The 57,671-nt window shown below is 65.4% G+C and carries 51 protein-coding genes (1 of these 51 running past the window's edge); 13 read left to right on the plus strand and 38 right to left on the minus strand.

Annotated elements, in window-relative coordinates:
- Nucleotides 1–171: 171 nt before the first annotated feature.
- On the plus strand, nucleotides 172–1,896 hold the full coding sequence (locus tag IIB36_02720; GenBank protein ID MCH7530658.1) for a recombinase family protein: 1,725 nt from the start codon (nucleotides 172–174) through the stop codon (nucleotides 1,894–1,896).
- A 1,814-nt stretch (nucleotides 1,897–3,710) separates the two neighbouring features.
- Here the strand turns inward: IIB36_02720 and IIB36_02725 are convergent.
- From IIB36_02725 to IIB36_02735, 3 genes are all read right to left on the minus strand, one after another.
- A complete protein-coding gene (locus tag IIB36_02725) occupies nucleotides 3,711–4,397 on the minus strand; it encodes a carboxypeptidase-like regulatory domain-containing protein (protein MCH7530659.1) in 687 nt (228 codons plus the stop codon).
- A gap of 335 nt (nucleotides 4,398–4,732) precedes the next feature.
- Complete coding sequence (locus tag IIB36_02730; protein MCH7530660.1) at nucleotides 4,733–4,909, minus strand: hypothetical protein; 177 nt, start codon at nucleotides 4,907–4,909, stop codon at nucleotides 4,733–4,735.
- A 10-nt stretch (nucleotides 4,910–4,919) separates the two neighbouring features.
- Nucleotides 4,920–5,255 (minus strand): hypothetical protein, encoded by a 336-nt coding sequence (locus tag IIB36_02735; GenBank protein MCH7530661.1) that lies wholly within the window; start codon nucleotides 5,253–5,255, stop codon nucleotides 4,920–4,922.
- 171 nt (nucleotides 5,256–5,426) lie between these two features.
- Between IIB36_02735 and IIB36_02740 the strand changes: the two genes are divergently transcribed.
- Nucleotides 5,427–6,743 (plus strand): peptidase M14, encoded by a 1,317-nt coding sequence (locus tag IIB36_02740; GenBank protein MCH7530662.1) that lies wholly within the window; start codon nucleotides 5,427–5,429, stop codon nucleotides 6,741–6,743.
- 44 nt (nucleotides 6,744–6,787) lie between these two features.
- Here the strand turns inward: IIB36_02740 and IIB36_02745 are convergent, their stop codons facing one another.
- The 34 genes from IIB36_02745 to IIB36_02910 all read right to left on the minus strand — a co-directional run bounded on the left by IIB36_02745 (nucleotide 6,788) and on the right by IIB36_02910 (nucleotide 46,467).
- Nucleotides 6,788–8,464, minus strand: a complete 1,677-nt coding sequence (locus IIB36_02745) for a hypothetical protein (protein MCH7530663.1) — start codon at nucleotides 8,462–8,464, stop codon at nucleotides 6,788–6,790.
- Nucleotides 8,465–8,866: 402 nt separating this feature from the next.
- Nucleotides 8,867–10,153: a PQQ-dependent sugar dehydrogenase gene (locus IIB36_02750; GenBank protein MCH7530664.1), complete on the minus strand. Its 1,287-nt coding sequence runs from the start codon at nucleotides 10,151–10,153 to the stop codon at nucleotides 8,867–8,869.
- Between the two features lie 80 nt (nucleotides 10,154–10,233).
- Nucleotides 10,234–11,385 carry a hypothetical protein gene (locus IIB36_02755; protein MCH7530665.1) on the minus strand — a complete coding sequence of 384 codons (1,152 nt, stop codon included), beginning with the start codon at nucleotides 11,383–11,385 and terminating at the stop codon, nucleotides 10,234–10,236.
- A gap of 2 nt (nucleotides 11,386–11,387) precedes the next feature.
- Entirely contained in the window at nucleotides 11,388–12,410 is a 1,023-nt protein-coding gene (locus IIB36_02760) for an MBL fold metallo-hydrolase (protein MCH7530666.1), read from the minus strand.
- A gap of 1 nt (nucleotide 12,411) precedes the next feature.
- Nucleotides 12,412–13,287, minus strand: coding sequence for an aminotransferase class IV (locus IIB36_02765; GenBank protein ID MCH7530667.1), 876 nt, complete (start codon nucleotides 13,285–13,287; stop codon nucleotides 12,412–12,414).
- A gap of 33 nt (nucleotides 13,288–13,320) precedes the next feature.
- Nucleotides 13,321–14,205: a PspA/IM30 family protein gene (locus tag IIB36_02770; GenBank protein MCH7530668.1), complete on the minus strand. Its 885-nt coding sequence runs from the start codon at nucleotides 14,203–14,205 to the stop codon at nucleotides 13,321–13,323.
- Nucleotides 14,206–14,210: 5 nt separating this feature from the next.
- On the minus strand, nucleotides 14,211–14,648 hold the full coding sequence (locus tag IIB36_02775; GenBank protein MCH7530669.1) for a YbjN domain-containing protein: 438 nt from the start codon (nucleotides 14,646–14,648) through the stop codon (nucleotides 14,211–14,213).
- Between the two features lie 119 nt (nucleotides 14,649–14,767).
- Complete coding sequence (gene uvrA, locus IIB36_02780; protein MCH7530670.1) at nucleotides 14,768–17,671, minus strand: excinuclease ABC subunit UvrA; 2,904 nt, start codon at nucleotides 17,669–17,671, stop codon at nucleotides 14,768–14,770.
- A 112-nt stretch (nucleotides 17,672–17,783) separates the two neighbouring features.
- Nucleotides 17,784–22,295 carry a translocation/assembly module TamB gene (locus IIB36_02785; protein MCH7530671.1) on the minus strand — a complete coding sequence of 1,504 codons (4,512 nt, stop codon included), beginning with the start codon at nucleotides 22,293–22,295 and terminating at the stop codon, nucleotides 17,784–17,786.
- Nucleotides 22,295–24,568, minus strand: a complete 2,274-nt coding sequence (locus IIB36_02790; protein ID MCH7530672.1) for a BamA/TamA family outer membrane protein — start codon at nucleotides 24,566–24,568, stop codon at nucleotides 22,295–22,297. The genes IIB36_02785 and IIB36_02790 overlap by 1 nt, the downstream gene beginning before the upstream one ends.
- 2 nt (nucleotides 24,569–24,570) lie before the next feature.
- Nucleotides 24,571–24,714, minus strand: a complete 144-nt coding sequence (locus IIB36_02795) for a hypothetical protein (GenBank protein ID MCH7530673.1) — start codon at nucleotides 24,712–24,714, stop codon at nucleotides 24,571–24,573.
- A 41-nt stretch (nucleotides 24,715–24,755) separates the two neighbouring features.
- Entirely contained in the window at nucleotides 24,756–25,616 is an 861-nt protein-coding gene (locus tag IIB36_02800) for a metallophosphoesterase (GenBank protein MCH7530674.1), read from the minus strand.
- Complete coding sequence (locus tag IIB36_02805; GenBank protein ID MCH7530675.1) at nucleotides 25,613–26,461, minus strand: prolipoprotein diacylglyceryl transferase; 849 nt, start codon at nucleotides 26,459–26,461, stop codon at nucleotides 25,613–25,615. The genes IIB36_02800 and IIB36_02805 overlap by 4 nt, the downstream gene beginning before the upstream one ends.
- Nucleotides 26,462–26,518: 57 nt before the next feature.
- Nucleotides 26,519–27,580 carry a tRNA (adenosine(37)-N6)-threonylcarbamoyltransferase complex transferase subunit TsaD gene (tsaD, locus tag IIB36_02810; GenBank protein MCH7530676.1) on the minus strand — a complete coding sequence of 354 codons (1,062 nt, stop codon included), beginning with the start codon at nucleotides 27,578–27,580 and terminating at the stop codon, nucleotides 26,519–26,521.
- Nucleotides 27,577–28,557 (minus strand): hypothetical protein, encoded by a 981-nt coding sequence (locus IIB36_02815; GenBank protein MCH7530677.1) that lies wholly within the window; start codon nucleotides 28,555–28,557, stop codon nucleotides 27,577–27,579. Before IIB36_02815 ends, tsaD begins: the two co-directional genes overlap by 4 nt.
- 9 nt (nucleotides 28,558–28,566) lie before the next feature.
- Nucleotides 28,567–29,124 carry a TlpA family protein disulfide reductase gene (locus IIB36_02820; GenBank protein ID MCH7530678.1) on the minus strand — a complete coding sequence of 186 codons (558 nt, stop codon included), beginning with the start codon at nucleotides 29,122–29,124 and terminating at the stop codon, nucleotides 28,567–28,569.
- Nucleotides 29,125–29,200: 76 nt separating this feature from the next.
- The gene (locus tag IIB36_02825; GenBank protein ID MCH7530679.1) at nucleotides 29,201–30,034 is read right to left on the minus strand and encodes a PASTA domain-containing protein; all 834 of its coding nucleotides are present in this window, start codon (nucleotides 30,032–30,034) and stop codon (nucleotides 29,201–29,203) included.
- Nucleotides 30,031–31,161, minus strand: coding sequence for an RsmB/NOP family class I SAM-dependent RNA methyltransferase (locus IIB36_02830; GenBank protein MCH7530680.1), 1,131 nt, complete (start codon nucleotides 31,159–31,161; stop codon nucleotides 30,031–30,033). Before IIB36_02830 ends, IIB36_02825 begins: the two co-directional genes overlap by 4 nt.
- Before the next feature lie 173 nt (nucleotides 31,162–31,334).
- A complete protein-coding gene (locus tag IIB36_02835) occupies nucleotides 31,335–32,123 on the minus strand; it encodes a thiazole synthase (GenBank protein ID MCH7530681.1) in 789 nt (262 codons plus the stop codon).
- A gap of 2 nt (nucleotides 32,124–32,125) precedes the next feature.
- Nucleotides 32,126–32,326, minus strand: coding sequence for a sulfur carrier protein ThiS (thiS, locus tag IIB36_02840; protein ID MCH7530682.1), 201 nt, complete (start codon nucleotides 32,324–32,326; stop codon nucleotides 32,126–32,128).
- Nucleotides 32,327–32,340: 14 nt separating this feature from the next.
- Nucleotides 32,341–32,964: a thiamine phosphate synthase gene (locus IIB36_02845; protein ID MCH7530683.1), complete on the minus strand. Its 624-nt coding sequence runs from the start codon at nucleotides 32,962–32,964 to the stop codon at nucleotides 32,341–32,343.
- A gap of 5 nt (nucleotides 32,965–32,969) precedes the next feature.
- A complete protein-coding gene (locus tag IIB36_02850) occupies nucleotides 32,970–33,911 on the minus strand; it encodes a methionyl-tRNA formyltransferase (protein ID MCH7530684.1) in 942 nt (313 codons plus the stop codon).
- 33 nt (nucleotides 33,912–33,944) lie between these two features.
- Nucleotides 33,945–34,460: a peptide deformylase gene (def, locus tag IIB36_02855; protein MCH7530685.1), complete on the minus strand. Its 516-nt coding sequence runs from the start codon at nucleotides 34,458–34,460 to the stop codon at nucleotides 33,945–33,947.
- Between the two features lie 21 nt (nucleotides 34,461–34,481).
- Nucleotides 34,482–34,817, minus strand: a complete 336-nt coding sequence (yajC, locus tag IIB36_02860; protein ID MCH7530686.1) for a preprotein translocase subunit YajC — start codon at nucleotides 34,815–34,817, stop codon at nucleotides 34,482–34,484.
- Complete coding sequence (tgt, locus tag IIB36_02865) at nucleotides 34,814–35,968, minus strand: tRNA guanosine(34) transglycosylase Tgt (GenBank protein MCH7530687.1); 1,155 nt, start codon at nucleotides 35,966–35,968, stop codon at nucleotides 34,814–34,816. Before tgt ends, yajC begins: the two co-directional genes overlap by 4 nt.
- 122 nt (nucleotides 35,969–36,090) lie before the next feature.
- Nucleotides 36,091–37,620 (minus strand): M20/M25/M40 family metallo-hydrolase, encoded by a 1,530-nt coding sequence (locus IIB36_02870; protein ID MCH7530688.1) that lies wholly within the window; start codon nucleotides 37,618–37,620, stop codon nucleotides 36,091–36,093.
- 74 nt (nucleotides 37,621–37,694) lie between these two features.
- Complete coding sequence (gene queA, locus IIB36_02875) at nucleotides 37,695–38,759, minus strand: tRNA preQ1(34) S-adenosylmethionine ribosyltransferase-isomerase QueA (GenBank protein ID MCH7530689.1); 1,065 nt, start codon at nucleotides 38,757–38,759, stop codon at nucleotides 37,695–37,697.
- A 1-nt stretch (nucleotide 38,760) separates the two neighbouring features.
- Nucleotides 38,761–39,804 carry a Holliday junction branch migration DNA helicase RuvB gene (ruvB, locus tag IIB36_02880; protein MCH7530690.1) on the minus strand — a complete coding sequence of 348 codons (1,044 nt, stop codon included), beginning with the start codon at nucleotides 39,802–39,804 and terminating at the stop codon, nucleotides 38,761–38,763.
- A 44-nt stretch (nucleotides 39,805–39,848) separates the two neighbouring features.
- Entirely contained in the window at nucleotides 39,849–40,433 is a 585-nt protein-coding gene (gene ruvA, locus IIB36_02885; GenBank protein ID MCH7530691.1) for a Holliday junction branch migration protein RuvA, read from the minus strand.
- Nucleotides 40,430–40,939: a crossover junction endodeoxyribonuclease RuvC gene (ruvC, locus tag IIB36_02890; protein MCH7530692.1), complete on the minus strand. Its 510-nt coding sequence runs from the start codon at nucleotides 40,937–40,939 to the stop codon at nucleotides 40,430–40,432. Before ruvC ends, ruvA begins: the two co-directional genes overlap by 4 nt.
- 22 nt (nucleotides 40,940–40,961) lie before the next feature.
- A complete protein-coding gene (locus IIB36_02895) occupies nucleotides 40,962–41,708 on the minus strand; it encodes a YebC/PmpR family DNA-binding transcriptional regulator (GenBank protein MCH7530693.1) in 747 nt (248 codons plus the stop codon).
- Between the two features lie 109 nt (nucleotides 41,709–41,817).
- Nucleotides 41,818–43,140, minus strand: coding sequence for a DUF481 domain-containing protein (locus IIB36_02900; GenBank protein MCH7530694.1), 1,323 nt, complete (start codon nucleotides 43,138–43,140; stop codon nucleotides 41,818–41,820).
- Between the two features lie 76 nt (nucleotides 43,141–43,216).
- Nucleotides 43,217–44,749 carry an amidase gene (locus tag IIB36_02905; protein ID MCH7530695.1) on the minus strand — a complete coding sequence of 511 codons (1,533 nt, stop codon included), beginning with the start codon at nucleotides 44,747–44,749 and terminating at the stop codon, nucleotides 43,217–43,219.
- 83 nt (nucleotides 44,750–44,832) lie between these two features.
- Nucleotides 44,833–46,467, minus strand: a complete 1,635-nt coding sequence (locus IIB36_02910) for a peptidase dimerization domain-containing protein (protein MCH7530696.1) — start codon at nucleotides 46,465–46,467, stop codon at nucleotides 44,833–44,835.
- Nucleotides 46,468–46,683: 216 nt separating this feature from the next.
- On the opposite strand from IIB36_02910, the gene IIB36_02915 reads away from it, so the two are divergent.
- The 3 genes from IIB36_02915 to IIB36_02925 are packed head-to-tail and all read left to right on the plus strand — an operon-like array spanning nucleotide 46,684 to nucleotide 49,567.
- Nucleotides 46,684–47,739: an FAD:protein FMN transferase gene (locus IIB36_02915; protein MCH7530697.1), complete on the plus strand. Its 1,056-nt coding sequence runs from the start codon at nucleotides 46,684–46,686 to the stop codon at nucleotides 47,737–47,739.
- Nucleotides 47,736–49,019 carry a hypothetical protein gene (locus IIB36_02920; protein MCH7530698.1) on the plus strand — a complete coding sequence of 428 codons (1,284 nt, stop codon included), beginning with the start codon at nucleotides 47,736–47,738 and terminating at the stop codon, nucleotides 49,017–49,019. The genes IIB36_02915 and IIB36_02920 overlap by 4 nt, the downstream gene beginning before the upstream one ends.
- On the plus strand, nucleotides 49,016–49,567 hold the full coding sequence (locus IIB36_02925) for an FMN-binding protein (GenBank protein ID MCH7530699.1): 552 nt from the start codon (nucleotides 49,016–49,018) through the stop codon (nucleotides 49,565–49,567). Before IIB36_02920 ends, IIB36_02925 begins: the two co-directional genes overlap by 4 nt.
- A gap of 498 nt (nucleotides 49,568–50,065) precedes the next feature.
- Here the strand turns inward: IIB36_02925 and IIB36_02930 are convergent, their stop codons facing one another.
- Nucleotides 50,066–50,578, minus strand: a complete 513-nt coding sequence (locus tag IIB36_02930; GenBank protein ID MCH7530700.1) for a hypothetical protein — start codon at nucleotides 50,576–50,578, stop codon at nucleotides 50,066–50,068.
- Between the two features lie 572 nt (nucleotides 50,579–51,150).
- Between IIB36_02930 and IIB36_02935 the strand changes: the two genes are divergently transcribed.
- The 8 genes from IIB36_02935 to IIB36_02970 form a co-directional block, all read left to right on the plus strand.
- Nucleotides 51,151–52,398: a transposase gene (locus IIB36_02935; protein MCH7530701.1), complete on the plus strand. Its 1,248-nt coding sequence runs from the start codon at nucleotides 51,151–51,153 to the stop codon at nucleotides 52,396–52,398.
- Nucleotides 52,399–52,625: 227 nt separating this feature from the next.
- On the plus strand, nucleotides 52,626–52,859 hold the full coding sequence (locus tag IIB36_02940) for a hypothetical protein (GenBank protein ID MCH7530702.1): 234 nt from the start codon (nucleotides 52,626–52,628) through the stop codon (nucleotides 52,857–52,859).
- A gap of 15 nt (nucleotides 52,860–52,874) precedes the next feature.
- Complete coding sequence (locus IIB36_02945; GenBank protein ID MCH7530703.1) at nucleotides 52,875–54,371, plus strand: sodium:solute symporter family protein; 1,497 nt, start codon at nucleotides 52,875–52,877, stop codon at nucleotides 54,369–54,371.
- Between the two features lie 2 nt (nucleotides 54,372–54,373).
- Nucleotides 54,374–55,282 carry a cyanophycinase gene (locus IIB36_02950; protein MCH7530704.1) on the plus strand — a complete coding sequence of 303 codons (909 nt, stop codon included), beginning with the start codon at nucleotides 54,374–54,376 and terminating at the stop codon, nucleotides 55,280–55,282.
- Between the two features lie 129 nt (nucleotides 55,283–55,411).
- Nucleotides 55,412–56,158, plus strand: coding sequence for an alpha/beta hydrolase (locus IIB36_02955; GenBank protein MCH7530705.1), 747 nt, complete (start codon nucleotides 55,412–55,414; stop codon nucleotides 56,156–56,158).
- A gap of 87 nt (nucleotides 56,159–56,245) precedes the next feature.
- Nucleotides 56,246–57,175, plus strand: coding sequence for a TerB family tellurite resistance protein (locus IIB36_02960; protein ID MCH7530706.1), 930 nt, complete (start codon nucleotides 56,246–56,248; stop codon nucleotides 57,173–57,175).
- 136 nt (nucleotides 57,176–57,311) lie between these two features.
- Nucleotides 57,312–57,593 carry a DUF4212 domain-containing protein gene (locus IIB36_02965; protein ID MCH7530707.1) on the plus strand — a complete coding sequence of 94 codons (282 nt, stop codon included), beginning with the start codon at nucleotides 57,312–57,314 and terminating at the stop codon, nucleotides 57,591–57,593.
- A protein-coding gene (locus IIB36_02970; protein ID MCH7530708.1) for a cation acetate symporter crosses the window boundary here: on the plus strand, nucleotides 57,590–57,671 show its beginning. Its footprint extends 1,616 nt past the window's final position; only the first 82 of its 1,698 coding nucleotides appear in the window; it begins with the start codon at nucleotides 57,590–57,592; its stop codon lies off the right edge, out of view. Before IIB36_02965 ends, IIB36_02970 begins: the two co-directional genes overlap by 4 nt.

Consider the following 57,671-nt stretch of genomic DNA (forward strand, 5'->3'; position numbering starts at 1 on the left):
GCCTGCTCGGGCTCCTGGAACGGGACCCGGTGGGCGAGGCGTGGCGCGCGGATCGGGTGGGCACTTTCCACGTGGAGATGATCCCGGTGGGCACCGCGGACACGGCCGACCGTCGGACTCGCCTCTACCAGTTTGTCTACCAACTGGCCAACAGGCCGACAGGAGGCGAGGATGCAACGCGCTGCACTGTACGCTCGCGTCTCGACCGAGATGCAGGAGAAGGAGCAAACGATCGAGAGCCAGCTCGCCGCGGTTGTGCGGGACGCTGAGCAGCAAGGCTTTCACACCACCGCGGCCCTCACCTATACGGACGAAGGCTACAGCGGTAGTTATCTCGATCGTCCGGCGCTCGATGAACTGAGGGACCATGCCCGGGAGGGGCGCTTCGATGTCGTGGTGGTGCTCTGCCCCGACCGGCTCGCAAGGAAGTACGCGTACCAGGTCCTGCTCATCGAAGAGCTGAAGCGAGCAGGCGTCGAGGTCCACTTCTGTGAGCGCCCCATCACCGACTCCCCTGACGACCAGCTTCTGCTCCAGATCCAGGGAGCTATCGCCGAGTATGAACGGGCCAAGATCGCGGAGCGTTCGCGGCGGGGGCGCCTACACCGTGCCCGGATGGGTGAGTTGTCCCCGGGCCAGCTCCCCTACGGGTACCGGAGGAACGCGAAGAGATACGGAGGGGACGGCAAGATCCTGATCGATGAGGATGAGGCCGCCATGGTCCGCCAGGTCTGGGCGTGGTACGCCGAGGAGGGCTTGAGCCTGCACGGCGTCCTTCGCAAGCTCAATGGCTCGGAGTGGAAGACGCGGAGGGGCAAGGATGCCTGGGCGCCCAGCACCGTGCTCCGCATGCTCCATTGTGAGTGGTATATCGGAACCGCCTACTACAACCGCACGAAGAGCACGCGCAGCGAGGGACAGACTCCGAGAAATATCATCACCGAACGCCCGCGGGCTGAATGGATCGAGGTCCCGGTGCCTGCGCTCATTGACGAGCCACTCTTCCAGTTCGTGCAACGGCGCATCCAGGAGAACCGCCACTTCGCGAAACGGCGCCTCAAGTACGAGGGCGTCTATCTGCTCCGAGGGCTGCTGAAGTGCGGGGTGTGCGGAGGTGCCTACGTGGGATCGGGGAAAGCCAGTCCGCGCAGCGGCGGCGGCGAGCGCATCTACCACTACTACAAGTGCGGCAAACAGCCCGATCCGTTCCCTGACGCCGTCCGGGGCCGCTGCCCTAACGATCCCCTGCGAGCCGCCGGCGTCAACGAGGCCGTCTGGACCTCCGTTCGCGATCTGCTTCTCGACTCCGACTCCTTCGCCCAAGAGCTGGCAGCGTGGGTCGAGCGGCAGACCACGACGCCCCTCGACCAGGACGCCCGCACCCAGAAGGCCGAAGCCAGACTCGATGAACTGACCCGGCAACGGGACCGACTCACGGATGCCTACCAGATCGGGGCACTCGCCCTGGAGCCCTTCCGCACTCGGATCCAGGCTTTGGAAGCAACCCACGCCGCAGCCGAGCTCGCTCTCGCCGAGATCAAGACCAAGCACCTCGAGTTGGAGCTCGTCCGCAGTCGCGCCCTCGGTGCCCAGGAAGTGATCTCCGCACTCAAGGCCAACCTCCTCGACGCCGACTTCGACACCCAACAGACGATCCTCCGCCTCCTCGTAGAACGCGTCGTGGTCCACGGGCAGAACCTCGAAATCCACCTCGCCGTTCCAGTGTCAAGTAATTCCGCTTTGACATCCAAAGACCTGAAGGAAGCTGAGCGCCCCGACTTGAGCGTCGCGTGGTGCACCCGGGCTGGTGCGGCACAGGGTCGTGCGGACGGCACGGATGAAGATCCGCAGGACGGCGCTGGCGATGTCAGGGCTGCCCTCCAGGAAGGGACGTAGCCGCTTCGGAAGGCTCAACACCCACTGTCGCACAGGAAGGTGAGGCAGCACGTGATCGGTGACGTGGGCGGCGACCTCGGCCATACGCCGCGTATTACATGACGGGCAGACGCCCCGCGTCGCGCATGAGAACGCGAGGAGCCGTTCGTGGCCACAGTCCTCACACCGTACCCTGGCGAAACCGTGGGCGAGGATACCACAGCGTAGGTACGCTCGCAGATCTTTCTCCACCCACGAGGGCACACCGTAGCCCATGGCATCGCTCTCGGTGGCTTGGGCGAGGAACGTCTCTAGATGGTGCTGCACCACCGGATAGAGTGGTGTAGCGGTCGGCCGGCGTGATCGATAGACGTGCTGGGAGCCGACCCAGTCGCGTGCACAGCGGGCGTCGTGTCCGTATCGAGGGAGTCGCTGAGCCGGGGTCGCCATCGCGGAGCTTGCCCCCGAACCCGGGGCGTTACCATGGGCGAGCGGGCAGCCGCACGTCCGTCTACCTGGACGATGTACGCTTCAAGCGCGACGTGAGGAGGACTGGGAGGACTTCGCCTACTTTGGTAGGTAGGAATAATCACAAGGAAGGGATAGCTGGCCATGAATGACCGACCTGGATGGTGACGGTGTTCTAAGCCACGACGATCTCCTGGCCTACCCACACACCCGAATAGAGACCGAAGACACTCTGAGGCGATCCTCGTGCGTGACAGGGCCGATTTGACTGTGCGGGGCCGCTGTGGACGGATCTTGCTCGCGCTCTGCTGACCTGCGCCGCATCTTGATCGCATGGGCAACTCCCATCCGATCACCCTCGTGAGTGATAGCGTCGCGTCGATCCCATCACTCGGCAAGCTGAGTGACGAGGTGGCAGGCGTGCTGATCTACGCTTAGTGTTCGGTGACGGTCTGAGTCCGAGGTGAACTGTGTCTGCTCTTTGCTGCTTCCGAGTGCTTTCCGCCTTCCCCGCGATGCTGGTCCTGATCAGCTGCAGCACAGAACAACCGGTCCCTGACCAGGAAACAGAGGCGCGGCCCCGCCCGCCCCGGAGGAGGGAGCCCTACTACCCCTCGGATGCCTGCCCGTCCCGGAAGCCACGCTGGGATACCTAGCCGAAGCCCTAGCCGACGACGGAGTAACGCTCCGTCACGCGTGGGCATTCATGTCGCCGGGGGCGTATAGGGGCCAGTTGTTCTATTACATCGCTGCCGAAGTAGATGCCGAAGGCTACAGGGGAGACGACGACATAGGCTTGTGGACGGCCTTTGGCCTTCACGACGGCGCCGACAGCGGCCCCACCATGGCTGTGGGTCTGGTCGCCCGACGCGTGTCTTCGTTCGGGACAGCCTCACGGGCACCGATTGTCGCCACCAGTTGGCCGGGAGTGGCCGCCGCTACAGCGTGTGTCCGCTGGTCAGTGGCCAACGAACAGGAAAACCGACCACCAGCACCGATTCCAGATCGGTAGACGCGATTCGATTCGAGTGGAAACGGTGTAGCGATCTACCGGCTGATGTCAGTTGACGCCGAACGTGATGCTGGCCCGGAACCGAATAGATACCGAAAACGCTCTGAGGCGATCCTCGTGCGTCACAGGGCCGATTTGGCGGTGCGGGGGCCGCTGTAGACGGGATCTCCTCGCGCTCTGCTGACCTGTGCCGCATCTTGAGCGCATGAGCGAAGCCATCACCCGCCTGAACGCAGCCCTAGAAGGCCGCTACCGCATCGAGTCTGAACTCGGCGAAGGCGGCATGGCGGGAAGGCACCCTGGTAAAAGAAGGGTTTCGGCCGAGCCGGGGAGGGTACCCCGCAGAGAGGGCGGGTCAACAGATCGGGTTAGGTCTAATCTCGCCCTGCTTCGTTCGGGCGATCTGGTCTATGAACCATCTGCTGTACACGCGCACCCGGCTGCCGTTGTTAAAGACCTCGATCAGCCAGAGGTCAGACGGCTCATAAGCCTCGAGCTCCCGCGCGCCGGCGCTGGGGCTCACATCGTCGATGCAGATGCGCACCCTCGATCTGCCGAGCCGACATAGATCCCGCTGGTCGTCGCAGGGGTGAGCTGTGGCGATCCGTCGCACGAGGGCGTAGGCGGAGGACTCCGTGCTCAGAGCGAGCTCATCGTGCTCGATGAGTCGGATCCTGTTACCGCGCCGGCGCCGACGCTGTTCGAGGCGGTCGTGAAGGACCGCGAGGCCAGCCAGCGCCTCCGGGTCGCGGTGCAGCTGGATCGTCGTCGAGCCCTGCTCGGCCTCAGGCCCCAGAGTGATGCGCACCGGCTGATATCCCATGGCCCCGACGATGAGCTCGTAACCCCAGTCCCGAATGAACGAAAGGCTGAAGTCCCCCAGCGAGTCGGTCAGAACGCTGAGGCCCGAGAGCGACGCCGTCATATGCACGCCCTGCAGTGGCTCTTGGGACACGGCGTCCACGACGTGGCCGCGGAGCACAGTGCGCTCCTGGCCACTTGTGGGGGCTGCGAGACCCAGCAGCGGCAGCATGACAGTCAAGAACCGCACCGCTGCGGAAACGACGAGCGCAGATGGCCCAACTCCATCGACATGGTGATTGACGATTGCGCGCGCCCGGTTGAAGATGTTCGGCAACCTAACCGGGGCGCCGTAGGTCGGGAAAGGTGCCCAGAGGCTGCCCCTCAGTCTCCGCCGGGCGGGTCGAGGTGGCCGAATGGCTCAGCTTGTCCGGGCAGACAGCGGGGGGGGCAGGAGTCGAACTCGTCGGGCGGCGACTGATCGAACACGAACTCTGGGATGGGCTCGGACTCGGTGGGATCGAAGGCCGGAGTCTGACCCAGGAAGGCACCTTACCGAGCGGGATCAACACTACCCTACTCATCGACGTCCATGATCACGATCGTGATCTTCGAGTCCCGCTCAGTGCGAGCCCCCCAATGCTCGGGGTCCTGGGCGCCTAGCATCGCTCGCAGGAAGCTCGGGTCCTGCTTGATCTTCCGGCCAGCCAGATTGCCATGCTTGTCGTAGATCCGCTCTTCAAAGCCGTGCAAGGCTCGGTATTCAGCGACCGCGTTCCAGCGCTCTACGATCTCCTCCCTGATGTCGGCCAGGATCGCTGCAAACTGCGCATCCCTCTTTTTCCATTTCCGCGGTGTCGACGGGTCGATCCCTATGGCTGAGCACGCGACAATACTGTTCCCGGTGGCCGATCAACGCTTTGAGGTAGACCGAGGCCGCGGGTGATACCGTGACCGAGTCGAGCAACTCCTCCTCCTCCTGCGTTATCACTCTCGGCGTCGGCTCCCAATCCGCCAGGGTTCGGGCTATCTCGGGTCGTTCGGTGGCCTCAGGTAGGGTCGAGTTGCCGTCGACCACCGCGAGCTCGTGCTCTTTCATACCTGCTCCTCTAGATCGGAATCGAATCCCGTGCTCTGCTCGCAATTGTGCTCGCAACAGGAGGGGGTTTGGTGGCTATTTCGGGTCGGAGGGGAGGTGCAGCCTGCCCTCGCCGTCCTTAGATTGTCCACGTTTCTACTGCAAGAACCACCTAGCGAGAGTGCCAACTCCATGATGCGACGACATCTGCCCATTCTTCTGTTCACGCTAGGCGCGTGCGCCACCCCCGCTTCGGCGCCCGCGCGCACCAGCGCCGGAACGCCGGCCTACTCCGATGCCGCCACCATCAGCGCCGAGCTGATCGATGTCTACGACGACGTGCGGGTCGCGGGGCTGGAGGACCGCCGCTTCAACCACGGGACGTACTGGCGCGCGGTCGCGCCGTACTTGGGCGGAAACGTCAGCTCCACGCGCGCGGGTCAGAGTGTCGAGGGCCGTGAGATCAGGCATCTCACGTTCGGGTCGGGTCCGACGACCGTCCTGCTCTGGTCGCAGATGCACGGCGACGAGAGTACCGCGTCGATGGCGCTCGCGGACATCACCCGGTTCTTCCACGAACGCGGTGATCATCCGGTGGCTCGGCGCATCGCGCAGGGCGCCACGGTCCACATGATCCCGATGCTCAACCCGGACGGCGCGCAGCGCTTTCAGCGCCGGAACGCACAGGGCATCGACGTTAACCGCGACGCACGCCGGTTGCAGACACCCGAAGGGCGGGTCCTAAAGGCTGTAACGGACGCGCTAGGGCCGGACTTCGGCTTCAACCTGCACGATCAGGGTGCGGCGGTGCGCGTCGCGGGCACCGACAGGGGCGTCGCGATCGCGCTGCTGGCCCCGGCATTCAACGCGGCTCGCGAAGTCGACGCGAAGCGGCGGCGCGCGATGCAGGTCGCCTCGCTGCTCATCGAAGCGATGGACCCGCTGGTGAGCGGCCACATCGCAAAGTACGACGACACCTTCAACCCCCGTGCGTTCGGTGATCTGATGGGGGTGTGGGGCGCGAGCACCGTGCTGATCGAGTCAGGCGCGTGGCCCGACGACCCGCAGAAGCAGCACCTGCGCGAGACGAACTTCGTCGGCATTCTGAACGCTCTGGACGCCATCGCCACTGGCCGCTACACGGAGTACGACCCGGACGACTACGAACGGCTGGCATACAACGGCCGCCGGGTCGCGGACCTGCTCATCTCGGGCGGGACGATCGCGGTACCAGGTGCCCCCACACTCGAAGCCGACATCCTGCTCAACTACGACAGGCCGCTCTTGAAGGAGGGCGGCGTCATCGTAGACATCGGCGACATGGGCGAAGCCGAAGCCCAGGACACGCTGCTGGTGGATGGTCTCTATCTGATACCGAGCAGCCGAGCGCTGGACGACGAAGGAGGCCTGAATACCGGGGCCCCCGCCCACTTCATCGTGGCCGAGGACTCGGAGGGCCGCCGCATCCGCTTCCGCTTCGAGGGGGGGCCGCCGAAGCGGGAAGAGTAGGCCGACGCGCGCGGTATCCGGGATCGCTACGGCCGGCCTCGCCGCTAAAGCACCTTCAGGTACTCGAGCAGCGCGCATTTCTGCTCTTCGGTCAGCATGCGGAATTCGTGTCCCGCGTTGGAGCGTCCCGGCTCACGCGTGTCGTAGAGGGCGCTTCGCGACCAAGGCTCGTATCCCTTTGGATAGCGATACACTCCGTCGTGGCCGAGCGCGCCCGCGATCCCCACGAGCTCGTAGTCGAGCATGTGCCCGCCCACGTAGAAGCGCTCGGGTCGCTGCTCTGCATGCATCAGGTGCCACAGCGTTGGCACGGAGCCGTTGTGCAGATAGGGAGCGGTGGCCCAAAGGCCACCGAGGTCCGGCGCTATGTATCCTCCGCCGTTCAACGGCTCGATGTGCTCCAAGTAGCCCACTTCCCCCAGGAGTGCTGAGAGCTCCTCGTGCTGCGCGGTAGCCCAGCGCACGGAGTCGGTCAGCATTCGGTCCTGCGGGGTGAGACGATTAGGGTGGACCAGGAGCCGGACGTCGCTCAGGCCCTCCGAGTACTCTCCGTGGCACGAAGCGCACGCGGTCTCAAAGACGTCCGCGCCCCTTAGCGCGAGCGCGCGATCGACGGTCCCTGGGAACGGAGGTGACTCGGTCGTGTGCAGGAAGTCGAGAACCTCCCGCATTTCGGGGATCCTTTCAAGGGCGTCCTGCGGAGGAACGCCCTGTGACGCTGTAATCTGGAGCGAAGTAACAGCCGCGAGGTCATCGAGGTGATCCGCGTCGACGTCAGATCGCTTCATGGCGCCGTAGCGCTCGCTCGCCGGTGCCGCCAAGACTCCATCGATCAACAGCGACCGCCGCATCGTGGTCCCAGCTAGGTCCGGGGCCGACGTCCACGCCACCTGATGCGCCCGAGAATCGCTGCGGAGCGCACCCATCGAGAAGCGGACTGAGCCAAGACTATTCGAGAGCCCCGGTCCTCCAGGCAACAGCCTTCCGAACTCTTCGGCCCGGAATGCCAGTTGCTCGCGAGCGGAGCTGGAGGCGAACTTCCGAAGCGTGGAGAGCTCGCGCTCCGAGACTTCGGGGAAGAGCACCGCGATCGTGGCGATCAAGGAATCCGGCGTCTCGAGCTCGCGCTGCAACGCGGCAAAGGCGCCGTCCGAATAGGCGCTCAGGTCGATCGACGCGTTCGGCAGCCCGAGCCACACCTCGCCAGTCGGCCGTCCGTCGGCGCCGAAGAGGGGTCCGGCGTGGCACGTCGCGCACCCCAGGTTCGCGACCTCGATCTCGACGGCCGGGAAGCCTCGCCTCGCCATCCCGGCGAGCATGCCCATGGGGCGTTCGAATCGAGGCTGTGGTCCGGTCCAGTTGGCCACGGCCGTCGGTCGAATGAAGCCGTACTCCTCGAACACTCGGTCGAGCGTACGCCGATTGATCGGAGCCCCATCGCTCAGATGGCGATCCCTCACCAGCGCCGCACCGACCAACTTCCACGGCCATACGTTGCGACGGAGGTTGTCCGTGGTGAGGCTACCGAAGTCGTCGAACAGGAAGCGCACCTGACCGCGAACGTTCGACGGCGCGGTAGCGAAGGCTCCGTGCTCGCTCAGCAGCTCCATGCCTTGGGGCTCGGCCTCCGCGTAGCCACGCATGAAGCGGCCAGGCAGGTGGCATCCGGCCAGAGTAGTGACCAGCAGCGTGATGAGTAGCGGTGCTCGTATGCGGTCCATGTCATGCCTCCCTCGTCCATTGTGCTCACGGGGAGGATACCGCGGAGCGCCAGGCGCCTCCGTACGACTCATGACGTAGCGTCACGCCACCGCTACGTAGAGGCGAGAGGCGTTTCCGGCGCCGAGCAGCTCGTGACGCGGTCGCGCTACTTCATCCAGAGCACGCCGCCCTCGGCGGCGCCGAACCGCGTAACGGCACAGCCAAAAGGGATCGCCCTATGTCACTACCACTCCAGAAGGCAAGCCGAGGCTGGCAAGCTCAGCCCAGAAGAACGCCATGACATTCCCGGTGGGTCGTAACCGTACGCATCGATACGCCGGTGGCCAGGTCGAACGCCTGCGGCATGCTCACCGCCGCCGGCGAGCACCATCGACGGAAGTCGACCTGCACCGAGAAGGTGCTCAGGAGCCCCTGTACATCACTCTCCAGATTCGGCCGGTCTTGTCGTTCGAGATGTAGACGCTGCCGTCCGGTCCCTCGGCGATGCCCGAGGGCCGGTACACCGCGTCGTCGCGGTTCATCAAGGGCGTCTGCCCGGCGAAGCCGTCCGCGAAGATCTCGTAGTCGCCCGTGGCCGGCGCGCCGCTGTCGAACGGCACGAACGCGACGTTATACCCGCCCTGGGGCAATGGCGCACGGTTCCACGACCCGTGGAACACGATGAACGCACCTCCCCGGTACCTCTCCGGAAATTGCTCGCCCGTGTAGAACATCAATGCATTAGGCGCCCAGTGGCCCGGGAAGCCGATCAAAGGGAGATCGAAGTCGCCGCAGCGGCCGACCTCGATTCCGTCGCCACCGTACTCCGGCGACAGCACCCGCTTGCCTTGCCGCCAGTCGTGGTAGCAGTACGGCCAGCCGAAGTTCGAGCCCTCTTCCACCCTCAGGAACTCCTCCGACGGTAGCTCGGCGTTCTGCTCCTCCGTGAAGCCCTCCCACAGCGTGCTGAGCTGATCACGGCCGTGCTGGGCGAGGTAGAGCCCGGCCGCGAACGGATGCCAGGCCATGGCGAAGTTCTGCCGCATGCCGGTCGCGTAGCGAGTGCCCGACGCCTGGGTCTGACCCAGGCGATCCGCGTCGAACTTCCACACGCCCCCGTGATTCTCGAGTAACGGGCAGGGGTCCATGCCGGGGACGCCGGGCTCGCGATCCTCCGACTGACATGCGTTGGCGGGCGCGCCGACGTTCACGTACATCCCGCCCTCACCGTCGAAGGCGAAGCCCTTGGACGCGTGGGACCGCTGATCCGGTAGCGTCACGATCACCTCGGCAGGCCCGTCCGGGACGAGCTCGCCGGGCGTCATCGGGTAGCGGACGATCGCGTTGTCGCGACCGAAGTACAGATAGTCGCCGCGCAGCTGTATGCTCGTTCCGCCGTTCTCGCCGAATCGCTCTTCAACGTCGGCCCGGCCGTCTCCGTCGGTGTCGCGCAGGGCGATGATCCCTCCGGAGGCGTTCGGCTGGTTACGGATTGCCACGAAGATGTCACCGTTCGGGGCTACGTCCAGGTGCCGCGCCGCGCCAAGGCCATCCGCGACGACGACCGCGCAGAACCCGTCTGGAAGCTGGATGCCACCGTTGTCGGCGTCACATTCAGGGAGGGCCGTCTGCTCCACGCAGCTCGCGGTCGTGAGCGCGACCGCCGCCGCCAGGGCGGATCGGAGCGAACCGAGGATCGAGTTTCGCATGGCTCCTCCTCTCGAAGAGAGAAACTTCGGCTCCCGGCGATAGCGACGCCCTCGATGCTCGCGTCGCCTTCCGGAGATTCTCAATGTACGCGGACGTCGGCTCCGCGCACCCGCAGCCGCTGGGGCCGCTGGGGTGTGACCCTTCTAGTTCTGCGGAAAGCCCCGCAACTCCAGTAGCCGGAGTGAATCATGCCCATGACGGCGACCTCCGTCACCTGTGAGCCGAGGACGGCGGTCGCGGGCAGGTCTCGCGGATCGTCCCTCCACACCTCGGGGATCGAGATCACGGTCAGCCGGTGCACCCCCTCGGAGGAAACCCAGAGCTCGCCCCCCGACGGGTGAACCGACATCACGATGGGGATGTCCGGCACCGGAATCCGCCGGATTACCCGCCGATCGGCAAGGTCGATCACGGATATGTCGTGGCTGGCCGTGTTGCTCACGAACGCCAGTCGCCCGTTGGGTGTAATGACAATCGAGAACGGCGATTCGCCGATCCCCTCGCTCAGTTGGCCGACTTCCACATGAGACGCCGTGCTGATGAACGCCACGCGGTTCTCGCCTCGGACCACGACGGCATACTCGATGTCGCCGGGAAGGACCGCACCCCCGCTGGGGCGGTCGCCTACCGACACGGTCTCGAGCACGCGATCGTTGAATAGGTCGATGACGGTGACCGTGCCATCGGAGTAGCCGGGCACGAACGCCAGGCGACCATCCGAGGTGGCCGCGGCGGGGAATGGCCGGTCACCGGTCGGGTAGCTCGCCACGAATGTGAAGGCTCGCGCGTCGAAGACGTGGACCGAGTCCGCCGCTTCGACTGAGACCAGGTATCGATCGCCAGCATACGGACCGGTGATCAGCGAGGCGCCGGCGCTCGTGCCCCGGTCGCCACCGAGTGCGCCCCCATTCCGGGCATAGCGAGCGACCCCGCCGGCGTCGAACCGCGCTACGGCGAGATCCTTCCCGTTGGGTAGCGGTATGACGCCAAGGGGCGTTCCGGGCACAGGGATCGTACCGACGATCTCGTACCGAACGGCGTCGATAACGGTAATCCGGTCCTCCCCCGCCGTCGCGACGTACGCCGTGCGTCCGTCCTCGGAAAAGGATATCTGGTGAGGGTTCCGCCCCACGTCCAGCTGGGCGATCACTTCGAAGTCGCCATCCGACGTGCTCGTGCACACGGCTAGGGCCAGGCAGAGCAGTGTGAGACCGGAGGCTCGTCGTGACATCGCTACCGGACCGGAAACCGGAACTCCGTCCACAGGTCGGGGCGCCACCACCCACCGTCGTGCACCCGAGCGAGTCGCTTTTCGAAATAGCCGAGGTCGGTGAGCAATACCGACCTGGTGGGCGCATCGATCGGCACGAAGAAGTCCTCCCAGTGACCGAGCAGCACGCGCTCGGGATGCAGGTTCTCGACCAACGCCTCAGGGTGCCACTCGACCTGATCGAACGTGGCCGGTACGAAGATGGCTACGTCGACCGGGTGCTCGTCGATGAGCGCTTCCGGCGCGAAGCCTGCCGGAGCCGGTGCGACCGCGTCTTGATAGTACACCCGGAAGGCGACGGAACCGTCCGGATCCATGAAGTCGACCAGATAGGCGTGGGTTCGCCCTTCCAGCCACTCCGTCACCCACCGGGGCGCGGTCGCCAGTGGGCGGTCGCGGGTGCCCGCGTACAGCGTATACCCATCATAGTGCGGGGCGTGCTTGGAGCGGAGCCCCATCACACGCACGCCGTCACCGTAGCGGAGCCACTCGCCGACCGTGTGTTGATCGCCGGCGATGTCGTTGACGACGTCCACGCGATCCGCCACTCCAGACCACGTCCCGAGCGTGTTCTTCACGGTTGTCGTGCCGACGATGCGCGCGTCGGGCGCGTGCGCGAGTGCCACCCGCGGCACGTCCATCAGGTGGTCGTAGTGCGCGTGCCCGACCAGGATCACCTTGGCCGCGGCGACGTCGTAGCGGGACATGTAGCGGTCCACGAGTGCGGTGTCCGACCGGATCGGTAGCAATCCGGTTCTCAGCAGGCTCGGGTTCGAGAAGAACGGCGCGGCCAGCACCTGATCTTCCCCTCGTTCGATGATCCAGCCGCCGCTGCCCAAGTAGATGAAACGCACAAAATCCGTGTCCCCCGGGCCAGTCAGATCGACGTTGGCCGTCGTGCCGGGTCCTACCGCGCCGGTGACGCAGCCCGCGAGCGAGATCGCCGTGACTCCGGCGAATATCAGCGTCCGCCGAGCCCCGACCACGTCAAGCGACCGGCGCCCCGGCCTCCTCCTTCACAGCGACGAGCTCCGCCCGGAAGAGGTCGGCGAGCCGCCTGGTGATCACGCCGACACTTCCGTCACCCACGGGCGTGCCGTCCACCCGCACGCAAGGCCGCACCTCGCCGGTCGTACCCGTGAAGAAGAGCTCGTCGGCTTCGCCGAGCTCCTCGACCTGGATGGGTCGCTCCTCGACGCGGATGCCGTCCGCGGCGGCCAAGTCCAGGACGATGCCTCGCGTGATGCCCGGCAGTATGTGGTTCGTCTTCGGATGCGTGACGACCGTGCCGTCGAAGACGCCCCAGAAGTTCATGTGTGCGCCCTCGATCGCGACGCCGTCGCGGATGAGCAGCGCGTCGTCGGCGCCGGCTTCGATCGCGTCCTGGAACGCGAGTACGTTCGGCAGCAGGCAGATCGTTTTCACGTCGACCCTACTCCACCGCCGATCGGGCACCGTGGCCGCGGTGAAGCCCTGCGACCAGCGCTCGGGGGAAGGACGATCCCACACCTTTGCGTACGCGTACACGGTCGCCTCGACAGGGTCCGTCGGGAAGTAGTGCGTGCGGGGCGCGACGCCCCGCGTGATCTGAACGTATACGAGCGCCGTTTCAGCGCTCTCGAGGCCGTTTTGTGCGATGAGCCTGCGTTGCACGTCTTCGAGCCCATCGAGCGGCTGCCGAATGCGCATCCAGCGGAGGCCGTGCTCGAGACGGGCGAGGTGACGGTCCATGCAGAACGGAGCGCCCTCGTAGAAAGGCGTTACTTCGTAGATTCCATCCGCGAGCAGGAAGCCGCGGTCGTCGGGAGAGATCTTCGCTTCGTCTTTGGGGAGAAACTCGCCATTCAGGTAGACGATGCTCATGTAGGCTCCAACGGCTTGCTCGCAAGGATCGAATCAGGACTCTGCCTGCTTCTCCTCGAGCACTTCGAACTCGGAGATCAGCTGCGCCTCCGGAATCGAGTCAGCTTCAGCTTGGGAGACTTCCTCGACCTCGGCGTCCTGCACCGCGGGAGCGGACTCCTCAGCCGCCGGAGCCGGCGCCGGTTCGTTGCCGGCTTCGAGCTGCTTCGGCTCTTCGGTCGCGCCATCGCCGAGCAGACCCATCTGGCTCTTGAGCGCGAGAAGCTTGTCCTCCACGTCCGCGCCACCGCTCGCCCCCCCGGCTTCGAGACGCACGAACTCGGTCTCGAGCGTGTCGCCCCCGAGCGCCTCGGTGACCTCGGCGTGCGCGATGCTCTGGCGTTCCTGCTCCTCGATCTTTTCGGCCATCCGGTTGAACGCCTCGAACGCTGAGGTATCGGATAGACCGGACATCGTCTCGTGGATGCGGCGCTGTGCCTGTGCCCGCTTCTGCTTGGCTATGAGCAGATTCCGTTTGCGCTTCGCCTCTTCGATCTTGTCGTTGAGCTGGCGCAGGGAGCCCTTGAGGCTCTCCGTCTCGGCGGCCTGCTCCTGCCAGGTCTGCTGGATCATCTGGGCGCGCTCGGCGTGCTCCTGCTGACGGATCAGCGCCTGCTTCGCGAGGTCGTCGCGACCTTCCTTCACCGCTAGCATCGCTCGATGCTCCCAGTCGCGCGCCTGCTTCGCCTCGTCATCGAGCTGCTTCTTTAGCTTGCGCTCGTCCGCGATCGCCGCGGCGACCTCGCGCTTGGCTTTGGCCAGCTGGTCGCGCATGTCGATGATGATCTGGTTCAACATCTTCTCGGGGTCTTCGGCCCTCGAGATGAGATCGTTGATGTTGGATTTGATGACGGTCGACAGCTTCGTAAACATGCCCATTGTCGTCAGCCCTCCGCCTCTTCCGTGCCCGGGTCGTCGGCGTCGCCATCATCAGCGACGCCGGCCAGGGCGCGGATCCGCTCCATGTGACTGGTGGCGGCCAGTTCAATCGATTCCGTCGAGGCTCGGAGCTCGTGGAAGTCGAGCGTCTCCAGTTCGAGGGTGTCGCTGAGGATCAGCTCACCGTCCTCGAGACCATAGGCCCCGTGGACGACGTCCGTGGCGTTCAACTCCAAGAGCGCACGGTAGAACCCAACCTCGTCGTCCATCGACTCGGGAAGGTCCATCACCTTCATGCGAATCAGGAGAAGCGCGTCCGAATGATGCACCACGACCGGAAGACCGCTGTTGCGGCCCTGGACGAGGAACATGCCGTCATCGACCTCATCGTACTCGAGATCCATCCGAATGAAGAAGCTCTCGAGATCCTCTCGGGTTACCATGACCGTCTCCGTTATATGAGTCTCCGCCGGGCGGAGAATAAGGTAAAGCTTGAGCGTCGCCGCTGCAGGGGCGTACACGCCGAAGCCCGATCAGTTGCGTCGAAGAGGACCGCCCTTCCTCAACTCCCAAGCATTGGCGCCAGGTGCTGGCCCGTGTAGGAGGCCTCGGTCGCCGCCACATCTTCGGGAGTGCCCTCCACGACGATACGACCGCCACCCGGTCCACCTTCCGGACCGAGGTCGATGATCCAGTCAGCGGTCTTCACGACGTGAAGATTGTGTTCGATCACGATGACCGTGTTCCCGAGCTCTACGAGCCGGTGCAGGACTTCCAGGAGAACGCGTACGTCCTCGAAGTGCAGGCCGGTCGTCGGCTCATCGAGGATGTACAGCGTCTGGCCGGTCGCGCGCTTGGAAAGCTCCGTCGCGAGCTTCACGCGCTGCGCCTCGCCGCCGGACAGCGTCGTCGCCGACTGTCCGAGGTGCACGTAGCCCAAGCCCACCTGCTGCAGGGCCTCCAGCTTCACCTTGATGCGAGGCACGGCGGCGAAGAACTCGAGCGCGTCGTCGACGGTCATCTCAAGGACGTCGGCGATATTGTTGCCTTTGTAGAAGACGTCGAGCGTCTCACGGTTGTAGCGCCGGCCGCGGCACACGTCGCACTTGACGTAGACGTCGGGCAGAAAGTGCATCTCGATCTTGACGAGCCCATCGCCCTGGCAAGACTCGCAGCGTCCACCCTTAACGTTGAACGAGAAGCGCCCGGGGCCGTACCCACGCATTTGCGACTCGGGCAGGTTCGCGAAGAGCTCCCGAATGGGGGTGAACAGACCCACGTAGGTCGCGGGGTTCGAGCGCGGCGTTCGTCCGATCGGCGATTGATCGACATCGATGACTTTGTCGATCAACTCGAGACCCTCGATGGTGTCGTGGCTCCCTGGCACGAGTTTGCTCCGGTAGAGGTGCCGCGCCAGCGCGTGGTACAGCGTCTCGTTCACGAGCGTCGATTTTCCGGACCCGCTCACGCCGGTCACGCATACGAACAGTCCGAGCGGAAAGCTCACGTCGAGCTTCTGCAAGTTGTGGCCGCAGGCGCCACGCACGGTGAGCGAGCGCCCAGCGTCGACCGGTCGGCGCCGCGCCGGAACCGCGATCCGCCGGTCGCCGCGCAGATAAGCGCCGGTGAGCGACCTCTCTTCGGCCAGTAGCGCCTCAATCGGACCGCTCGCGACGACCTCCCCGCCGTGACGCCCCGCGCCGGGCCCGAGGTCGACGATGTAATCAGCGCGCCGGATGGTCTCCTCGTCGTGCTCGACGACGAGCACGGTATTTCCGAGATCGCGTAGACGTTCGAGCGTGCCGAGAAGTCGCGCGTTGTCCCGCTGGTGAAGACCGATCGACGGCTCGTCGAGGATGTAGAGGACTCCTACGAGCCGACTTCCGATCTGGGTGGCAAGTCGGATCCTCTGCGCCTCACCACTCGAGAGTGAGCCGGCCGCACGGCCTAGTGTGAGGTAGTCGAGCCCCACGTCGCTAAGGAAGCGTAGGCGTTCTCCCACTTCCTTCAGGATCGGTCCCGCGATTTCGGCGGAAAGCGGCGGGCCAAGAGCCCCGTCCTCCTTCCCCTTCTTGCCGTTCCGCTCCCCCTGCACCGGCAACGAATCGATGAAGGCCCGGGCCTCCCCAATCGGAAGCTCCACGATGTCGCCCAACGAGCGCCCGCCGATCGTGACCGACCGCGACGCGGGCTTCAGGCGGCTACCCTCGCACGCCCCGCACGGGAGCGTCGACATGTAGTCGTCGAGCTGGTTCCGAACCGCCTCCGATGTGGTTTCCCGGTACCTGCGATCGATGTTCGCGAGGATGCCTTCCCAGCGATCCTCGTAGTGGCCCTTGAACTTCCCGCTGCCCGACTTGTACGGGAAGCGGATCTTCATTGCGCCTGAACCGTGGATCACGGCATGGCGCACCGTCTCTTCGAGCTCTCCCCACGGCGTGTTCGGATCGAACTCGTACGCTTCGGCCAATCCGGGGATCACAGAGCGCCGCAGGTGCCCCGATGGATCACCCCACGGGAGGATGACCCCCTCGAGGATCGAGACGCTCGGGTCTGCGATGAGCAGGTCCGGGTTCACCTCTTTCCGAGTACCGAGGCCCCCGCATTCCTCGCACGCTCCGTAGGGCGAGTTGAAGGAGAACTGCCTGGGCTCGAGCTCCGCGAGGTTGGTGCCGCAATTCCCGCATGCGTAGTGCTCGCTGAACAGGTGCCCGACCGATTCGGTCCGTTTCCGGTGCTGGATCACCTCGAGGATGCCGTCACCCGTGCGAAGCGCGGTTTCCACCGAATCCGCCAGCCGGTCGCGGTCCTCCGCTCGGATCACGAGGCGATCGACCACCACCGCGATGTCGTGGTTTTCGTAGCGGTTGAGCGAGGGCGGTTCGCGTAGGTCGTGCGTTTCGCCGTCCACGCGAACCCGTACGAAACCATCCTTGCGCGCGCGCTCGAAGACAGCGGCGAACTCGCCCTTCCGGCCCCGCACCAGGGGGGCCAGCAGTTCGACACGCGTGCCGTCCTTCATCCTGAGCAGTGCGTCGACGATCTGACTGGCCGACTGTCGCACCACGGGTTCGCCGCAGGTCGGACAGTGCGGCGTGCCGACGCGGGCCCAGAGCAGGCGCAGGTAGTCATATATCTCAGTGACCGTGCCGACCGTGGAGCGCGGATTCCGGCTCACCGTCTTCTGCTCGATCGAAATCGCCGGTGAAAGACCCTCGATGGAATCGACGTCGGGCTTTTCCATCAAGCCGAGGAACTGGCGCGCGTACGCGGACAGCGACTCGACGTATCGGCGCTGCCCCTCGGCGTAGATCGTATCGAACGCGAGCGAGGACTTCCCCGAACCCGACAGTCCGGTGATCACGATGAGCCGCTCCCTCGGCAGCTCGACGTGGATGTTCCTCAGGTTGTGCTCGCGGGCGCCGCGCACGATGAGCTTCTCGTTGCGGCGCGGCTCGGCGGACATAGTTCGTCCCATAGCCTGAAAAACTAACCGCGCACGCAAGTCGTGCTCAATCCTGGGGATGCGCCCGAAAATGGCGGCCGCGAGACGACAGAGAGGGGCGGCTACGCCAGCGTCAGCGGCCCAACTCTCTGAAGATGAACACGCCCCAGACCTTCGGCGATTCGACTCCCAAACGTCCGAAGCTGCCGCTGCCGCTCCGCAGGAACCGGTCCTCGATGAATCCCTCGACCGTGTAGTCGTCGGAGAGCGACCATTCGATCCGCGCTCCGCCCAAGAAGCTGCCGCCCGCAGCCTGCCCGGACAGGGGCCGGAAGACGATCACCATGAACGTGTTCGGTCCCACGTACTGGCCGATCTCCACCTGCGTATTCGCGAGCGAGTTGGTGAGGCCCGAGGTAAGCGCGAAGTCGCCGGCCTGCGTGATCGACAAGTAGTCGACGCCGATCCCTTGAGCGAGCGCAGCCCCGATCTGGGACGCGACCGTTCCAGACAAGTATGTCACGACGGAGCCGGCGGCGCCCTCGAGGAACGCGGTTTGGCCCGTGGCGAGCTCCGCGCTGGAGCGCCCGAAGACCAGGTAGCTCACGAGGTCGGACTGTACCAGCCCGGCCTCCTCCGTCGAAAGCGTGACCCGGGGAAGCGTGAGCGTGCCCCCGACGTTGGCATTGACCTCCAGAGGCTCACCCTCGATGCGCCGGATCCGGCTCACCGCCTGGATGTCGAGCGTCGGGTTCATGCCCGGCGTCCCCGGGAAGCCGACGGTACCACCGGCGACTTCGAAGCGACGCCCCAACACCGCATACGAGCCACGTAGCGCTTGTAGCTCCCCGATCATGACGAGGTCCCTGTCGCGCCGCGAGTACCGAACCTGGAGCTCCCCGCCGATCTCCACGTCCATCTCGGAGGACCGAAGCCAGGTGGCCCTGGGAACGGCGAGGGTCACTTCGGCTCGCAAATACTCGAGGAAGGGAAGGTCGCGCAGCAACGGCTGGGTCAAGAAGGCCGTCGTGTCGGCACCGAACAGTCTCGGGTTCGAGAGATCCACGATCCCCGCGTTCCTCGCGAACTCGTCTACGAAGATCGCGGCCTCGTCCACAGTGAGGTCTCCTTGCACGAATGGGCGGCCGTATCGGCCGCTCAGAGTGAGCGCTCCACTCACGCGACTCTCTATGTCCCGCCGCTGCACGCTTTGGAAGCCCTCGAACGTGAACTGGAGGTCGAGGCCCGGGTCTGAGATCGGATCCAAGATCAGTGTGCCGGTGACCTCGGCACGGCCGGTCGCGTTCAACGACAGGTCGACCTCGGCTGTTCGGTCCGGCTTGAGCGTCAACGTACCGTTGACCTCGGAGTGGCGAACGCCGAGCACCTCGATCGACCAGCCCCCCGTGGAAAGCGTGATGACCCCATCCGGCTCCGGCGCCTCGGAGGTACCACCTAGGCGTATTTCCCCGGACACGGTACCGACGACGTCCTCGAGCGTCCCGAAGTACGCGAGCGCTACCGCGGCATCGAGGGAGTCGGCCACCACTCGCAGCTCCATCGGCAGCGTGACCTGCCGGCGCTCGACCTCGGTCAGAGACAGATCGATCGGTACCGCGCCGACGGCGCTCAACACCCGTCGCTCACCCTCCCAGACCTCGACGCGAACATCCGCTTCCTTGCCCCGATACTCCAGCTCGCCCGCGACGCGCGTGAACAGGACGTCCGCCAGGCTAGGCTCCTCGAGCTCGAAGCGCCCCTCGATGACTGGATCGTCGGCGGGCCCGCTCACCGACAGCGTGAGATCGAGGTGCCCGCTTACGGCGACGTCGTCGAACTCCACTACACGGGCCACGCGCTCAATGTGAAGGCCTTCGATCACCAATTCGAAGTCAGACACATGCGAGCGCGAAAGCGTGCCGTCGGCGGTGATCCTCATGTGGTCGTGGTCGTCCCGGCGCAGTTCGAGGCCCTCGATGGAGACCGATCGCTCGTCCCAAACCACGCGACTCGGATACGCGAGGTAGTATTCGAGCGAGTCCAGCGTCGCCGTCGCCTCCTCCAACCGGACCGACCCCCCCAGCGAGTCGAAGTCGAACCGGCCCCTCGCCTCGAGTCGCTCGCCGGGGCCCCTCTCGACTTCGAGCGCAGCCCGTCCCTGCCGCCGAGTCATGTCGGCGTCCAGATGGGCCCGCTCGAACGAGCGGCCCTGATACTCCACGCCGAACGCGTCCAGCAACACGTCCCAGTCCCCCGAGAAGTCGGGGAGCTCGTTCGCGGTCAGGTGCACGCTCGCGCTGTCGACCCGGTTGTGACCGTACACGGCCCCTCGTACCTCCATGTCGAGTTCGACATCGAGCGCGTCGACGGATCCCACGAGGCGTATCGTACCGTCGACCGACCCGTACATGCGCACGTCCGCGGTGTCGGGGAGAGCCTCGACGTCGATACCCTCGAACGTCAGGCGCGCCGACTCCAGAGCACTGAGGGTGTCCTTGGCGATTACGGTGTCGCCGAGCAAGAGCGGACGGAGGCCCCCGAGCGAGTCCGTCGAGAAAGTGAGCCGGACCTCGCCGTCGAGCGGTGCGGCCATGCCGAGTCGTCCCTCGCCCGAGACCACAACGCCGCCGAGCACCGCATCGAGACTGTCGAGGGTCAGGATCCCCGCCGAGGCTCTCAGATGAGCCGTCACGGTGTCGATGTGCAGGCCCCCGATCCGGGACCGCGTTACGAACAGTGTCGCAGCCGCATCCATGGAATCGACGCGGATACCCCGGCCTTCCACCGAGAGCGTGCCGCTCCACACGGAGGGAGTCGGAAACCGGGCGCTGAACCGATCGAGGGGAACGGATTCGGCGGAAGCGTCGAATCGGTAGAACGATCCGAGCCGTCGCATGTCCGCCACGCCGTCGAAGCTGACCCTTCCACCCGCGGCGTCGAAGTCGCCTGATAGCTGAAGGTCGCGCAAGCGGCCCACGCCTCGCACGCGGCCGCTGACCTCACCGCCCAGCTCGAGATCCGGCAGCAACTGCCCCAAGATTCGTAGCGAGAGCGGTACGACGTCTGCTTGCACATCCGCGAGCCACTCGCCTGTTTCCGTTCGCCTCAACGCCCCGCTCACCCGCACGCGCGAAGTCAGCAACGCGTCTCCCTGATGCGACGCGTCGGCAACGAATTGCAGCCCGTCATCCGCCCAGCCCGAAATCTCGAACGCGAGCGAACCTGATCCACCCAGGGAGGCATCCGGGGCGACGACGTTCAGCAGCTGATAGTTCAGAGGGTCCAAGCGCGCTTCGAAGGTCGTCGCCCCGGGGTTCGTCCCTCCATGCAGCGTGCCGCTGAAGTTCACGGTCGTCGGAGAACCTCCGTACCCGGTCGGGACGAGCGTCATCCGACCACTCGTCACCAGATCGGTCAGCGTCCCGGAGAGGCGCACCTGCCCGCTGAGCCAGCCGTCGAGCGGAAGATCCCGCCCGATCCAAGGCTCGAGCCTATCGAGGGCGAGCGGGTTCACCGTCACATCGAGAGCGTCGAGGGAGATCTGTTCGCCGAGGACGACCCGGCCCCCCACCGTGACACTGCTCGCCTCCAACTCGATCCGGACCTCCTCCAGAACGATTTCCGTCGACCCGGAGACCGAGATGCGAGCACCGCCGCGGAACGAACCGGACGGGATGCGGTCGTCGAGCCACTTCAGGTCCTCGAGGTCGCCGTCCCCTTCGGTGCTCAGCGAGGCCGTGAGCGACCAGGGACCATCCGGCTCGCTTGGACCCGCCGAGATCTCACCTCGCAGCACTGAGCCCGGCAGACGAATCCGACCCTGGGAGAGGGTGATTCCCGCTGAGCCGTAGACGATCTCTCCGGATGCCTCTTCGAGGCTGACGGGCTCCGCGACGACCGCGGCTTTCATGGACAGGGCCGTGAGCTGGGCCGCAAAGAGCCGGGCCGGGTTGGAGAGGTCGAGTACAGCGTTTTCGAGGTCGAGGTCGAGCTCCTCGAAGGCGAGCCGCCTCAGAAGTCCTTCCCCGTCCGGCGACGGGACGGTTGGAGACGCGGTGTCGTTCCCAACGGGAGTCAGCAGTCGTACCGTCCCACCCCGCACCTCAAGGCGGTCCACTGCGAGGAAAGCGAGCGGTTGCTCAGCCTCCGCTCCCTCCGCCACGACCGGATCGACGCGGGTCTTGATCACGCGCTGGATGTTGAAGAACCGCTCCGAAGGATAGCGGGAGATCTCGAGATCGAGGCCCCAGACGGTGACCGAGGCGATGCGTCGCACATCCGGGTTGAAAATCTCTAAGGGGGAGAATCGCAGCCGGACCGAGTCTGCGCGCAGGAAGGGTCGACCCTCCTCCGCGTCGAGCTTGAGACCTCTGAGCGTGGCGCCGGTCAACAAGTTCCCGCTTCGAATTCCGTCCACTACCAGGTCGCCCGCAAGCGAAGCGCGCGCGCGCTCCAGCATCAGGTCCAGCGCGATGCGTTGGCCGCGACCCGTTTTCACGAGCAGGACGGATACGCCGATCAGCCCCAGAACCAGCACCACCGCCAATGCGAACAGACGCCCGGGCCACCTCCTCCTGCTGGGGGCCGCGTCCGGAGCCGATTCGGCGGACTCGGGCTGCGTCGCTGACCGGGTCGACTCGCTCATCAGAACGCCTGGCCGATCGAGATGTGGAGTTGTAAGCGTCGCAACGACAGCGAGGACGACTCCCCGAACAAGACCCTCGGGCCGAGCACCGCGAGTTCGTTCGATTGGACGAACGGGATACTCTCCCCATCCACGAAGATCCGGTCGTCTGGCTCATCCTCACCGTCTGCAAACGGCCGCAACTGCGACGTCACGACGGAGAGGGCCTCCCCGCCCCTGAAGCGGTAGGCGACGTCGACTCGGATCGGGCCAATCGGGCTCAGGAAGCGAATGCCGGTGCCGGGGGTGACCTCGAGGTCGCCGAGGTCGACCGACTCGGTCGCACCCCAAAGCTGTCCGGCGTCGACAAAGGCGACGCCTTGCAGGCGGGAGCCAACCCTGAACCGGAGCTCGAGGTTGGCCTCGAGCACTCTGGTACCGCCGGTCGGGCGGGGCATGAAGCCCCCCTCTTCCAGCCCAGTCGCGTCGCAACTGAGATCGATCACCTGAGCGGTCGTGCATGCGCTTCCCGTGCTCCTCTCATCCAGGAGTTGGGCCGGATCGACCGTCAGAACTCTCGGCCCCAGGCGGCTCTGCGCAAAACCGCGTACCGAGTTCGCACCGCCCGCGTAAAACCGCTTTTGGGGGTGCACGACGTCGACGCCCACCCCCGCGCCAACGAGCTCGCTGAACGGCCCAGCTCCGACCCACCCACCCCGCACCCGGGCCGCCAGCACCCCCGACCCCTGGCTGGCGTACCAGGTTCCCTCGGCGACCACGCGATCGTAGCGGAAGTTGGAGCCCGTCCAAAACGCCGCATGCTCGAGGTCGACAACGAGGTTATAGCCGCGAGTAGGATTGAGTGGGTTGTTCGCGAGAACGCGAGTGAAGTTGATGCCTAGCGGAGCGAGCCAATTGGAACTCTCCAGGATCTCGATATCGTCCGGTGTACACACTAGGAGTCCCGTACAGAACAGGACGCCCGCCGCATCGAGACGCGACAACTCAGGTCGGTACGAGAGCGTCAGCGGGGTCAGCGGCCCGATTGCACGGGTCAGCGCGAGGTCGAGACCGACCGCACTCCGGACGAAGACATCAGGGAGGCTCTGCCGCTCACTGAACACCGAAGCCACGAACGAATTGCGCGTGGAGAAGATCCACGGCTGAGCGAAATCGAGGGCGGCGAGCCAGTTCAACTTCGCGAACGATCCGCTGCCACTCGCCGGACAGAGGATGTCGTGGAAGTCCGCGGCGAGAAGGTTCGCGACCCGACCGCGGAGCTGCAGAATACGGCCGCCGCCCATGAAGTTGCGGGCCGTCCCGCGGGACACGACGTCGAAACACTCCGCCGTGCTCCAACCGGCTCCGTAGCGGAGCCGGTATTGATCCCCTTCCTGTACGCGCAGCGTCACTGGGATCACTGAATCGGGAGCGGTCGAGAGGTCCCGGCGGCGGAGCTCCCATTCAGCGATCGGGATGCCGAACGGTTCCACCCGAGCACTGCTCACGATGTCGAGACCGAACAAGCGGGTCTGCGACTCCAAGAGTTGGTCCCTTCGGAAGAGGCGACCGGTCCGGATCTGTGCGGTCCGCAGTATCGTCGACTCGCTGAGGTTCTCATTGCCCGCGATCGTGATCACGCCGTACTCGGAGAGCGGCCCGGGGTCGACATCGAACGTCACCGCCGAGCTGTACGGAGCGTCCGCAGGCCGCATGGAGGTTATCAACACCTCTGCGTAAGCGTATCCGCGATTCTGAAGTCGCCGCTCGAGAGCATCGCGTGTGGCATCGAGCGCGTAGCCGCTCATTCGGTCACCAAGCTCGAGCGGCAGATCCTCCAACAAACCTTCGTCGTCTAGTCCTTCGACGCCCAGCACTTCGATACTGTCGACCACGATCGGTAGGCCCTCGACAACCGTGAACGACACATGTGCCCGTCCGTCCAGCGTGTCGACGACCGGCGGCCCGATGTTCGCCTCTGGAAACCCACGAACCCGATACCAGGCGACCAGACGGATGCTGTCAATCGGGATCTGAGAGTCGTTCAGGTAGAAGCGCTGCACCGCGAAGTCTGCGCCGAAGAGGCAAAAAGGGCTGAGTACCGCCGATCGGCATTCGCTCTCTCGGGTCACGATCGCGCGGGCCAGGGAGTCGTCCGGGAACAACTCGTTCCCGTGGAAGCGGACCGAGGCGACGTCGGTGCGCCCGACCTGAGCTGAGGCCGGAGGCGGCACGAGAGAAGTCGCACCGATCAGAGCCCAGGCGAAAATCCGTCCGAGGGGGCACCGGCGCACGCCTACGCGTCCCCTCGCTGTGGCTCGCCCGACCGCCCGTCGACCTCCATGCCCAGCAGCTCTCGCGCGAGCAGAAGCCGCGTGAAGTAGAACGTGACGATACCGACGCTCACCGCTACCGCGGAGGAGATGACAATGGCGCGCAAGTCTTCACCACGATCGGGGCGATTCCGGAGATAGCGCACTTCTACGTCCCGCCCCCGCCGACGCGAGCCGCCGGCTCGGGCATGCCGGGGCGCGCTACGGTAATCATCTCGCTTGGCTCGAAAGCTGTTCCCCGCGCTTCGAAGAAGTGCGGCGTCACGGTGATCCGGTCGTCGAGCACTTCCACCACGTTGGTGCTATTCCGCCGCGTCTCCTCGCCCCTGCCCCGGCAGGACGTCGTGGTACCCGCCGTGATCAACGGCACACCGGAACCCTCTCCTGGGATCAGGTCTCGCGACGATGCGACGTGCGTCATGTGCAGATGGCCGCCTAGCACGAGGTCCACGTTCATCGCCTCGATCTGCTTCAAGATGCGCTTGGCACCCGGTATCGGTGCCCCGCCTTCCTCCCCCGGGGGGCTTATCAGATGGTGGTGGATGACCAACACGCGCACGCCGGCGGCGGCAGCGCTCTCAAAGTTCTTGCAAGCAAACGAGAGTTGCCTAGCTGAGATGCGGCCGTTCACGATCGCCCGAAGAGGAGACGCCGAGTTCAGTGCAATGATGATCGCACCTGCAACACGCGCAACCGAGTCGCGATCGCGCGGGATCTCACGGCTCCAATGCCAATACGGCAAGAGTATCCGCTCCCAGACGCGGTACAACGGCACGTCGTGGTTGCCGAGCGTCACCACGAGTGGGACGGTGGGCAACCGCTGCAGGAATTCCCAGGCCGCGCGAAACTCACGTTGCTTGGCGCGTTGAGTCAGGTCCCCGGACACGACGATGAGGTGCGGCTCCACTTCGAAGGCGAGCCGCCGAAACGCCTCTGCCGCCCTGGGCTGGAACGGTTTCCCGACCTGCAAGTCCGAAGCGTGCAGAATCTTCAGTGTACTCGTCCTCATGACGCGGGAGCAGCCACGTGCTCACGGCGCACGCGAGTCATGCCTATGATTCCGACGGCCACAATCGCCAGGCTGATGAGTTGTGCGAGTGTGAGTACTCCGAAGAAGCGGTCGTCCTTGGCCCGCAAGAACTCGACCAGGAAGCGTTCGACTCCCGCGAGCGCCAACCAGAGCATGAAGAGCCATCCGGCGGGACGACCGTCGCCGCGCATCTTCCAGAGGAAGAAGAAGATCAGCGTGCTGAGGCCGACCTCGTACAGTTGCGTCGGGTGCACCGGCACGATCTGTCCGTACTTTTCGACCAACGCGGGGTCCACGGCGATGCCGAGGCGCTCGATGTTGTCCACGCTGGTCGGCGGAGCTCCCCGCGGGAACGCGATGCCGAGCCAGGAGTCGGTGGGACGGCCCCAGTCGTCTCCGACGAGGAAGCAGCCCACGCGGCCGACCGCATAGGCGAGCGCCAGCGCGGGCGCGATCACGTCCGCCATCTTCGGCAAGGGCAGTTTCTGGCGCTTGATTTCCCAAACGCCAAGAGCGGTCGCGAGCAGAAAGCCTCCGTACCAGACCAGGCCACCGCGCGACAGGAGCAACCCGGCCGGGTCGCTGGCAAGCCTCTCATAGTTGAGAAGCACGTAGTAGAGCTTGGCGCCCACGATGCCGCCGATGACGCCCATGAACACCAGGTCCCACGCCTTGTCCGGATCCTCACCCATTTCGCGCATGCCGGCGCGGATGACGTAGCCACCCGTGAGAAAGGCGAAAAGCATGAAGACCCCGAACGAGGTGATCGCCTCACCGCCAAGCAGCGGGAACCAGTCTGGAAGATCGAAAATGACGGGATACATGTGCCTAACTTGGTGGGACGGAGTCTCGACCGGAACAGGCTAGCCGCCAGGAGCGACTCACGCGACACCCCGCGCAAGGCCGGGGAAAACGAAGCGGGCCGAAGCCGACAGGTCGGGGGGCGCCGCACCACCCTCGTCAAAGCGAAAGCGGGCGGCGCGGGCTACCATGGCGCCGTTGTCCGCCGAGAGTCTCGGAGACGCGAAGAAGAGCCGTCCCACCCCCTCGAGCCTCAGTTCGAGTTCGTCGCGCAGCCGCTGATTGGCGCTCACACCTCCGCCGATCAGCACGCGACGGCAACCGGTCTCAGCCACCGCGCGCAAAGTCTTCGTGGCGAGCACATCGACCGCAGCCTCTTGGAAAGCCGCTGCGACGTGCCGTCTTTCAGGCTCGAGAACCCCATCAGCGTTCAGACCACGGACGAGCTCGACCGTCGCAGTTTTCAGACCACTGAACGAGAAATCGTAGTAACCGGGATCCTCAGGTCGCTGGTTCCGGCGCAGCATGGGCCGCGGCAGTTGGTGCCGCGTGGGCTCACCTGCCTCAGCCAAGCGCTGGATCTCCGGGCCGCCGGGATAGGGGAGGTCGAGCAGCTTCGCGACCTTGTCGAACGCCTCGCCAGCGGCGTCGTCGCGGGTCTCGCCCAGCAGAACGTACTCCCCCCAGGCCAGGACATGGAGCAGCATCGTATGTGCACCGGAGACCAGAAGCGCGATGAAGGGAGGCTCCGCGTGCGGGTCCTCGAGTGAGGGAGCGAACAGGTGCGCCTCCATGTGGTGGACTGCGACGAACGGGCGACCCAGCGCGAACGCAACGGCCTTCGCCCAACAGACCCCGACGAGCAGCGCGCCGATCAATCCCGGGCCAGCCGTCGCCCCGATGAGGTCGATACGGTCTAGGGTCAGCCCCGCCCGCGAGAGCGTCTCGTCCACGACGGAGTCGATCTTCTGCAGGTGGGCTCTGGCCGCGAGCTCCGGGACGACACCGCCATAGATTTCGTGATCATCCTGCGACAGAATGACGTGGCCGAGGATGCGGTTGTCGCCATCGAGCACCGCGGCGGCGGTCTCATCGCACGACGTCTCGAGCCCGAGCACATAAGGCGCTCGCGGCTCGCTCACGTTCCGCCTCTCCGGCCACCCACGTCCTGGTCCGCCACTCTACGCACGGTGACGATGTCGGGCTCCGGCACGGCGGTGACGAGTTCCGGCACGCCTTCGAGGCGGACTCGCACCTGCCTCTCTTCGCCCTCCGCCATGCCCCGCAGTTGGTCGGGCCGCACCCAGATCCGAACAAGGTCGGGGTTCAGACCGGTGACCAGCGTTCGCGCTCCGGTGAGCTGGACCGCGATGGCCACCGGATCGACGACCACCTCGTTCCCGACACCTCCGACGTCCACGCGGACGGGCAGCCCCGAGAGAGTCCGCACGACCTGGTCTTCGACGCGAACGGCGAGCGTGGACGCCGCGGAGACCACGATCGCGCCAGCCAGTCCGGTGGTATCGATCTGCACGTTGAAGATCCCGGACCGCTCCACCGACTGCAGGTCGAACGGCACGAGCGGTACCGAGTCCAGCCCAACCAGTCGGCTGGCCGGGCCTCGGATGCGTATGGAGCTCGGGCTCAACGTGAGCGGGGACGCCAGCGCGAGGTGACTCGGCACTTCGCCTCGCACGCGCAGGGCCAGGGGAAGCGTCACCGTGATGGCCGGCTCGAGCGTCACCCTGATGTTGGCAGGCGAGACCGACACGACCGTGAGCCCGGTTCCATCCCCGAGCCCGACCCATTCGCGGCGCAGCGAAATGAGCGTGTCGGAAGAGCCCACCGACTCGAGGGGGACGCGTAGGGTGGTACCGACTCGAGCGAGTCGGAAGATCTCACGAGCTGGGCCCCCGAGTCGCAGTTCCGCCACCGCGGGGGTCGGGGGACCGGCCAGGATCCACGCGGTATCTGCGACCTCGACCAGAATCGGAATCGACGAGAACGTCTCACTGTTGCGGGGCTCGGTCTGCACCAGCCACCAGAGAAAGATCGCGAGCCCCAGAGCGGACAGCTTCAAGCGCCAGTTGTGGAGCGGGGCACTGGCTGCGCCAGGCATCGGTGACGGCTAGTCGCCGAGGAGCCGGCGGATGAGCTCCTCGTTCACAGGGGCATCCCACTCGGTCGGCCCCGCGATCTTCTTCACGATCATGCCTTGCCTGTCGATCACGAAGCTCTCGGGTACACCCGTGGTCTGATAGACTCGCTGGATGTCACCCGCAGGGTTGTGCAGGATCGTGAAGGTGAGCCCAAGGTTCACGGCGAAGGCCTCCAGATCCCCTCCGGGGCGGCCCGCCAGATCCGTCTCGCCAACGCGGGCATCGATACTGACCGCGAGAATCTCGAAGTCCGTGCCCTCCAGAGCCTCGTAGAGGCGCTGCATCGCCGGCATCTCTTCTAGGCAGGGACCGCACCAAGTCGCCCACACGTTCAACAGCACGACCTTGCCGCGGTACTGTTCAACCGTCACGGTCGAGCCATCCATCGCCGTCATCGCGAAGTCCGGCGCTAGCGAGCCCGTGATGACGGGCCGATAACTCTCCCGACCCACCCACGCCGCGGTCACCACGGCGGCAACCCCGAGCATGGCCCAGAGATACGGCGAGCGAATAAAACTGCGCTTCATCAGACGTCTCGGAAAGCCTTGTGGGACAACGGTTCACGGCCCCTCACGGCGCCTCGAATGCTACGGTCCAAGGGAGTCAATGTTCCGTCTGCCTCCCCCGCCTCCCAACGGACAGTTGAACTTCGGATCCACGCTCTAGTTCGATGTCCGCCGCAGGTTCCTGCTCGACCACAATGCCTTGGTCACGGCCGAACCGGAAGACCTCCTGCACATCGGACACCACGAGCCCGAGAGAATCGAGCAGTTGCACGGCTTCTTCCTCCGCGAGCCCGAGCACGAGAGGCATCGGAACGAGCGGGGGACCCGTGCTGACGACCATGCGGATCCCGGCCGGAAGCGCCACGATGGTATCGGCGGGCGGGAAGATCTCCACGACGCGTCCGCGTGGCACTTGCGACGACGCGGTATCGATCGAAACCACAAAACCGCTGCTCTCCAGAACGATGCGGGCACGGTCCTCGTCGAGCGTCGTTACGTCCGGCACCGACCGCATCTGCGGGCCGAGGCTGACGGTGACGCGCACGGGGCTGGCGGGTGTTGCGACCTGCCCTGGAAGCGGCGACTGGCCGATGATCAGTGCCTGCGGGACGGAGGGGTGCGACAGAGAGTCGATCACACCCAACCGGAGCCCCGCACCCGCGAGCCGCTCGCGGGCGCTCGGCAGCCCGAGGCCACGCATATCCGGGACCTCGAACAGGTCGCCCGGCGGGGGAGGCGCGGGAAAGAGCAGCTGGGTAGAGATCAGGTATCCGCCCGTCCAACCGAGAAGCGCCAGACCCCCGAGCGCCGCTAACATACGCGAACCGACTTCAGGGAAACGCCAGCCGCGCTTCTTCGACTTCGCGGCAGCCCGCGAAGGACGTCTACGCCGCCCACCGCGCCGCCGGGCGAGCGAGCCGCCGAGCCTCATGTGCTCCTCCTCAGGCGAGCGGCGAAGGCCCCGTCGAAACCCGTCTCGTGGGGGTTCACGACCAGCCTCCCCCGATCATCGAGGAAGCGGGCGTGCACGGCTTCTGTAGCCTCGACATGGAAGTCACCGTTTTCGACCAGGAAGGCATCGATCTGCTCTTCGTTCTCTTCCGGTTCGAGCGCACACGTCGAGTATACCAGGAGTCCGCCTGGAGAGACGATGCGCCCAGCCGCCCGCAGCAGCTCCTCCTGCAACCCGGCGAGCTCATGCACGGATGATGGCGTTAGGCGCCAACGGGCGTCGGGGTGCCTGGCGAAGGTCCCTGTGCCCGTGCACGGCACGTCGAGAAGCACCACGTCGGCGCGCGTGATGGGCGGGTGCAGAGCATCCGCGACCACGCATCCCAGGCGCTGTCCCGTCCTGTCCATGTTCTCCCGAATCATACGCATGCGTGATTCCGAGCGGTCGGCGGCCAGTGTGAAAGAGGCTCGCCCCGCGACGGCGAGCGCCTTGCCGCCGGGGGCAGCACAAAGATCTGCAACCTTCGTGCCCGCCCCTACATCGGTGTACTGGCTCACCAGACGCGCCGCAGGGTCCTGCACAATCGACTGGGGCAGCGCCCGGAGCGCGGCGAGGGGACTCGATCCGGGCTCGAGCTCCACGCAGTCGGTCCCGAAACCCACCTCCGTACTCTCGATGCCCGCTGCGGCGAGTCGGGCGACGGCCTCCGGCGCGGGATGCTCCAGCGGCACCAGAAAGAGCGCTCGCCGGGCATTGTTGGCCGTGACGAGAGCCTCTACCACGTGACCCGGCCATCGGGCGAGCCAGCGGTCGACGAGCCAGCGAGGATGGGAGCCCCATGTGGCGAGGTAGTCGGCGCGCGCCAAGGCGGGGTCAGGAAAAAGCTCGGCCCCGTCTCCGGCGTCGGCCACGCAGCGCAGCACCGCGTTGACCAGGCCGCCCGCCCCCTTCCCCGCGACTGTGCCCGCGTGAGCCACCGACTCGGACACCGCGGCGTACGTCGGTACCGATCCCATGTAGAGGAGTTGATAGGCTCCTAGACGCAGCAGCTCGAGCACCTTCGGGTCGAGCGAGTCGAGGCCGCGATGCACGCAAGGAGACAGCAACCGATCGATCCGGCCGCGCAGCCGCGTGACCCCGTACGAGAGTTCGTGCGCGAAAGCGCGGTCCCTCGGCTCGAGGTCGGAGACCGTCTCCGCGAGCGCGACGTCGAGCCGGCGTCCGCGCTCGACCTGTTCTCTGATTCGGAACGCCGCGAGGCGTCCGGGACCAAGAGAGGTCAGTCGAGCATCCCCCTCGTGGGCGACGACGGAACGGCGATCTCCCGGGATGGCATTCGCCCAGCCAGGAACGCCAGACGACCCGCGGCAACAGCGTGCCTCATCGCGTGAGACATGCGCACAGGATCGTCCGCCTCCGCCAGCGCGGTGTTCATGAGCACGCCGTCAACGCCCTGCTCCATCGTTACGCATGCGTCGGACGCGGTTCCGACGCCCGCGTCGACGATCACGGGTACCTCGAGCCGCCGCTTGATCTCGCGAATGAAGTACGGGTTCACAACGCCGAGCCCACTCCCGATTGGGCTGGCAAGCGGCATGACCGCGACGCAGCCGGCATCCTCGAGGCGGAGCGCAGTGATGAGGTCATCGTTCGTATACGCCATCACCTTGAACCCCTCGTCCGAGAGGATTCTTGCGGCTTCGACGGTCGCCTGCACATCGGGCAGCAACGTCGTCTCGTCGCCGATCACTTCGAGCTTTATGAACTCGTTGAAGCCCGCTGCTCGGGCCAGACGAGCGTACCGAATGGCGTCTTCGGCCGTATAACATCCAGCCGTGTTGGCGAGCAGGAAAAACTCTTCGGGGCTGAGGTGGTGGAGAATCGCCTCTTCCTTCGTGCGGTCGAGGTCGACCCGGCGTACGGCGACCGTCACCATCTCGGCACCGCTCGCCCTGATGGCCTCCACCATGACGTCGTTGCTCTCGTATTTCCCGGTCCCGACGATCAGGCGGGACGTGAACTCCAAGCCACCGATGTGGAGGGGACCATCGAGGGCTCGCGTGGCCATGGCTAGCCTCCGCCCACGAAGTGGACGAGCTCTATCGTGTCACCTTCCCGGACCTGGTGTTCGTCGTACGCGTCGCGGCCCAGAATCTCGTTGTTGAGCTCCACGACAACCATTCCGGGGTGCAACTCGAGCGACTCGAGTAGGGTGTGGACCGTTTGCCCTGGCTCGATGTCGCGATCTTTGCCGTTCACTCGCACCTGAATCGTGTCGGTCGCGCTCACGTCAAATCTCCTAGAAGGGAAAGATACTCGCCCACCGCCCGGGCAGGATCGTCCGCGCCCCAGACACCGCGAATCACCGCCACCCCGTGCCCCCCCGCGTGCAGCACTGCCGAAACGCGCTCAGGAGTCACGCCTCCAATGCCCAAGAGCGACAGCCCGTCGGCGACCTCCGCTACCTCGGTCAGCAAGGCGGGGCCCCCGCCTGCGTCCCCCTGATGGGTCGGCGTCGGATAGAGTGTACCCACGAAGGCGTAATCCGCACCGTCCTGTCTGGCCTCGGTAGCTTCTCGTGCGTCGTGCACAGAGACGCCGACGGGGGCGGCCGAACCGACGAGCGCCCGAGCTTGTGCCACGGAGAGGGACCGCCGGCCGAGATGCACACCAGCCGCCCCCGTTGTGAGCGCGACGTCGACACGGTCGTTGACGAAGACGCGGGCGCCCGACTCGTCGAGTGTGACCAGCTCACGAACCAATTCGTAGAGCCTTCGCCCATCTGTCCTGGGACCACGCACGTGAAGAGCCAACGCATCGCCACCTGCCTCCAGCAGGGCCCGCGCGACATGCAGGAAGTCGGTTCGCGTCAGCACCAGGTCGTCCGTGACGACGTGGAGCCGTGGCACGCCGATCACTCGAAGCGCTGTCCCTGTTCGACCCCACGTCCGTTGATCCAGTCACGCGCCCGCATCCGCCGTTTCCCTGGAGGCTGAACCTCGGCTATCAGCACACCTCCGTCCGGCGTCGCGACCAGGACGCCTTGGGCCGGATCAATGGCGACCACCGTGCCCGGCTCGAGCGGCGGCTCTACGATGCGACGCGGAACTGTGCGTGGCCGGAAGAGCTTCACGTTTTGGCCGTCCAGCACTGACCACGCTCCGGGCACCGCGTCCATGGCACGGACGTGCCGCACAACCTCCGTGGCCGGCCGATTCCAATCGACGCGTGCGACGCTCCTGTCGATCTTGGGCGCGAACGTGGCCGCCTCATGGTTCTGCTCGACCTCTTGTGCACCGCCCGCGCTCAGGAGCGTGAGCGCCTCGAGCAGAGCCTTCGCACCCGACTCTGAGAGCCGCACCGAAAGCTCCGACGCGGTCTCGTCTTCAAGGATTGCTTCCCTCACCTGGTGGATGATCGCGCCCGCGTCCATCCGGGCGACCATGCGCATGATCGTCACGCCGGTCTCTCGGTATCCTCTCGCGATCGCCCAACTGATGGGCGCCGCACCGCGCAGTGCCGGAAGCAGAGACGCGTGCACGTTGATCGAGCCCAGTGGAGGGAGGTCGAGCACCTCGGGTCTGAGGATGTGGCCGTACGCCACCACCACCGACATGTCCGGCGCAAGCGCGCCGATGGACTGCAGGAACTCCTCGCCTCGCGGTCGTTCAGGGGTGAGGACTTGGAGACCGAGCTCGAACGCGACTTGTCTCAGCGCCGAAGGCTGAAGCCTGCGCCCCCGGCCCGCGGGGCGATCCGGCTGAGTCACGACCCCGACCACTTCGATCCCCTCGTCGCACAAAGCGCGCAGAGACGGCACCGCGAACGCCGGCGTGCCCCAGAAGAGAATGCGCATGGACGGCTTCCTAGATAGGGCTCGGCCGGCATCTCACGACTCGTCCTCAGCCCGCAGCTTCTTCCACTTTTTCATGAGCATGCGGCGCTTGAGCCCGCTGACGCGGTCCACGAAGAGGACGCCGTCGAGATGATCGATTTCGTGCTGCAACGCGCGAGCGAACAGGTCCTCCGCCTCGACCCTGATGCTTCGACCATCCGGGTCCACTCCCTCGACGTGAACGTCGGAGGCGCGCTCCACGACTTCCTCGAGGCCCGGGATGCTCAGACACCCCTCCGCTGACTTGTGCCTCTCGTCGCTGTGCCAGACGACGCGCGGGTTGATCAGAGCGAGGCGCACGTCCGGCTCGTCGTCCTTTCGCAGGTCGATCACGATGACCCGCTTGGAGATCCCGATCTGAGGCGCGGCGAGCCCGACGCCCTCGGCGTGGTACATGCTCTCGTACAGGTCCCGCACAAGGCTCCTGAGGTCGCGATTGAAGTTAGTGACCTCCAGCGCCTCCTCCCGGAGTACGGGGTCGCCCATCAGCACGATCTCACGTACCGCCATCGGTCCGCTCTGCCCTCCCTACTACTTTTTCTCTTCCTTGGGCTTGCCTTTGACGTCGAGCACGGACGCCACTTTGCCTCGGTCGACGGTGATGCGGGTGTTCTCACCCGTCCTCACCGTGAGGCGATTCTCGTCCACGTGAACGACCTTGCCGATGATGCCGCCGCTGGTGACGATTTCGTCGCCCTTCTTGAGGCTCTTCAGCATCCCTTCGTGCTTCCGCCGCTCCTTCGCCTGCGGCCGGATCATGAGGAAGTAGAAAATTGCGAAGATCAGCAGCATCTGGACCATGAAGATGGTGCTTCCGGCGCCCCCCTCCCGGTTAACCATGAGTAGGGCAAGGACAGGCAGCGTCACTGAGTCTTCTCCGTGGTGTTCTTAACGTTGCGATACCGCATTAGCCAATCGCGCGACCAGCTCTCGAAGGAGCCGCCTGCGATCCTGCGTCGGGCTTCTTCGGCCAGGCGCACCAGAAAGCGAAGGTTGTGGATCGAGAGCAGCCTCACCGACAGCCACTCGGCGGAAACGACGAGGTGCCTAAGATACGCACGATCGTAGCGCGTGCACGTGTAGCAGTCGCACTCGGGATCGACCGGACGAGTGTCTTCACGGAAGCGCGCCGCCTTCAAGTTCACCTGGCCCTCTGCGCTCGTCCAGACGGTCCCGTGCCTGGCATTTCGGGTCGGTGCCACACAGTCGAAGAGGTCGCAGCCCCGCGCTATGGCTTCGAGCAGGTCGTCAGGATATCCCACGCCCATCAAGTAGCGAGGACGATCCTCAGGCAACTCCTCGTGCAGCAGCTCCAGCACCGGCCACATGTCTTCCTTGGCCTCGCCAACGCTGAGCCCACCGATCCCGAATCCGGACCAATCGCCGGCCTGCATGAAGTCACGCACGTGCTCGCGTCGCAGGTCTTCGAAGATGTTGCCTTGCAGCACGGGGAAGAGCGCCTGGCTCGGCGCCGGCATTTCATGCTCGAGGGCTTCGAAGCGCTCTCGGCACCGCTCGAGCCAGCGCAGCGTGCGTACGTTCGCCGCTTCGGCCGTCGCGCGGTCCGCTCCCCCCGGCGGACACTCGTCGAAGGCCATGATCACGTCCGCGCCGAGTGTGCGCTGGATCTCCATGACCGACTCTGGCGTGAAGCGATGCTTCGATCCGTCGATGTGGCTCTGAAAGTCGACGCCGTCATCGTGCACGTCTCGGATCGCGGCCAGAGAGAAGACCTGAAAGCCGCCGGAATCGGTGAGAATCGGACCATTCCAGCGCATGAAGTCGTGGAGGCCGCCGAGCCGCGCCACGAGATCGTGCCCGGGCCTCAGGTAGAGATGATATGTATTCGCCAGCACCATCTGAGCGCCCAGCGCGTCGACCTCTTCCATGATCAGGCCCTTCACCGTGCCCTGCGTGCCCACCGGCATGAACGTCGGCGTGAGCACGTCCCCGTGCGGGGTCTCGAACACGCCCGAACGGGCCGCACCTTCGCTTGCTTGCAGGCTGAATTCGAACATGGCGCGGAATGTAACGCGTGCCCCTCCGTTCCAACCTCTCGCGGACGCCCCCGGCCGACGTTCTGCGTTCGGGCGATCGTGCGTACCACGGTCGGGCGCTTCGCACGGCGACTCCGGGATGTCTACTCGGAGATCGGCCCCTCCTTCCTCGGCATCATGTCGTCGCGCATTGCGAGTGCGTACACCGTCGCCGCCACGACGACGGCGGCCTGCTGAAGGTCCTCGATCACCAAGTGATCGAACGTGTCCAGCTCGGTGTGGTGCGTGTTGATCCCGTACTCGATGGGATCCTGGATGAAGTTGAAACCGGGAATGCCCCTGCGATCGAAGGACAGATGGTCGGTGCCACCCGTGTTGCCGTGCTTGACCGCCACCACGCCGAGGTCCCGGAACGGCCACAAGATTTGCTCGAAGACAGGCGTAGCGGCGGCGTTGCTCTGGTTCCAGATGCCGCGGAGCCGGCCAGTTCCGTTGTCGACGTTCACGTACGCCGAGATCTTGTCGTGTAGCTCAGGGTGGTTGTCGAGATACCTCGAAGAACCGATGAGCCCCTGCTCTTCCCCGCTCCACAGCGCGATGCGGATGGTTCGCCGCGGCTGCACGCCGATCGCTTTCAGAATGCGCATCGCTTCCATCATGATGACGGATCCGGCTCCGTTGTCGGTCGCGCCACCTCCCATGTGCCATGAGTCGAGGTGGGCACCGAGCATGATGAGCTCGTCGGCCTTGTCCGACCCCGGGATCTCGCCGAGTGAGTTGTACTGCTGGAGGTCATCCTCGTAGAAGCGGTTCTCGACCAGCATCTCGATCTCGACCGGCACGCCGTTCGTGACGTTGCGATAGATCTGGTTGTACTGCTCACGCGTGAGCGATACGTGCGGCAGGCCCTCCGGGGCGCCGGCCTGGCGGCTGCCTGCGCTGCTACCATCGATGACGCCGTCGCCTCTCCCCGAGATTCGCAGAAACGCCGCAGCCCCCTCGGCGACCGCCAGCTCCGTGAACGCTGCCTGGGCCTGCCGTATCGCCTCGCGGTCACCACCCCCGCGCCCACCACGACCGCCACGGCGGCCGCTGCGGGGTACCGCCGGGGCCAGCAGCGATTCGAGGGACATGCGCCGGTCGCGGTGTTCGAATTCTGGCGTTACCTCCGCCATGTCGCTCTGAAGAATGAAGGCGTCGGCGAGTCGCCCGCGATAGCGCTCCACGTCCTGCATGCTCTGGATCGGCGCGACGACGGCCTGACCGCGCACCGTGCCGTCGGTGCTGCCGGTCCACGCTCTCGGCTGCCCGTGCAGCGGCTGCTGGAACGGAGTCAAAATCCGGCCGGCGTAGCCCTCGTTGGACCAGCCTCGTCCGAATTCGCCCCAGGGCTCGATCACCACGTTCTCGAGACCGAACTCCTCGAACATCCGGACCGTCCACTCGTTGGCCTTTTTCATGCCGGGGGAACCGGTGAGACGGGGGCCGATCACTTCAGTGAGGTGCCGAGCCATCGCTTCGATCTGGGAGCGTTCGAAGCCCTCTTCTCGGATCTGCCGCACGACCTCGAGATCGACGGCTTCTCGAGCGATCTGCGCGGACGTCGCGCCGGGCTGAACGAGAAGCGCCGAGATCACGAGGGTCACGATCGGATGCTGACGTGGGAGCCGCATGGCTGTCCTCTACTGCAAGTCGGGTGGCAGGAAGCAGGTTGATCCGGGAAATGTACGCCGAGAGCCGGATCGAGCTACGGCCGACGCACCACAGCCATCGCGTCGCCGTACGAGTAGAAGCGGTACGGGCCCTGGATCGCCTCCGCGTAGGCGGCCATCGTGCGCTCGTACCCGCCGAGCGCGGCGACCAGCATCAGCAACGTCGACCGCGGCAGATGAAAGTTCGTGAGCAGGCAGTCGACGACCTTGAACGCGTAGGGCGGGCGAATGAACAGCTCCGTCGACCCGCTGCCAGCCGAGACGACGCCGTCGGCCGAAGCGACCGACTCGAGGGTTCGAACCGTGGTCGTCCCAACCGCCCACACCCTCCCGCCCGCCACCCGCGCACTGTTGATGCTCCGGGCGGCAGCGTCGGAGACCACGTAGCGCTCGTGGTGCATGTCGTGCAGCGCTGGATCGTCCGCCTCGACGGGCCGAAACGTACCGACGCCGATGTGCAGCGTAATCGCCGCCCAGGAAATCCCCTTGGCATCGAGCGCGCTCAATAGCTCGTCGGTGAAGTGGAGACCCGCCGTGGGCGCGGCGACCGAGCCCGCTTCGCGCGCGTACACGGTCTGGTAACGTTCGCGATCGAGCGGCTCATCGTCTCGGTCGATGTAGGGAGGCAGCGGCACGTGTCCGTGACGCTCCAGCGCCTCCGTAACGGAGCCCGCGGTGATGAGGCGCACGAGACGCCCACCGCCCGGAGCCGAATCCACGATCTCCACCGCCAAGTCGTCCGCGATCACGACCGTACGCCCGGGCTTGAGCTTGCCGCCGGGCCGCACCAGCGCCTCCCACACGTAAGGATCGTTCATTTCGCGTCCAGGACGCACGAGGAGGATCTCCGCGGGCGCACCGGTGGGCTTCCGCCCCAAGAGGCGAACCGGTAGCACTTTGCTCTCGTTGACGACCAGCACGTCACCGGACTCGAAGAGGTCGACCACGTCGCGGAAGCGGTGGTGCTGTAGGCGGGCCGGACCCGGTGGAACGACGAGAAGCCGACTCTCGTCCCTTCGCACGGCGGGATACCTCGCGATCCGCTCAGCGGGAAGCTCGTACTCGTAATCAGAGACGAGTGAGCCGTCGCGGCGACGCAAGCTATTCTTCGACGAAGAGCGTGCCCTGCGGACTCTTTTGCCCGTCGGGAATCGTGTACCCGAACCGGCGGAACGCACGCGGCGTCGCGACCCTACCCTGAGGCGTGCGCATCAGGAAGCCCTCCATGATCAGGAACGGCTCGTACACCTCCTCGAGCGTCGTCGCATCTTCCCCCATCGCGACCGCGAGCGAGCTCAACCCGACCGGCCCCCCCTCGAATTTCTCGATGAGCGTCTTCAACACACGCGCATCCATCTCGTCGAGACCATACTCGTCGACGTCGAGCATGCGCAGCGCGTCCTGCGCGACGCCCAGGTCGATGCGGCTATCCGCCCTGACCTGCGCGAAATCCCGGACGCGGCGGAGCAGGCGATTGGCGACTCGGGGGGTGCCGCGCGCGCGCTTCGCGAGCTCGGCGGCCCCGTCGTCGGACACGTCGATGCCGAGGATTTTCGCGCTGCGCTGCACGATCGTGGTGAGCTCGTCGGGCGGGTAGTAGTTGAGGCGCTGCACGATGCCGAAGCGGGCCCGCATCGGTGCCGTGAGCCGGCCGAACCGGGTCGTCGCGCCCACCAGAGTGAACTTCTCGATCTTCATCGTCATCGTCTGGGCCTTGGGACCGTCGGACAGTCGGATGTCGATGTGCCAATCCTCCATCGCCGGGTAGAGGAACTCCTCGATGATAGGACGAAGGCGGTGGATCTCGTCGATGAAGAGGATGTCCCCCGCACGCTGATTGGTGAGGATGCTTACCAGGTCGGCCGGCTTCTCGAGCACCGGGCCGGACGTCGTCTTGATGTTCACGCCCATCTCGCGGGCGATGAGCGCCGCGAGCGTGGTCTTGCCCAGTCCCGGTGGGCCGTGAAACAGAAGATGATCAAGCTCTTCGCGACGCTGCTTCGCGGCCTGGATCGCGATCGAAAGCGCCTCGCGCACCTTGGTCTGCCCGATGAACTCGTCGAGTCGGTGCGGACGAAGCGTCGGCTCCGCCTGCTTGTCGTCCGCGAGCGTCTCCGGGGTGGTGATGTGGGTGTGCTCGGTCATGGCAGGGAATGTAAGGTGTCGGTCGCGGGCGTGACGCGACCGCCTCAGCCCTTCGCCAGTGCCTGTCGGATCAGGTCCTCGGTCGAGTCGGGGGCGCCGCTCTCGAGCACGTTGCGCACCGCTTGATCCGCATCGGTGAAGGAGTAGCCGAGCGCCACGAGCGCCTGCACTGCCTCTCGCGCTCCACCCATCTGCCCGGGCGTACTCGGAGTCGCGATCGCGAGGTCGGTGACCCTGTCGGCGAGCTCCAGCGCGATCTTCTCGGCCCTCTTCTTGCCGATGCCGCTGATCTGCTGAAGCGCAGCCGTATCCTTCTCGACGAGCGCACGAACCAGCCGCTCCGCCGAGTACGTCGACATCATCGCGAGCGCGACCTTGGCCCCGACTCCGGACGCCGTGAGCAAGCGCTGGAACAGCGTGCGCTCGTGCGCCTCGATGAAGCCGTAGAGCGCGACCGAAGTGTCGGTCACGACCTGAAGCGTTCTCAGCTCCAGCGCGGCACCCGGTCCGGGGAGCCGCTGGAGCACGGTGAGCGGCACCTCGACCTCGTAAACCACGCCACCCCGGGTCTCGAGCTCGATCCGGCCGGTGTCACGGGCGAGCAAAGTCCCGTGCAGGCGCGAGATCATGTGGGGAAGCTCCCCATCAGAGCGTGGCACAGCGCGGCCGCGACCCCATCCGCCGCATCAGCCGGAGTCGGCGCATCTTTCAATCGGAGCTGCTGCTTCACCATGAATCCGACCTGCTCCTTGGAAGCGTTGCCGGAACCGACCACTGCCTTCTTGATCTGCCGAGGAGCGTACTCGGCGATCGGGATTTGACGCAGGGCCGCGGCCAGCAGGATCACCCCGCGCACGTGCCCGAGCTTGAGCGCGCTCTGCGCGTTCTTGCCGTGGAAGACGTTCTCGACCGATACCGCGAAAGGTTCGTGTCGCTCGATGAGGCCGGCGACGCCCTCGAAGATCTCACGAATCCGGTTCGCGAGGGTCTCCTTGGTGGACGTCCGGATGACCCCGCACTCCACCAGCGAGACGGCGCCGCCACTTCGGCGCGCGACGACGCCGTACCCTGTGGCCGCCGTACCTGGGTCGATGCCGAGGATGATGACTTCTTCCGAGCTGCGTCCGTCCGTCACGTGTACGTGGGCTCCGCCCGCGTCACATCGCCTCGGCGAGAACCGCCTCGTCGATATCGGCGTTGGAATGAACCTTTTGCACGTCGTCGAGATCGTCGAGCCAGTGGAGCAGCTTCAGCAGCCTAACGGCATCTTTGCCGGTCACCGCCATCTCGTTCTTCGCGATCCGTGTGAGCTCGGCCGAGGTGATTTCGATTCCGGCCTTCTCGAGGCCGGCCTGAACTCTCATGAAGTCGGCGGGCTCAGCCGTGACGACGAACTCGTCGCCATAGTCCGCTACATCCTCCGCGCCCGCATCGATCGCCGCCTCGAAAACCGAGTCCTCGCTGTAGCGAGAGGCGTCGATGGTAAACACGCCCTTCCGCTCGAACTGCCAGGCGACCGACCCGTCGGTCCCGAGGCTGCCGTCGAACTTCGCCAGCGCGTGGCGCACGTCCGCGACCGTCCGGTTGGTGTTGTCCGTGAGACACTCGATGAAGAGCGCCACACCGCCAGGGCCGTAACCCTCGTAAGTGATCTCCTCGTAGCTCACGCCCTCGAGCTCGCCCGTGCCTTTCTTGATCGCCCGCTCGATGTTGTCGGCAGGCATGGAGTTGGACTTCGCGGTGTCGACTGCGAGCCGGAGGCGCGCGTTGTACTCGGGGTCACCGCCGCCCTCGCGCGCCGCGACGGTGATCTCTCGGATGAGCTTGGTGAAGAGGGCCCCGCGCTTTGCGTCGTTGGCGCCCTTCTTGCGCTTGATCTTGGACCACTTGTTATGGCCGGACACGAGTCCTCCCCTTGTCCTGCATTCGGTGCATCGGTTCGGGGCTCAAAAGTACGCCGTGGTGTGGTGGCGGATCAATCGTGCGGCCGTGGCGACCCACACGCCGGCCCTTCTAGCGCCCCCTGCCGAAGCCTCCGCCACCAAAGCCCCCAAAACCGGCGCGGCGGAAGCGGTTGTTCACGACGTTGTTGAAGATCGAGCCGAACTGAATGGAGAAGCCGACCTGGAGACCGTAGTTGAACGACGTAGCCCGCTGGCGAAGCCGGAGCAGAGCCTCCTCGTCCGTCGTGCCACCGGCCGACAGGTAGATCTGGTCGTCGACCCACGCTACGTCCCCACGCGCGTTCACGCTGAGGCCGCGCACGATGCGGAAGTCGATATCGCCGCGCAGGGAGAGGTTGTTGCGCTCGAAGTCGTGCAGGTAGTGCGAGCCCCTGATGCTGAAAGAGGCATCGCCCCAGGTCTGACGCTGGGAGAACTGAATCTGAAGCGACTGCTCGAATCGTGTCTCCGAGTCCTCGCCGAGCAAGGTCGTCTCGAAGTAGTTGCGGTACCCGGGCCCGATCTTGTAGTAGAACGTGAACGAGCGCCTCGTCGCCTCGTCGTACGGGAAAACGCTGTACTCTACGCCAGGCGTGAGCTCGGCCCTGAAGTCTTGATTGGTCCGGGTACTTCGCCCGGCAGTGCCCTCGAAGCCGACGGACCAGTGGTCGGCGATCGAATAGACGACGAGAGGGTTGAAGCCGTAGTCGGTTCGCACATCGAGGAAGTCGCCGTCGTCCAGTTCGATGTCTACCCGGTTGTGGTTGACGTTTCCGCGTAGATTGATCTTCCAAGTCGGAGTCACGCGGCTCGCCGAGAGGCTCCCGGTGACACGTGTAGTGCTGCGTGTGGACTCACCGTCCAGATTTGCGCTCCCGCTGATACGGAAGGCCCACAGGTTCCACGGATCGTCTACCTCGTCCCGGGACACGAGTCGCTGCCCCTGCCCCGCGCTTTCGGGATCGGGGCGCGTGAGCGTCACGAGCCCGCGATACCCCGCCGTGTTCGCGAAGAGTGCCAACCCGATGCCCAGCATGTGCGAGATCTGGTCGAGCTGCTCACGGTCCGTGTCCGTGGAGAGCGTCTGGAAGAGGTGCGTGTCTTCGTACCCATCCTGCGAGCCGTGGCCCAGGAAATCGAGACGGTACTCTCGTCCACCCGAGCCGGTGGTGAGGCTCGTCATGATGACGTGCACGTCCGCCACCTCCCGGTCCCGGACCCAGTTCACCCAGTCGATCTCAGTGCGGTAGTACTGGTCGTTGCAGTTCCGTCCATCGCAGTCGAAAAAGACGTTCGGACGGCTGTAGCCGTTGCTTTCCTGGGCCACCGCCCCGACGATCGGTGCGAAGACGAGCGCGAACGGGAGCAACAGGAGTTTATGGGAAAGGCGCATCTGTGCATTCGTGAATTGGGGGGGCACCCGACGACACCGGGACACGGCAAAGGGGTGGTTCTGTTGAAAACGAATGCTAACCCCGAGGTGTCACCGACAAGCGAGGAGGAACCCGCGCCTTCGTCGCTTGCTCCAGCACATACGCGTAGCCGAGCAACTCGGCCTCGGTCCACAGATCCCCGATGAACGCGAGCACGAACGGCGTACCGTCCTCGTAGTAGCTGTACGGCACCGTCACGACCGGTACGCCCAAGTGGTTGATGATGTTGCTGGGCAGCTCCGGCCAGTTGTTCGGCTTGTAATCCGGACGCTCCGGATCTTCAATCAAATCACGGTTCGGCGCGCCCGCCTGGGGGAAGAAGAGCCCGTCCAGATCGTGCTCTTCGAGCACGCCGCGATACAGCTCACGCATCCGCATACGCCACGCCTGGAAGGCATCCCCGGCCTCGGTCGCACTCGGCCTCGCAGGCGGCGCGGGGCCGCGCCCGCCACGCCCGCCACGCCCACCGCGCCTACGTCCCCACCGGAACTCCCGGCCGCTCAGAGCCTCCCATTCCTCGACGCTATCGAACGGAGCGTTCGGCCCCAGGCCCTGCATATAGACGAGCATGTCGTATGCGCGCTGCGAAGGGACCCGGCCGCGCTCGCCATACAGCTCGATGAAGCCGCTGCCCTCGAACGGATCCTCCACGACCTCGGCACCAAGACTTTCCAGCGTGGCGATCGCGTCCCGGTACTCGGCCTCGGTCAGCGGATCGAGTGGGAGCCACTGGCTGCGCCAGCCAGGACCCACGAGCCCGAAGCGCTTGCCCTCGAGCGTCGCACTGTCGAGCGCAGCGAGATAGCCACCCTCGGGCATGTGACCCACCGCAGCGTACGTCGCGGGATCCTCGGGCGTCGGACCCGCGATCACATCGAGCGTCCGGGCTGCATCGCGCACCGTGCGAGCCAGCGGGCCTACCACGTCTACGTATGTCCCGCTCACCGGCACGATGCCCTCGATAGGAGCGAGACCGTATGTGGCCTTCACCGCGACCAGCCCTTGAGCCGAAGCCGGGTTTTGCAGCGAACCACCCGTCTCGGTCCCGAGCCCGAGCACCGCGAAGCTGGCGTTGACCGCGGTCGCGGTCCCACCGCTCGACCCACCGGGCACCTTGTCCACGTTGTACGGGTTGAGCGTCACCCCGGCGACGGTGCTCTCGGTGCGCGTCCCATGGCCCGCGAAATCGGGCAGGTTGGTCTTTCCGAGTATGATCGCGCCGGCGGCCCGGAGGCGGTCGACGACGGCGGCGTTGTCGTCCGGGATCATGTCGACGCCACCGGTCGCGCTGCTGAAGCCTTCGAAGCCCGCCGTCGTGACTCGTCCGGCCTGGTCGATGTTGTCCTTGATGACGACGGGCACGCCGTGCAGCGGGCCCACGGGCCCAGTGGAAGCGTACAGCTCGTCCAGATCGGCAGCGATGAGCAACGCGTCGGGGTTCATCGAGATGAACGCGTTGTAGTGGTCCTCGTACTGTTCGATGCGATCGAGGAATGCGCGCGTGAGCTCTACCGCAGTGTATTCCCCGTCGGCGTATGCGGCCTGGATCTGGTCGACGGTGAGTTCCACGACGTCGATCGCTTGGGCGCTCGCAACAGAGGGGCACCAACACATCGCCCCAGCCCAAAGCCACCGACGCATGGTCCGCAAGCTCAGCCCCCGTCCTGCCCCTCGCCATCCTCGGAGATCGGCCGGGTGCGAATCGTCGGATACTCGATCCCGAGCTGCTCGAGATACGTGTCGAAGCGCGTCGCGTCGAAGTAGAAGGGACGCATCAGGGGGCGCCACCGCGCCATCTTGTCCTCGTTAAGCCAGATCGCAGGTTGGTCCGTCGGCGCGATGAACGGAATGTATTCCGTTTCAACGGTCTGTACGTCGTTGAAGTAGTCCCAGGCGGCTTCGACGGTCTCCCCATCGAGAAAGAGGTCGAGCAGTGTCAGAGCCTGGACCTTCGCGCCCGCGACTCCACCCTTGTGCGCGATCGGGGTCGCCATCGCGATTCCGTTCGCCCAGTTGTGTCCGGGACCGCCACTCATGTTCGACGGATAGCGGAGCGTCACGGTGGGCATGTTCCAGGAAACGTCGCCGATGTCGTCCGAGCCGCCGCCGAGGGATCGCGACAGGTCGACCGGACCACGAAGAGAGCCGATCGTGTCCGGAAGGCCGGTGATGTCAACCCCCATCTCGGCCTGGAACGCCTCGGCGAAGCGCCGGTCGTCGTCGCTCCACTCCGGCATGCCTACGCGCTCGATATTGGCGTAGGTGACCTCCGCGACCGGCTTGCTGAAGTGCCGACCCCACGCCGATCCGACCGTCATGATCGTGTCGACCTGGGTGCCCGTCATGAGGGCCGCGCCCTGGGCCATCAGGACCGCCGCGTCGTATTGCTCCTTGGTGAGCTCGTAGTCACGCTCCCGGAAGTAGAACCAGATCGTCGCGGTTTGAGGCACCACGTTGGGCTGGTCGCCACCCTCGACGATGATGTAGTGCGACCGCGCCGCCGGCCGCAGGTGCTCGCGCTTGAACTCCCACGCCTGCCCCATGAGCATAATGGCATCGAGCGCGGAGCGGCCCCGCCACGGTGACCCCGCCGAGTGAGCGCTTTCACCCGTGAAGCGGAACTGAACCGACCAGAGCGCGTTTCCTCCGGCCTGCCCCCAGCTCATGCCGAAGCCGTTTGACACGTGCGTGAAGAGGTTCACATCGACGCCGTCGAAGACGCCTTCGCGGACAAAAAACGCTTTCGACGCAACCAACTCCTCCGCGACGCCCGGCCAGAGCAGCAGCGTCCCGTCGATGTTCTCCCGCTCCATCAGCTCCTTCACGACTAGAGCGCTGACGATGTTTACCGCCTGACCCGAGTTGTGCCCCTCGCCGTGCCCCGGCGCCATGGGAATGATCGGGTCGCGGTACGCCACGCCCGGCTTCTGGTTCGACTGCGGGATGCCGTCGACGTCCGAGCCCATCGCGATCACCGGCGAGCCCGTGCCGTTCGACCATCGAGCTGTCCACGCGCTCGGTATGCCTGCGATGCCCAGCTCGATCTCGAAGCCCTCCGCCTCGAGTAGCTCGGTCAAGTAGCGCTGGCTCTCGAACTCCTGCATCCCGAGCTCACCGAACGAGAAGAGATGATCGATGATCTGCTGGACGAGCTGGGCTCGGTCCTGGACCATCTGCTCTGCTTCGTCCTTGAGCGCCGAGAGGCGGGAGTCGGCCTGCGCCGTGACGTCAGCGGCGTTGGCAGTCGTCACGGCCCCGAAGAGCGCGAGAAGAATCAATCGGCGCATGGGAAGCTCCGTACGTGAGTTGAGGACCAGCGAAGGGCACCCGACCAACATCGGTGTCAGGGGCTGCAGGATGCCCCATCACCGGCCGGGGTGCAATCCCCGTCGCCCGATGGCCGCCAACCTCAGCTCCTCCCTTGAATGGTTATAAGGGATCGGGTAGTATGAGGCGGCAGTAGTTGAGAACGACTCTCACTCGCAACCATGCGGGAATCTTCGGTGGCTCCCCCCCTTTTCTCGGCCTTGGCGCTCGTCGCCTCCATGCAGGCCGCCCCGAGCGACTCGTCACAGCTAGTCTCGCGAGAGGCATGGGTGATGGGCACGAGACTCGGAGTGGTCGTGGAAGCCGCCTCGGTGGCCGAGGCGAGCCAGGCCACCGAGAACGTCATCCGTGAGGTCGAACGGCTCGAGCGCATCTTGAGCACCTGGGATCCGCGGAGCGAAATGCACGCGGTCAACACCGCGGACGTCGGGAGACCGATCGCCCCAGGGGCGGAGCTCGTGTCCTTGCTCGCCGAGGCTGAGCGATACTCCCGCATCTCGGGGGCCGCCTTCGACGCTCGAATCGGAGCGCTCGTCGACGCGTGGGACCTCCGCGGCGCTGGAGTCGTGCCGGCGGCAGACGCGCTTCTGGCGGCACTGAAGGCCACGGGTGCGAGCGCCATCTCAGTCGACGAGCGCACCGGTATCGTCACCCGACACGCGGCCGCCGCCTGGATCGACACGGGAGGCTTCGGAAAGGGAGCCGCACTTCGTTCAGCGGCCCGTGGACTCGAGTCGGCAAATGTAGACCGGGCTCTCATCGATCTCGGCGGCCAACTGTGGGCGCAGGGGAGCGCACATAATCCCTGGTCCGTGTATGTCGCTCACCCTACGGAGCGACAACGTCCGGTCGCCCGACTCGAAGTGCACGGCGTTTCGGTCGCCACGAGCGGTACATCCGAGCGCTTCATCGAGATCGACGGCGTGCGCTGGGGACACATCCTCGACCCTCGGACCGGGCACCCTTCGCCCGCGTGGGGAAGTGTGACCGTCGTGAGCGCCGACCCGCTCGAAGCCGATGCCCTGGCCACCGCCCTCTATGTAATGGGCCCACAGGCAGGCCTCGCGTGGGCTGAGCGTTACCCGGAGTTGGACGCGCTCTTCCTGGAGGCGGAGGGCGGAGCGTTGACCGCTAGTTGGACTCGAGGCATGGAGCGGTGGTTGATCGAGCCTCCCGTCTCCTCGACCCCTCACCCGCAGACGCGAACAGAGCAAGAAGAAAACCACCGATGAAACGCATGAAAACGTTGTCTTGGCGAGTGGAGATCGCACTCGCGGCCCTAGTCATATCAGTCGCGCCCGCTCCACGACTCGACGCACAAGACGCCGACTCGGTGCGCCTCGCAACGCTGGAGCGCAGGATCGAGGCCATCACGCGCGAGCTGGAGCGCATGCAGCTCGGCCGCGACGTCGTCGAGGCGGATTCTTCGATCCAGGGCCTCGGGCCCGCCGCCTCGAAGGTGTACCGTGTGAACCAGGGCGTCTCCCTCGGCGGCTACGGCGAATTCCTGTATGAGAACTTCTCGGCGAAGCGGGAAGACGGCTCCGCGTCTGGCGCCCTCGACAGGTTCGACGCGGTGCGAGTGATCCTGTACGTCGGGTACAAGTTCAATGATCGCCTGCTCTTCAATTCGGAACTCGAGATCGAGCACGGAAAGGAGAGCTTCCTCGAGTTCGCGTACCTCGACTACCTGTTGACCGACCACATCGGGGTCCGCGGTGGAATGCTGCTCACGCCGCTAGGTCTCTTGAACGAGCTGCACGAGCCGCCCGTCTTCCTCGGCACGGAGCGTCCAGTCACGGAGAGCCGGATCATCCCGACCACTTGGCGGGAGAACGGCATCGGGATCTTCGGTGCCGGCGACGCTTTCTCCTGGCGCCTCTACCTGATGAACTCCTTCAACGGCGCCGAGTTCAGCGCCATGGGCCTTAGGGGCGGCCGCCAGAAGGGCTCCAAGGCGCTCGCCGAGGACATGAGTGTCGCGGGCCGCTTGGACTATACCGGCATGCCCGGGTTGCTTCTCGGCCTCTCGGCGTACAGCGGAGACACGGCTCAAGGCCGGGAGATCAATGGACAGCCGGTGGGCGGTCGTGTCCGCATTTGGGACGCACACTTCGACTACAAGACACGCGGTTGGGACCTTCGGGCGCTCGTCGCCGGCGCGCAGGTGAGCGACGTAGCGGCCATGAACGCACTCATCGGCCTGGAGGGAGCGGAAGGCATCGGAACGGACATGCTGGGCTGGTACGTTCAGGCGGGCTACGACGTGTTGCGCGCCTCCCGGTCCGCCCATCAACTGATCCCCTACGTGCGCTACGAGAGGGTGAACACGCAGCGCGGGGTCGCGCCGGGATTCTCTCGGAACCCGGCGACCGACCTGACCGTGACCTCGATTGGCGCGGCATGGAGGCCGATTCCGCAAGCGATCGCGAAGCTCGGGTATCAGATCCATTCCACCGCCGCGGACACGGGCGTAAACCAGCTGAACGCGTCGCTGGGCTGGCTTTTTTGACGCGCACGGGAGTGGCGGCAGGCGCACTCGCCGTAGTCGCGTGGGCCTCCTCGGTCTCCGCGCAGACGCTGACCCAGGACGAGGCGTTGGCTCTGGCGTTCCCGGGCGCAGAAGTGGAGCGGCGCACTGCGTTCCTGGACGAAGCCCAGCTCGCACGAGCGTCAGCGCTCGCAGGCCCCGATGTCGACGTGGAATCGACGGTGGTGACGTACTACGTCGCGATTCGGCGGGGAGAGCCTGCCGGCGTAGCCTACTTCGACGCGGATCGAGTGCGCACGCTCCCGCAGGTGCTGATGATCGTGGTCGGCACCGATGGCCGGCTTGCTCGTGTCGAGACCGTCAGCTTCAGAGAGCCGCCGGAGTACCGCGCCCCGGGCGGGTGGCTGCAACAATTCGCCGGCCGCGCACTGGATGACGACCTCTCTCTCAAGGGGGGGATCGCCAACATCACCGGGGCCACGTTGACCTCCGGAGCGGTGACGCGCGCAACGCGTCGTGTGATGGCGCTCCATGCGATCATCGACCCGTTCAGTGCAAACGCGCGATGACGGGTTTCCAGCGCTGGTTCCTGTACGGCTCGACGGTCGTGACAGCGGTGAGTGGCATCACCTACTTCGTCATGAAGCGCTTCCTCGAGCCCCTGGACCCGTGGGCAGTGATCAACCACCCGCTGGAGCCCTGGGCACTCAAGGCACACATCCTCAGCGCCCCGCTGATGCTCTTCGCCGTGGGCCTGATCACGACACAGCACATCTGGCGGAGCCTCAAGTCCAGCCTCCCGACCGGGCGGCACAGCGGCCGGATCGTGTCGTATGTCTTCGGACCACTCGTGCTGAGCGGATACTTGATCCAGGTGACGACGTCGCCGCTGACGCTCGAGGTGCTGGCCTGGACGCACCTCGTGCTCGGGGTCGTCGGCGCGGCGGCGATCGGCGTTCACCGAGGGGCGCTTCACGGGCGTCGGAGACAGCGGAAGGGAGCGCTGCCCGTGCTGCAGCTTCCCACCCAGCCGGAATCGACGGAGACCGACCCAACAGCCGGCCGCGCTAGTACTCCATCGCGGGCCGGCGCAGATGCCAGTCGGTCTCGGACTGAAACGCCTGTGCGACGTTCAGGATCTTATCGTCAGCGAAGAGGTCTCCCACGATCGTCGTCGTGAGCGGCATCGTCGTCGGGCTGTCGGCGTCGGGATTCCGAACACCGAAGTCATACGGCACGATCACGGCCGGGTGGCCGGTATCGTTCTTGAGACCGACCGCCCCGGAGCCGCTCACGAACATGTCGAAACCGTCCATCGCTTCGGCCATCTCCTTCATGAGGATGAGCCGGCGACGCTGGCCATTGATGTAGTCGAGAGCGCGCACGTCCCGTCCACGCCGGAATCGACCGCGGCGTCTGCGCTCGGCAGCTTCGAGGTCTTCGGGCAGCGGCTCAGGCTCCACGCCATCGGGGGCGATGTGATAGTCGAACGCCGACGCTGACTCGGCGCTGAGCTGGTCCATTCTGGCGCTCGGTAGCTCGCTCATCTCTCTGAGGTTGGCGCCGAGGTCGTTCCTCACGGTCGTCTACCAGATCGATCAGAGTCGTCGAAGTCCTGCGCGATGTACGCGTGATGATGCCGGACCACGGGGTAGAGGGGTGTGGTCGTGGACCTGCGTGGTCGGTAGATCGGCTGGGAGCTGGCCCTGTCGGGTACGGCGGCTGGGTGGCATCGGTGCCGGTTTCGTGGGCCGCGGTATGTCCTGGTCCCCATGGCGGAGCATGGGCGGGATCATTGGGCGTCGGCTGTTTCCTGGTTCGTGAAGGGGGAGACCCTGCTGAAAGACGAGGCTAATTGAACCGCCCCGAGAGGGACCATCCCCCATGCGAATGATCTTGTCGATTCCCTTCCGACCCATCCAACGTGCTCCAAGGCTTTCAGCCGTGTGGCCGAACATCCGAAGTTCCCTGTCTGCTTCGCGCTCGACCGCCACCTCCAACCCTTCGAGGCCTAGCTAGTTCGCATCCGGAAATTCACAACCGCATAAGAGACAACGAGTAACGGCGCATCCGGGGGTTGCCTTATCCATGTGTAGCGCGTAGGTTGTTGATGCCTAATCACAGCCTACAAGCACACAGGGGAGACCACCGAATGCGCCGTCACGAACAGCTGTCACTGGACCGCCCTTGGATCGAGCACAGACACGCTAGCGAACTGGCGAAGATGAGCCAGATCCTGGATAGCCATCCTGACATGGCGGAGCTGATCGAGCAAGACCTGGTGCGTGGCGTGTGCCATCCGGAGCGGGGCGCGCGCGGTATGAGTGGGGACCAGGTGTTGCGCGCTCTCGTGCTCAAGCAGATGAACGAGTTCAGCTACGAGCTGCTGTCGTACCATTTGGCGGACTCGGCGAGTTACCGGACGTTCTGTCGCCTCGGCGCACTGGGTTCGACACCCTCACGTTCAGCGTTGGCGGAGAACCTGAAGAAGGTACGGCCCGAGACGCTGGAGCGGATCCAGAGGATCGTGCTGCGGCATGCAGCCGAGAGCGGCGTGGAACGGGGCCGCAAGGTACGCATCGACGCCACGGTGGTGGAGGCGAACATCCACGCGCCGACGGACTCGAACCTGCTGTGGGACGGGGTGCGTGTGCTGACGCGGCTGCTGAAGCGAGCGGGTAAGCGCTTCGGGTTCGGGCTTTGGGCAGACCACAGGCGGCGAGCGAAGCGGCGCATGCTGGCGATCGAGAACACGGGGAGCAAGCGCAAGCGGGGGGATGCGTACCGGGACCTGCTCAAGGTGAGTCACAAGGTGGTAGGCTATGCCCAGCGGGCAGCCAACTACCTGTGTGTTCAGCACTTGGGAGACTCTGAGGCGCAGGAGTTGGCGAGTGAGCTCACCCATTACGTGGAGCTGCTACTGCGCGTGATCGATCAGACCGAGCGAACGAGCTTGAACACTTCGATCATGGAGGGATCGCGTCCGATGAGCTGCGGCTCGGCGCCCGTTTCGGCGACTCCTGACGGGTCCGTGGTGTCCCGACCTCGCTTCCTCCCTCCTTCAGTGGATTCGAGGTCGGCGAGGACGCGCCGGAGCGTGCTCCGGAGCTGGGTGAGGTCGAGGGGTTTGATCAGGAATTCGACCGCTCCGTCACGCATGGCCGCGGCCACTGTAGGGAGATCCTCATACGCGGTCATCAGGATCACGCTGGGCCTACGGTCGCGTTCCTTGAGAACCCGGAGAAACTCGAGCCCACTCATGCCGGGCATCCGGACATCTGAGAGCACGACGTCCGCCTCGCTCTCACTCAAGGCCTCAAGTGCCGCTTCTCCGGAAGCGGCGGTGCGGACACTCAGGGTTTCCGACTCCAGCGCTTCCGAAAGCACGGTCCGGATCTGATCGTCGTCGTCGACGATGAGGAGTTGATGAGACACGAGTACAGCGTAAGTGCTACCGACCCCACGTCAAGCAAGCGCTGGCGTAGCTCGCAAGCGCTGGCGTAGCTCGGCGGTCCAGTCGCGCAGCGCTTCGGGAGTGTGGAGCTATAAGGTCGGCGCGCTCTGCCATGGTCGAGCGGGCGAGCCGCCCTTGCTGCGCCAAGGCCGCAGCGCCCATCTTCGCCGGCCATGAGCGATAACGCCCCGCCGAGATCTCACTTCCTCCCCCGCACTCGTGATGGTCGGACCGCCACCGTCGCGTTCTTGGTGCTCTTTCTGCTCGCGATGCCCCCCATGACCCACACCGTGCTGAACCGCGCGGACCCGTGGATCTTCGGGCTGCCCTTCTTCTACGTCGCGCTGTTGGCGGTGTACACGGCGTTGATCTTGGTGCTCATCTGGGCGTTCCGCCGTGGCGTCTAGCGTAGGGTCCAGCTGATGGAAGCATGGGTCGTCGCAACGGGGATGATCGTTCTATACCTCGCGCTGACGATCGTGCTCGGTATCGTCGCGAACCGGCGCATGACCGGGGACATGGAGGACTTTCTGCTCTACGGGCGGAAGGCGGGCTTCGTCGTCCTCTATCTGACGGTCGTCGCGTCCTTCCACTCCTCGTTCGCGTTCCTCGGCTCCGGTGGCTTCTTCTACACGCACGGCGTCGGCTTTTGGGCGGCGGGAACCTGGACGCTGCTGGTAGGGGCGATCACGTACGTGATCGGCACGCGCATCTGGGCGTTGGGCAAGGCGTTCGGATATATGACGCCAGCCGACATGCTGGCCGACTTCTACGAGTCCGATGCCGTGCGCGTCACGGTTGCCGTCGTTTCGGTGGTCTTCACGATCCTTTACATCCAGGTCCAGGCGCAGGGGCTCGGCTACATCATAAACGTGGCGTCCGGAGACCGGATCAGCTTCGAAGCCGGCACACTCGTCCTGCTGATCGTTGCGGCGGTGTACCTGATGGCCGGTGGGCTCAGGGCGGTCTATTGGACCGACGTGCTGCAGGGGATCTGGATGTACGTCGCGATCTGGGTGGGGGCGCTCGTGCTCTCCTACGAGCTCTTCGGGGGTCCGCTGGAACTGTGGCGGGCCGTCTCGGAACAGCGGCCCGACCTGCTCTCGCTCCCGGGACCGAAGGGCTTCTTCACCCCGGGCATGTGGATCGGGATGACGATCACGCTTTCGTTCGGCATCGTCTTCCAGCCGCACATGATGATCCGGTACTACACGGCGATCGACGGGAAGACGATCAAGCTGCTCGGTGCCACGACGCCCATCTATCTGATGACGCTGTACATACCGGCTGCGATGGTCGGGTTGGGCGGCGCGCTCGTCATGCCCGGCCTCGAGGGTGCGGAGGCGGACCGGATCTTTCCGGAGCTGCTCTTCGCCTACACGAATCCGTGGCTGACCGGCGCGATTCTCGCGGGAGCGACCGCGGCGGCGATGTCGACGCTCGACTCGATTCTGCACGCGAACATGACGGTGCTCACGCGGGACGTGTACCAGCGCTTCATCCGGCCGAACGAGAGCCAGGGCCACTACATCAACGTGGGTCGCGCCATCGTGGTCGGACTGCTGGTGATCGGCTACCTGCTTTCGGTGGGTACGTTCGACTATCTGGTCGTGCTCGTCACGCTTTCGGGAGCGGGGGCGCTGCAGCTGATGCCGGCGATTCTGGGCGTGTGTTTCCCTGGCGGGCGCACGCTGACCCGTGCGGGCGTCGTCGCGGGAATCGCGGCCGGGCTCGTCACGTTGTATGTCACACTCGTGGTATCACCGCATCCGCTCGGCATGCACGGCGGGCTCTGGGGTCTGCTGGTGAACACCGCCGTCGCGTTGAACGTGTCGGCCTATACTACGCCGCCCTCGGCGGAAACCATAGAACGCGTCCACGGTGAAGTGGAGCGTTTTGTCTACGGAACGGAGGAATGAGAATGCTCGGGAAGACAGCTCGCGGCGGCCTGTTGGCATGGGTAGTCACACTCATGCTGGCGATGTCCATGCCGGCACTCGCGCAGCAACAGTCTGCGCCGCCAGAGGTGGGACCGGAGAACGGCTCGTTGGTGATCGTGGGCGGCGCGCTCCGCTCTCCAGAGATCTATCGGCGCTTCATCGAGCTCGCAGGTGGGCCCGATGCTCACATTGTCATGATCCCTACGGCCGGCGGCGCCGCGGAGTACGACCAGTACTACCAGGGTCTGAACCGTTGGCGCGAGAACGGCGCGCGCAACATGACCGTGCTGCATACCACGGATCGCTCGGTTGCCGACAGCGATGACTTCGTCGCGCCGCTCAAGACCGCCGACGCGGTCTACTTCTTCGGAGGTCGGCAGTGGCACCTGGTCGATGCCTACGCCGGCACGAAGACCGAAGATGAGATCCGAAAGGTTCTCGATCGAGGGGGAGTGATTGGCGGGTCATCCGCCGGAGCGTCGATCCAGGGCTCCTTTCTGGTCCGGGGCGATACCCGCACCAATACCATAATGATGGGTGACCATCAGGTAGGCTTCGGCTATCTGCGCAACGTGGGAATCGACCAGCACGTGCTCAAGCGGAACCGTCAGTTCGACATGATCGAAGTCATCGAGGCGCACCCTGAGCTGCTCGGCATCGGGCTCGATGAGAACACGGCGATCGTCGTACAAGGCGACAATTTCCAGGTCATCGGCGAGTCGTACGCGATCATCTACGACAGCGGGGCGACCACGGGTACAGACGGGAAGTTCTACTTTCTGGCACCGGGTGATCGCTTCAACCTGGCGACGCGGCAAGCGACGCGGGCCGCGACGACGCAGCGTGCCATCGACAATGTCGAGAAGAAGCCGTGGGGAGGCGGCCGCTGACGGGGCCGTGACGTGTCCCAGCCGGATTCGGATCGGATCGGGGCCTCAGTGCTCGACCTCAGACGCGCGCGCTCCCTGGCTACTCGTGGCCTCGGGCTCGCGGTGCTCGCGTATGGTGTGGCAACCCTAATGGCGGCGGGCTTCGTGGACCGTCTCATCTTCTTCCCTCCCGCGCCGTCCTATGATGAGGGCACGCAGGGGCTGGTTCGGCTCGAGAGCGCGACAGGAGACGAGATTGCGGCGTTCCACCTGAAGACCCCCGGAGCAGCCATCACCGTCTTGTTCGCGCATGGCAACGCGGAGGACCTTGGAGACGGCTTCAGCCACGCCGAGCGATACGCAGAGCTCGGGATCTCCGTCCTCTCCTTCGACTACCCGGGCTACGGCCTCAGCACGGGGAAGCCGACCGAAGAGGGCACATACGCCGCCGCGGACGCCGCCTACCGCTACCTGCGCGAGCAGCTGCACCTCGACGCGGCGGCGATCGTCGCACATGGGCGCTCGCTGGGGGGCAGCGTGATGATCGACCTCGCAAGCCGAGTGCCGGTTGGCGGGCTGATCATCGAGAGCTCGTTCGTGTCAGTGTATCGGGTCGTCACTCGTGCCCGACTTCTGCCCGTCGATCAGTTCGAGAGCCTCGCCAAGCTGGATGACGTGACCGCGCCCGTGTTGGTCGTGCATGGGCAACGGGACGAAGTGATCGCGCCGTGGCACGGGCGGCGACTCTTCGAGGCCCTGCCAGCGCATCGGCGCTCGTCACTGTGGGTCGAGGACGCGGGACACAACGATCTAGCCGAGGTTGCCGGCCAGTCGTACTGGGACGCGCTCTCGACGTTTGCCGCCGGCGTCGAAGACGCCTTGCCAGCCGGCGCATGAGTCCCCAAGTCATCCGAGCGCTAGAGAAGTTCGGAGCTTCCCGAGAGAGGTCCTCATGCTGGTAGACCCCCTGTGCCGGAGCCTGGCATGAATGTCTTCGTCGGCCTCATCGAGGTTCTGCTCACGATCAGCGTGCTGACTCACCTTGTGGGCCAATACCTCGTCGTGAACAAGCTCTGGCCCAGGCGTGCGGTGAAGGAAGTGTCGGAGAGCATTTCGATTTCGGCGGCGTTCTTGGGTTTGGCCACGTCCTTGCCGTTCCTGATCCACTTCGTCGTGATCCAACGTGATCCGGCGTCCGCCATCCGCATTGTGATCAGCATCGGGACGGGCATCGTCTTCGTCCTGATCGGCTCCGGACTCTTCGTGCGCCAGTACAGGGGCCGAGGCTTCACGGGGCTCGTACTCGGTGCGCTCCGACTCGAGCGCAAAGAGTCGGCCGATTTAGTGAAGGCGCTCGTGCAGCCCAAGGGAGCGAACGAACTCATCCGGATCTTCGAGACGATGGCCACGGTGGACAAGCATGTGGACACGCGCGAGATCGAGATGATCGAGCAGTTCGCGCGCCGGTGGCGCGTCGATCCTCCGTCACTGCGGGAGGGGGACGTGGAGGAGCAGGGCGACATCGTCGCACTCCGGGAGCACGTGGTCGCATACCTCCAGGTGTCACCGCCGCCCGAGCAGGCGGAGGAACTGCTGGACGTTCTGCATCTGTTCGTGCAAGCCGACGCGCACGTCTCAACGGAGGAGGAGCTCGTGCTCGAGGAGCTCACGGGACTGATCACGCAATACGTCTCGGGCTCGGCCGGTGAGCGCACGATGTACGAGGTCGTGATCGTGCCGCAGAGCGACGAGCAGATCGATGCCGTCCGGTCGTTGCTGCCGGGTGTCGAATCCAAGAGTGCTCGAGGCGGTACGGTTTTTTCTGCCGGCCGCTTTTTTTCCTCGAGGTACGCCGAAGCCGTGTGCGACAAGTACATCGCGCTGGGACTCTTTACCGCTACGGTGGACCCATGAGTTGGATCTCCAGGCCGCGCCAGGCACATGCCCTCTGCCAAGCGCCTGACCGTGCCCATTGAGGCAGGGGAGATGGACGGGGCCCACTGAGCCGGCTAGTCTGCCCCGCCGAGAAACTCCCGATACCAGAGGACCCATGGCCGACGAGAACAATGCCCGCCACGCGGAGTACTGGCGGCGCAACATCCGCTACGTCGGAATCCTGCTCGCCGTCTGGTTTCTGGTGTCTTTTGGCTTCGGCATCTTTCTCGTCGAGCCGCTGAACACGATCACCGTGCCCGGCACTGCGTTCCCGCTTGGCTTCTGGTTCGCGCAGCAGGGTGCGATCTACGTCTTCGTGGTTCTGATCTTCGTCTATGTGAGGCTCATGAACCGGCTCGACACGGAGTTCGACGTGGGCGAGAGGGACGACACGTGACCGCTCAGCAATGGACCCTCGCGCTCGTCGCGGCCTCGTTCACGCTCTACATCGGCATCGCCGTCTGGTCCCGCGCCT

Source organism: Gemmatimonadota bacterium, assembly GCA_022560615.1.
GTDB lineage: Bacteria > Gemmatimonadota > Gemmatimonadetes > Longimicrobiales > Gaopeijiaceae > UBA1138.

Bases quoted from the DNA above. Each gene is read 5' to 3' on its own strand.
- IIB36_02935 (MCH7530701.1), top strand. From the start codon at position 51,151: ATGCGCCGTCACGAACAGCTGTCACTGGACCGCCCTTGGATCGAGCAC.
- IIB36_02835 (MCH7530681.1), bottom strand. From the start codon at position 32,123: ATGGCCACGCGAGCCCTCGATGGTCCCCTCCACATCGGTGGCTTGGAG.
- IIB36_02720 (MCH7530658.1), top strand. From the start codon at position 172: ATGCAACGCGCTGCACTGTACGCTCGCGTCTCGACCGAGATGCAGGAG.
- IIB36_02945 (MCH7530703.1), top strand. From the start codon at position 52,875: ATGGAAGCATGGGTCGTCGCAACGGGGATGATCGTTCTATACCTCGCG.
- IIB36_02765 (MCH7530667.1), bottom strand. From the start codon at position 13,287: ATGAGCATCGTCTACCTGAATGGCGAGTTTCTCCCCAAAGACGAAGCG.
- IIB36_02960 (MCH7530706.1), top strand. From the start codon at position 56,246: ATGAATGTCTTCGTCGGCCTCATCGAGGTTCTGCTCACGATCAGCGTG.
- IIB36_02785 (MCH7530671.1), bottom strand. From the start codon at position 22,295: ATGAGCGAGTCGACCCGGTCAGCGACGCAGCCCGAGTCCGCCGAATCG.
- IIB36_02745 (MCH7530663.1), bottom strand. From the start codon at position 8,464: ATGGACCGCATACGAGCACCGCTACTCATCACGCTGCTGGTCACTACT.
- IIB36_02850 (MCH7530684.1), bottom strand. From the start codon at position 33,911: ATGCGCATTCTCTTCTGGGGCACGCCGGCGTTCGCGGTGCCGTCTCTG.
- IIB36_02750 (MCH7530664.1), bottom strand. From the start codon at position 10,153: ATGCGAAACTCGATCCTCGGTTCGCTCCGATCCGCCCTGGCGGCGGCG.
- IIB36_02770 (MCH7530668.1), bottom strand. From the start codon at position 14,205: ATGGGCATGTTTACGAAGCTGTCGACCGTCATCAAATCCAACATCAAC.
- IIB36_02955 (MCH7530705.1), top strand. From the start codon at position 55,412: ATGGCGGCGGGCTTCGTGGACCGTCTCATCTTCTTCCCTCCCGCGCCG.
- IIB36_02920 (MCH7530698.1), top strand. From the start codon at position 47,736: ATGAAACGCATGAAAACGTTGTCTTGGCGAGTGGAGATCGCACTCGCG.
- IIB36_02735 (MCH7530661.1), bottom strand. From the start codon at position 5,255: ATGAAAGAGCACGAGCTCGCGGTGGTCGACGGCAACTCGACCCTACCT.
- uvrA (MCH7530670.1), bottom strand. From the start codon at position 17,671: ATGTCCGCCGAGCCGCGCCGCAACGAGAAGCTCATCGTGCGCGGCGCC.
- def (MCH7530685.1), bottom strand. From the start codon at position 34,460: ATGGCGGTACGTGAGATCGTGCTGATGGGCGACCCCGTACTCCGGGAG.
- ruvA (MCH7530691.1), bottom strand. From the start codon at position 40,433: ATGATCTCGCGCCTGCACGGGACTTTGCTCGCCCGTGACACCGGCCGG.
- IIB36_02900 (MCH7530694.1), bottom strand. From the start codon at position 43,140: ATGCGCCTTTCCCATAAACTCCTGTTGCTCCCGTTCGCGCTCGTCTTC.
- IIB36_02965 (MCH7530707.1), top strand. From the start codon at position 57,312: ATGGCCGACGAGAACAATGCCCGCCACGCGGAGTACTGGCGGCGCAAC.
- IIB36_02910 (MCH7530696.1), bottom strand. From the start codon at position 46,467: ATGCGCCGATTGATTCTTCTCGCGCTCTTCGGGGCCGTGACGACTGCC.
- IIB36_02870 (MCH7530688.1), bottom strand. From the start codon at position 37,620: ATGCGGCTCCCACGTCAGCATCCGATCGTGACCCTCGTGATCTCGGCG.
- IIB36_02755 (MCH7530665.1), bottom strand. From the start codon at position 11,385: ATGTCACGACGAGCCTCCGGTCTCACACTGCTCTGCCTGGCCCTAGCC.
- IIB36_02800 (MCH7530674.1), bottom strand. From the start codon at position 25,616: ATGAGGACGAGTACACTGAAGATTCTGCACGCTTCGGACTTGCAGGTC.
- IIB36_02775 (MCH7530669.1), bottom strand. From the start codon at position 14,648: ATGGTAACCCGAGAGGATCTCGAGAGCTTCTTCATTCGGATGGATCTC.
- IIB36_02820 (MCH7530678.1), bottom strand. From the start codon at position 29,124: ATGAAGCGCAGTTTTATTCGCTCGCCGTATCTCTGGGCCATGCTCGGG.
- tgt (MCH7530687.1), bottom strand. From the start codon at position 35,968: ATGTTCGAATTCAGCCTGCAAGCAAGCGAAGGTGCGGCCCGTTCGGGC.
- IIB36_02825 (MCH7530679.1), bottom strand. From the start codon at position 30,034: ATGAGGCTCGGCGGCTCGCTCGCCCGGCGGCGCGGTGGGCGGCGTAGA.
- ruvB (MCH7530690.1), bottom strand. From the start codon at position 39,804: ATGACCGAGCACACCCACATCACCACCCCGGAGACGCTCGCGGACGAC.
- IIB36_02940 (MCH7530702.1), top strand. From the start codon at position 52,626: ATGAGCGATAACGCCCCGCCGAGATCTCACTTCCTCCCCCGCACTCGT.
- IIB36_02950 (MCH7530704.1), top strand. From the start codon at position 54,374: ATGCTCGGGAAGACAGCTCGCGGCGGCCTGTTGGCATGGGTAGTCACA.
- IIB36_02740 (MCH7530662.1), top strand. From the start codon at position 5,427: ATGATGCGACGACATCTGCCCATTCTTCTGTTCACGCTAGGCGCGTGC.
- IIB36_02805 (MCH7530675.1), bottom strand. From the start codon at position 26,461: ATGTATCCCGTCATTTTCGATCTTCCAGACTGGTTCCCGCTGCTTGGC.
- IIB36_02815 (MCH7530677.1), bottom strand. From the start codon at position 28,557: ATGCCTGGCGCAGCCAGTGCCCCGCTCCACAACTGGCGCTTGAAGCTG.